Consider the following 57,671-nt stretch of genomic DNA (forward strand, 5'->3'; position numbering starts at 1 on the left):
ATTCGATTGACATCTTAAAACCATAAACATTTAAAGGTCTGCACTTTACATCATTTCATCAAGAAATATTTCAGATATTCAAAAATCAAAATAAGTCCTATCTTAGCTACAGAATTACATTTTGATTTAAAACCATTTACAGCACAAAAGCAAACAAACCAAAAAAACCAAAAACCGCATGACCAAAAAGAACCTGATTTTATTCGGATTTATAATTCTAAAATTCATCTTGCAATATGTTTTAATTAGTCCGGAATACGATTTACAGCGCGACGAATATCTGCATCTCGATCAAGCCAATCATTTGGCTTGGGGCTATTTATCCGTTCCGCCGGTTACGTCTTGGTTTTCGTATATCATTCTTTTGCTTGGAAATTCGTTTTTCTGGATCAAGTTCTTCCCTGCCCTATTTGGCGCTTTGACACTTTTGATTGTCTGGAAAGCAACAGAACTTCTTAAAGGCAATCTTTATGCTTTAATTCTGGGCTCAATATGCGTTTTGCTTTCCTGCTTGCTGCGTTTAAACATGCTTTATCAGCCCAACTCTTTTGATATTTTGTGCTGGACTGCGCTCTATTATGCTTTAATACAATATCTGACTTCAGAAAATACTAAATGGTTGTATTATGGAGCGATAATTTTTGCTTTCGGTTTCTTAAATAAGTACAACATCTTGTTTTTATTACTTGGATTAATTCCAGCTCTTTTGCTTTCTCAACAGCGAAAAATACTAGGTAAAAAAGAGTTTTATCTGGCCTTGCTCCTCGGACTCCTTATTATTTTACCTAATCTTTATTGGCAATACAGCAACCATTTCCCAATTGTCCATCACATGAAGGAATTGGCCAAAACACAATTGGTGAATGTCAATTTAGGCGATTTTCTAAAAGAGCAGATTCTATTTTTCGTCGGCGGATTATTTGTGATTTTAGCCGGACTTTATGCAGTTTTGTTTTACCAGCCTTTCAAAAAATACCAGCTCTTTTTTGCTTCGTTTGTTTTCACACTTTTGATTTTCATTTATTTTAAAGCAAAAGCCTATTATGCTATTGGATTATACCCTATTTACCTTGCTTTTGGATCTGTTTATATTTCAGATATTCTAAATAATGGCTGGAAACGTTATCTAAAACCCGTTTTCATTCTCATTCCGTTATTGCTTTTTATTCCGATTTATGATGTTGCTTTTCCAAATAAAAGTCCCGAATATATGGTAGCACATTCTGAACCATACAAAAAACTGGGAATGCTTCGTTGGGAAGACGGAAAAGAGCATCATATGCCACAGGATTTTGCCGACATGTTGGGCTGGAAAGAATTGGCTAGAAAAACAGATTCGCTTTATGCTTTATTGCCCAATCAGAAAGAAACTATTGTGCTTTGCGACAACTACGGACAAGCCGGAGCAATTAATTTTTATTCTAAAAAAGGAATTAAAGCGGTTTCTTTCAATGCCGACTACATCAATTGGTTTGATCTCAGTATTCCCTATAAAGATCTTATTCGCGTTAAGGATTTTGATGAAAACAACGAAGAGTTGAAAGCAAGCGGTCCATATTTTGAAACGGCAGCCATTGGCGGTCAAGTCACGAATAAATATGCTAGAGAATATGGCGCTACAATTTTTGTTTTTACGAATGCTAAAGTCGATATCAACAAAAAATTAGAACTGGAAATCAACGAAGAAAAAGGTTATATCGAAAATGATTAATTTTAAGGATATATCTTATTTACAATCTGGAAATCCCAGACAGCAATCCGCATTTACTGTTTTAGCCCAACATAAGGTTTTGGAAAATCTTGCTGCATTTGATCCGATTTTGGTTGGCACGATTCCGATCAATATTGCGATCGAAAGCAGCGATTTGGACATTGTCTGCTATTGGAAAAACAAAGCTGATTTTATCGAAAAGATAAAGCAACTGTTTGGAAAAGAAAACCGTTTTTCTATTAGAGAAGATCTCATGAATAACCAAGAATCTGTTATTGCGAATTTCTTTATTGATGCTTTCGAAATCGAAATCTTCGGACAAAATACGCCTACCGAACTTCAAAACGGCTATAGACACATGCTTATTGAACACGAAATTCTAAACTCAAAAGGCGAAAACTTCCGATTGGAAATCATAAAACTAAAAGAAAGCGGCATAAAAACCGAACCCGCTTTTGGTCTGCTATTAGGCTTAAAAGGAAACGTTTACGAAGCATTATTAAACTACAAAACATAAGAAAAAGCTATTTTATTGAAAATTTTAAAAAATAAAACTCTAAAATAACTTGCAAAACCGTATTTAGTGTGTATCTTTGCACCCGAAACATCGCGGGATAGAGCAGTAGGCAGCTCGTCGGGCTCATAACCCGAAGGTCACAGGTTCGAGTCCTGTTCCCGCTACTAGGAAAAAACACCACTTACAACGAGTGGTGTTTTTTTTTGTTTATAGCATTTTGCAAGATGGATGAATTTGTTGTTTACATTCTTTATTCTGAAAAATTCAGGAAAACTTATACTGGCTTTACTTCTAACTTAATTGAGAGATTTAAATCTCATAATTTTCTTGAGACAAAAGGCTATACTCCAAAATTCAGACCATGGATAGTTATGCACGTTGAATTTTACAATTCAAAATCTGAAGCTATGAAAAGAGAAAAATATTTGAAAACTGGAATAGGAAGAGAATTCATTAAAAATCTTATTTCCAAAATTTAACTCGGCAGGCTCATATCCGCCGCGGCGGACACAGGTTCGAGTCCTGTTCCCGCTACTAAGACAAAGCTTCAGAGAAATCTGGAGCTTTTTTTGTTTAGACTATTCTTTAATAACTTTGTGTTGACGAACTTAGACTCTCGCACTAGCGGGTAAAATTTAAAATCAAGCTTAATGAAGCAATTTGATCTAATATACGATTTTGGAATTTTGGAAGTGATACGAAAATCATGGTTTATAATTATACCTCTGTTTTTTTATTGGCTATCAGTTAATAAACTCCGAAATAAAAAAGATAAAGAAGAAAATTTGATTCAGAATCCTTTATCGCAAAGCAAAAGCTTCGATACAACAAAAGCGCAAATAATCAAATATGCTTCAATCATTATTTTTGTGTTTCTGGTCATTCTACAAACAAAAAAGATATACCGAACTTATAGCATTTTGAACAATGGATTAAAATCAATAGAAGGTTATGTGAGTGACTTTCATGGAATGCCATCATCTGGACACGATACTGAACGATTCAAAGTTAGAAATGTAAAATTCGAATTTTCAGATTTTGACTTAACTGACTTTGGATACAATAACGCTAAATCAAAAGGAGGCGTGATAGATGAAAACGTTTATATTAGATTGAAATATTATCAATCAAAAGATCGAAATGTCATACTTAAATTAGAAAAGAGAAAATAAAAACTTTAGCTAATAGCAATTATAACGGATTTGGACAATTGACACAATGGAAAGTTTTTTTGTAATTAAGATGCTAATGCAAAAATCGCATAATAATCTAAAATAATCCGGTTAGATATTTGAATGCTTCCCGCTACTAAAGAAAACATCATTTGAAAAAATGGTGTTTTTTTTTATTCTAAATTTAACAGCTCTTCAGACTCATATCCGCCGTGGTGGATACGCATTTGAGTCTTCACAGGGCGAACTACTAAGACAAAAAGCTTCAGAGAAATCTGGAACTTTTTTTTACTTACCTTTGAACATCTCGTCTTGTTCACGAGCGTGACGCTCGCGCCAGCGCAGGAGATTGAAGTAAAAAATATGCATTTAATTATTGAGGCAGGAATCCATTTTGATACAGACAAGAGTAGGAAGTGTTCATCTGAAGATTATCGTTAAATTACATTTTCAAAATTCTACATATAAATCTAAAATATCACAATAACAAAATGAGGTCACTCTGCACTATAACTCTATTTTTTTTCTTTTTCATGAGTTGTAAATCAACAAAAGAAATAAACATTACAAATACAAACATTCTATTAAACAAAGAATTAACGCCTTTAGAATTACAAACTTGGTATCAAAAAGATTATCTCGAAGATTCGATTCCTGGAATTTCATTAAATAAGTGGTATCGTACAAATAAAAAGAAACCTAAAAACAAAAGTATCATTGTCGCCGTAATTGATACTCAAATTGATATAAATCATGAAGATTTACAAGGACAACTTTGGACAAACAACAAAGAAATCCCAAATAATGGTATCGATGACGATAATAACGGCTATATAGATGACATTAACGGCTGGAGTTTCATAGGAACTAAGAGCGGTGGTTATGTGGTATGGAACAAGTACGAATATACGCGTATTGTACAAGCATGGGAACCATTATTTAAAGACAAAACCGAATCACAAATTGACCCTAAAAATATATTTAACTACAACGAATACAACAGAGCATTAAAAGAACTGGAAGAAGAAAATAAGTTTTATAAAAATTGGTTAAAATCGCTAGATCATCATGTTGCAACTTATTCTTTAGTTCAGGATACTTTAAAATATTTTTTCCCTAAAGAAGATTACACTTATCAACAATTGGATAGTTTATATAAAAAGTATAAAATAAACGACAAAAGATACAGACTGAGACGTGATGACAATGACAAGGATTTAGGAGCGTTAATTAGTTATAAAATGGTCAGCCTTGAAGTTGGTCAAAACACATTGCAAGACATCATAAACCAACAAAATGAGCTAGATTCTATTATCAATAAAAATCTAAATGTAAATTATAATGAACGCCTGTTAATTGGTGATAATCCTAACGTTTTAGAAAAGGGTTATGGTAATAATAATGTAAGCAATAATAAAGAAGGACATAGATCTATTCAGGATCATTGCACCAAAATGGCAGGGGTTATTGGAGCCAACAGAGAAAATAATATAGGCATAAAAGGAATTACACAAAATGTAAAAATCATGCCGTTGAATATTGCTTCAATGGCAGACGAAAATAATAAAGATATTGCCATGGCTATTTATTATGCTGTAGATAATGGTGCAAAGATAATAAATATGTCTTTTAGCAATAGTTTCTCTTTACATAAGGATTGGCTCGCAGATGCACTTACATATGCCGAAAAACACGATGTATTATTAGTTCGTAGTGCTGGTAATGCCGAAAATGATACTGATAAAACAATATACTACCCAACAGATATAAATCTGGGTGATACCAAAGAATTTTGTTCTAATCTAATCATTGTAGGATCTGTTACGCATAAACCGGACAGTACATTTGTATCTGATTTTTCAAACTATGGAAAACAAAATGTAGACTTATTTGCTCCGGGAGATGAAATATATTCTACTTCAGCTAGCAATAAATATGAATTTGACTCTGGTACCTCATTGTCTGTTCCGATGGTTTGCGGAACAGCAGCATTGATTCGCTTATATTACCCAAATCTTACAGCAACACAGGTTAAACAAATTATTTTGGACTCAGGAACCTCGTATAACTTGGAAGTTATAGTGCCGGGAACAAAAGACAAAAAAGTTCAGTTTTCTGAATTATCTAAATCGGGAAAAGTTTTAAATGTTTACAATGCAATGCAACTTGCTAAAAAGGTTAACAAGAAAAAGAAATAAAACCAGTTTAAAATTTATCTTTTTTACAATATGTACTGAGCCCCTTAATTTCGTTTCATTTTATTTGGGCAGATAGTTGCTATTTTAGAAAAACGCATTAATTCCCTGATTTTTTCGAAATCACTAAAGAAAGAGAAAAGCTCCAGATTCCCTCTGAAGCTTTTTGATTTCACAACATTTTATTTATCGCGAGGAGATATTCAAACAACTATTATTTCTCCAATTCCGTTTCGGTATGCATCACACAAGCCCATTTATTGTTTTCTTTAATCCAGGTAGAAGTACAGACACATTTTATAGGCGCTTTTTGACTGTCTTCTAATAATGTAAAATCCAGATAATATCCTATTACGGCAGTATTTTCGCTAATTAGTTTTTCTGTTACATCGTAGATCTTGAGTACTTTTATTTTATTGGTTTGCCCAGAGTCGAACATCTTTTTGAACTCGGCTTCGCTGATACTCTGAACACCGTTTTTCCCCGCAACTATGCATGGAAACGACGTCAGATTTTTTACTGTTTCATAATCATGATTTTCAACTCCGTGCCAGTATTTTTTTTCTAGCTCTATAATCTGTACTTCCATAATATCTCGTTGTTAGTTAGACATTTCACAAATTTCAAATTAATATTGATTTAAAACTTCTCTTTTAACATAGATTTAATTCTCAAAAAGAAAGCTTCAGAATTACGAATCTGGTTTTGCACCTTTTGAGATTATAGATCGCATCACTGCAGGAAACCATCTTTGCAGCCACACAGCTAGTTTGCCATGAGCAGTAAAAACGTAATTTCTCTTTCTCTTTAAAATAGCTTCTATCATGACTTTCGCGGCTTTATCTGTAGGCCACATCAAATTTGACGGTCGCGAATCTGACTGTTCTGGATGCCAAACTCCGTCATTGTCAACTCTCGCAATTTCCGAAACTACAAATCCGGGATGCACCGTTGTACAGCTTACTCCTGTACCCATTAATTCAACTTGCAAAGTCTGACCAATAGAGTTTACAGCCGCTTTTGAAGCGCCATACGCGCCTACATTAGGATTGGGAAGATACGCCCCTACACTTCCCACTAAACCAATTCTTCCTTTGGTTTTCTTTAAATGCGGCAATGCATATTTTACCGTTAGCGCTAAGCCCGTAACATTGACTTGCAATTGTCTATTCCAATCTTTGGCTGTTAGGTTTTCGATACTGCCAAAAACTCCAAAACCTGCATTAGCTATAACTATATCCAAACACCTCCATTCTTTTATGATTTGTTGAACGGCATTTTCGATAGCGGTTTCTTCCATTATATCACACGGAATTACCAACGCTTCTCCGCTTGATTCTCTTATTGTGTCAGCAACTTTGTCCAATAGCTCTTTGCGTCTGGAAGAAAGCACTACTTTATATCCTAATCTTGCACATTCAATGGCTATTGATTTTCCAATGCCAGATGAAGCGCCCGTTATCCATATTACTTCTTCCTTTGCTTTTGCCATTTTTACAATGTTTATCTCAAATATATAACTTATTCATTATAAATCATATAACAAAATATAAAGCTTTTATATTCGTCCGTTTATAAGCAGAACGCTAGCAAGGAGAAAATCTAGTGTATTTATTTTCTGTAAATTTCGATATATTTACAAAAGAAAAATCCAATCGATGCGCACTCTTTATCAAAGCCCCAAAATAATTATTCGCGAATTTTTGCCTCAAGAAAAACAATTGTTCTTAGATCTTTTTAAGGACGAACAGGTTACACAATACCTTCCTGAAACTTCACCTGAGCGATATGTCGAAATGTTTAACGAATTGCTTGAGAATTACAAAAAGAAAAATCTTAGCAGATGGGCCATATTTAACACTGTAGATAATGATTTTATAGGAATGTGCGTTGCCCGTATTTTTTTTCACAACTCCAACCAAATAGAAATCGGATATGTACTTGGCAGAAACTATTGGGGAAAAGGCATTGCTACAGAAGTGTGTAAGGCTCTTACGGAGTATAGTTTTGCAAATACAGATACCAAAGAAGTGGTAGCTATAACCGATCTTGACAACGCAGGATCGCAAAATGTACTGCAAAAAGTTGGATTTGAACGATTAGGCAATTTAACGAGAAACCAAGAAGAATTAGCTTATTTTAAGATAGAAAGATAATTTATGACAAAGCTTCAGATTGCTCTGAAGCTTTATTTTTTTATAATTTCACTCCTCATTTGAAGTTTTTCTTATTTCAGAAATAGTACCAAAGATTTGATCTAGCAATTCCATTTCGTCAATAGGAAGCAACTGCAAAGCCATTTCAAGTAAGAGCATTATCTCCATTTCATTTTTTTCAAAATCATCTTTCATGATATTGATACTTGCTTTTAATAAAGTTGAAATAGTCAGATTCAGCTCGGTGTACGAATGCACTTTTAACATCATATTTATAGAATTATCATTACCCTTACGGTCTGAACTTAATTTTGTAAAATACTTCATTTTATCAATCGATTTTAAAAAATCTACCATAGATTCTTCCTCTTCTACTCTCATAATCCTTCCTTTAATTATTTGTATTTACCATCCTTGACTCTTACTACTATTTTAGAATCAAACAAATTTATAAAGATGCAAAGAGAAAATGAGGAACGTATTTGTCCAGTCAAATATGACTGCAGCTTTTTCATCTTCATTTCTTCTTCAAAAAACCATAAGAATATTCCTTTAAAATAAAAATTTCACAATATTTTTAAAAATTATTTTTACATCAAAAACAAACAATAACTCACCTCCTATTACCAAAACAACAAATTCCTAATCAAACCAATACACAAACATTAACTTCATTTATTCACTACTAAGAATCGACAAAATAGGATCATTTATTAAAATCATTCAAAAAGTTTTTTCAAAAAAGCTTTGTACAATCCAAAAATAGTTGCACTTTTGCACCCGCAATAGCAAAGCAGGTCCGTTCGTCTATCGGTTAGGACGCCAGGTTTTCATCCTGGTAAGGGGGGTTCGATTCCCCCACGGACTACTTACTAAGACAAAAAGCTCTAGAGAAATCTGGAGCTTTTTTTGTTTATATTTACTCCGTTAAATCTTTGAGAAAAAACAATCAAAAAATCAACCCAAATCTTAAAATGAAACACAAATTAATTGCCCTTTTATTTGTATTCGCCTCTGCAAATATGTTTGGACAAGCGCCCGACAGCAAAACCAATTATAGCAACAGCAAATTGCCTGCAGAAGAAGCTGTTACCAACAAGTCTTTAAAACCGCTTAAAAAAATCTCTCTAGACGACACTTCGCTTTTAATTTACGATTACGATGGTTCTCTTTTTTCTTGGGATCTAGAGGTAGAAAGTATTGTTTGGACTGTAAAAGCTTCGGATGCTAATACTGAGATGTGCGCCAACAAAATAACGCTTCAGGACGGTGTTGTATACATTCCGTTTGTTAATGGCGAAATTTATGCTGTAGATAACGGAACTGGAACTATTTTCTGGAAATCCAGATTAGGCAATATAACAGATCAAATTGTTTTGAAAGATCAGACTCCGATTATAGCTAACGGAAAACTATTTATAACGGCTCAAAACCAAAATCAGAGCAGTAATTTGTATGCTTTGGATTTAAAAGACGGAAGCTTGGCTTGGAACTACAAATTAGACACGCCAAACAACGATATTGAGCCATTATTTTTCGATAATAAGATTTTTATCCCAAGCGGAAACAATGTATATTGTTTTGAAGCTACCACCGGAAAACTGCTAAACAAAAAAAGCTTTGACGAAACCATGACCGGAAAACCAGTTACAGATGGCGAAAGTGTTTTTATAGCTGGCGATAAAAATTGGCTATACGCATTAAAGCCAAATAGCCTTGATGTTTTATGGCAGTTTAAAATAGAAGAGAATCAAAACAACGTTAAGGAACGCATCGTTTGCCACGACAAAAAACTGTATTTTGCAGCACAAGGCCCAGAAGTTTCGTCTATTTACGCTGTTGATTCTAAAACGGGAACTCAGCTTTGGAAAACCGATTTTAAAGGTGATAATGTCGAATACATCGTTAAAGAGGTTGATAATCTTTGGGGCTATACTCGCAACAAGAAACTTTTTGAATTGGACTTATCAAACGGCGAAATCGCTTTTGAAGAAAAACTAACCACACTTCCTATTTCAAACATCGAATTTCCTGCCGACGATAACTTGCTTTACTATTATTGCGACGCAGGCTTGATTCAGTTCGACCTAAAAGAAAAAGACGAAAACGTATACTATATGCGAACCTCGCTTAAAGACAATCCGTATAGCGCTTATTTAAAGATAATCCGATAACAAACAAAAAAGACCATTTTAAATAATGGTCTTTTTTATTATCTGTTTTGAGAAAAAATTATGCTCTAAACAAAGCGTATTTATTGTAGTTGTACAAAACTTTATCATAAGGAACATAAAGCGAAACGATTTTTTCTGTCGATTCATCAAATTTGATTCCGTTATGCTTTCTAAACAAATAGATTTCTCTTAAGCAATTAGAAAGACTTTGGTGAATTTCACTTGTAAAAGTTGGCAATTTTTTATCTCCAACCAAAAGATCAATCTGATAGTTAGAACTGCTTTTAGACAAATTGTTACCAATAATTCTAATAGTAAAAGTGGTTGGTTTTCCGTATTGTTCTCCTTGATATTGTAGCGTCATGATTTCTTTTTATTAAGCGATTACTATTACCGCCAATTGCTTGGCCTTTGGTTCTCTAGATACTTTTGTTAAAATTATAAAATTTTAGACAAACATAAAAAATCCTTTCTAAATTATATGTTATTTTTTTCAAGAAAGCTTCATGTCTAAAAATACGAAAACCGTAAAAAATTACGGTTTTATTAATTAACTAAATGTAAAATTCATTCATAAGCATCGATTGGTTTTGGGTAAACTATTGTAATTTATTTTCTTGGTTTATTTCTAATAAAAATGGGTTTCCGTCTTCGTCCATCATGGTCATATTTAAAGCGTCTAACAGCGCTATCTTTTTTGAAACTTCTCCTGCAAATTTATTGTACGACAGATTTAATTCTTCGAGATTGCTAAGTTTTTCTATTTCCTTAGGAATATCGCCTGTAAAATCATTGTCAAACAAACTAAAATTCTGCAGTGCATTCCAATTAATGATTTCGTTGGTCAAACTTCCTGATAACTTGTTGTTGTTTAAAAGCAATACTTTTAATCCTGAAATTTTATAAATCGAAGCAGGAAGTTTTCCGTTAATTTGGTTATTACAAACAGCTAAAATTTCCAACTGATTGAGTTTTCCAATTTCTGACGGAAGTTCTCCTGAAATCGCATTCATAAAAAGCTCTAAATCTTTCAATTTTGCTAATTGGCAAATAGAAGACGGAATTGCACCAGACAATTTATTATCTGCCATATTGAGCAATTCTAATTCTTTCAGATTAAAAATCGACGAAGACAAACTTCCTTCAATTTTATTCTTTTCCAGATTGAGCGATTCTAAATTTACAAGATCATAAAGTTCTTCGGGCAATTTTCCTTGCAGATTATTGTCTGCTAAATTAAGCGCCACGACTTTTCCATTTTCAGCTTTAACTCCGTACCAGGTCGAAACAGATAGACTTAAGTCCCACTTCTTTTTCCATTGCAAACCATTTGTTGCATGATACAATTTTATAAGCGCTTCTTTTTCTTTATCCGAAACGGTATCTGCCAAAACACTTAGCGAAAAAGCAAATACTAATGAAATGGTAACTAAAACTTTCATAACAGATTTGGGGATTTGTTACTTCCGTAAAAATATACAATTCACAGCTATAATACACTAAATATCGGTAAAGTTTGATAAAAAAATATTTGTAGGATTTATATTTCTTTTTGTAATTCTGAAAAACCTGCCTCTTTTTTGATTACATTTGAACCAACTAATTCTAAAAACCTCATATCATGCAAATTAACTTCGCAGCTTTGTTTATTGCGGCAATCGTCACGTTGGTAACCGGTTTTATCTGGTACAGCCCAAAAGTATTCGGAACTATCTGGATGAAAGAAAATAATTTTACTCGAGAAGAATTAAAATCGGGAAATATGCTTAAAATCTTCGGATTAACGTACGTTTTTTCTTTGATGATCACGATGACTTTGATGTCGCTGACTATTCATCAGTCTGGTGCAATCGGAATGGTTGGCGGACCTCCTTTAATGGATAGCGCTAAACCGTCTTTTGCTGCTTTTATGGCCGATTATGGAACAGCATACCGAACTTTTAAACATGGCGCATTGCACGGATTTATGTCTGGATTATTCTTTGCATTTCCGCTAATTGGAATTAATGGCTTATTCGAAAGAAAATCGTGGAAATATATTTTCATTCACGCTGGATATTGGATGCTTACGCTCACTCTTATGGGCGGAATTATCTGCGGATTTGCTTAAATAACAACATACAAAACCCGTTTGAAAACTTCTGCAAACGGGTTTTTCTTAATAATAACTTAATTCAGAACAGTTATTGTAAATATTATCTAATTTTGAAGAAATTAGCTCACTCTTTTGAATACAACATATTCTTTCCAGATTTACAAAAGTGCATCGTTATTGCCTTTAGAATGGAACTCGCTTGCAGCAAATAACATTTTTTTGACACGAGAATATCTCGAAGTACTGGAAAATTCATGTCCATTAAATATGACTTGCCATTTTATCGGACTTTTTGAAGAAAAAAAACTAATCGGAATTGTTTTAACGCAGTTCTTATTTGCAGAAAAACTAGAGTCTTTTGGGGAGCGTGACAAATGCTTAAAAACTTCTGTTCGCAATTTTGCTTTAAAGAATTTCGCTTCGCACGTTTTATTCGTTGGAAACAATATGCTTACAGGTCAAAATGCTTTTATTTTTGATAAAACAATTAAAGAGTCAAAAGCAATTAAAACACTTCATAAAGCGATTAATCAATTAAAAAAGGATTTAAAAGAAAGCGGAAAGAAAGTTCACATTACTAGCATAAAAGATTTTACAGCAAAAGAAATAGCACCGCTTCAGGCTGAATTCAAAAACAACTACACGTTTTCTACGCAACCCAATATGATTTTTAAAATCAACGAAAACTGGAAAACAGAACAAGATTATATTGATGCTTTATCCAAAAAATACCGCGATCAATACAAACGCGCGCGTAAAAAATCGGACGGAATTGTAAAGCAACAAATGTCTCTTTCTGACATCAGACAATACGAAGATGTGATTTACGACCTGTATTTTCATGTTGCCAAAAATGCGCCTTTCAACACTTTCTTTCTGGCTCGCAATCATTTTAGCTTTTTTAAAGAAATCATGGGAGAAAATTTTCTTCTGTACGGTTATTTCTTAGACGAAAAACTGATTGGTTTTAACACTTTAATCAAAAACGGCGACGTAATGGATACGTATTTTCTTGGTTATGATGAAAGCGTACAGCGCGAAAAAATGCTATACCTAAACATGCTCTACGATATGATTGCGTATTCTATCAAGAAAGGTTTTCGCGAAATTGTTTTTGCCAGAACCGCACTTGAAATCAAAAGTTCTGTTGGGGCAAAACCTGTTAAAATGTATGGCTTAATTACACATAGCAATGCTTTAATTAATCATAACATTTCTAGGTTTTTCAATTATTTGGAACCCAAAACAGAATGGCAGGAACGTAATCCGTTTAAATAAAATGTGTCGCTCCGCTGGAGCTTTTTAATTTTACGACTAATTTTTCTATAAATATTTCGCTCTTCCAGAGCTAAAAAAAAGCTCCGTTAGGAGCTAAATATCGGTAGAAATTGTTTTATTTACAAGGTTCAAAAGCTCCAGCGGAGCGACATATTTGCGAACCAAAATATTCTTTTAACACAAAATCACGGAACCGCAATTTTCATTTGTTTGTGCAGAATATCAATTTGCAAAGAAGTTTGTGCTCCGCAGTATTCTCCATCAATTTGAAAATTAACGGGATAATCTGTTTTTATCTCTGCTTTGTCGGTTGAAATTATTACAATATCATCAGAATCGATTGGCATATTTCCTGTAATTATTTTTCCGATTAAAAGCAGGTCGAGGCTTTTTAGAATGACAAGCTCAAACTTGCCATCATTCATTGCCCCATTTGGATTAATAATTACGCCTGTTCCGTATTTCTGAGAATTGGCAATCACAATCATTCGCGCTACATGTTCGACTGTTTTATTATTAGCTGAAATAGTCGCTACGAAAGGCTCTTCGGATTCTTTGAGTGTTGTAAATGCTTGTAAAGCGTATCCCCAAAAACCGCGAACATCGCTTTGTTCGTAGTTCTTAACCAAATTGGCGTTTAAACCAAGATCGCTTAAATGAATGCTTTTTTTACCGTTGATGCAAATCATATCCATTTCGATATAATGATGCAAAAACGCTATTTTAAGGTTCTCTTCTATTTCTGCAGGCAGATTTAAATCTACCGAAAGTCCGTTGGCCGATCCTGCGGGTAAAATCCCGATTATAACATCTTGATCTTCCATGGCTTCGGCAACCATTTTTATGGTTCCGTCACCGCCAGCTACAATAATTCGTTCCGGCTCAAATTCATCATATATAGATTGTATCTCTTTTAAATCATTTTTTCCAGTTGTCTCATAGACTTTCAAATCAAAACCATTGGTCGTTGCAAATTCCTCAACAGCATTAATCAAATCCGATTTATCCAAGTCTCCCGAAATCGGATTTACAACAAACAGTATATTCTTTTTCAAAATTTTATTTTTAAAACCAATTAAATTAAGTAAATTACAGTTACATAAATATACGTAATTAATGAAACCAATTCTACAATTATATCGAGGTTATGCAAATGAACAGGAGTTAATTGTAATGGGACACGTTTTAAAAAGAGAGCAGAATTATAATTTCGAAAAAAAGAAATTTAAAAATGCCACTTCAATTCTCAGATTGTTCAGAATAAAGACCATTAAAAATTTTGATGTTTATCTTCATCATAACAATGAAATCATTCATACTAAGACCTTAGATGATGGTTATTTCAAATTCTGCATTCCTCTAGAAAAAGAAACCCATTTTGGATGGACACCTTATGAGGTAAGTTTAAAATATAAAAACGAAACCAAAACCTGCAAAGGGACTTTTATTCGGCCACACAAAGGAAAACTCGGAATTATATCTGATATCGATGATACTTTCCTGATTTCGCACACGAATAATTTCTTTCGCAAACTCTATATTTTACTGTTTAAAAATGTAAATGACCGAAAAGTATTTAAAGATGCTGTACCTCACTATCAAGCTTTGAGTTCTGCTGGAAGAGATAACGCGGAAGAAGTAAATGCTTTTTTCTACATCTCTAGCAGCGAATGGAATTTATATTACTTTATTGCCCAATTCACTCGAATTAACAAATTGCCGAAAGCGGTTTTTCTATTAAAAGACATTAAAAGAGGAATTACAGATTTCTTCATGAGCGGAAGAGGCAATCACGATCATAAATTCGAAAAAATAAAACATGTGGTGGAGTTTTATCCTACCTTAAAATATGTTTTAATGGGCGATGATTCTCAGCACGATCCGATGCTGTATGAAAGAATCTGCAAAATATTTCCTGTTACCGTTATTGCTGTTTATATTAGACAGACAGGCAAAACTCAAAAAAAAGAAGTAAAAAAAATACTTAGCAATTTAGAAAGCCTGAATGTTTCGGTTTGCTATTTTAAAGATAGTAGTACAGCGATTGAACACTCGAGATCTATTGGGATTATTAAATAGGTTGTTTCAAGTTTCAAGTTTCAAGTTTCAAGTTTCAAGTTTCAAGTTTCAAGTTTCAAGTTATTCCTCGTACCTCGGAATAACCGATTGTGTTATGAAGATTGTGGATGTTTTTTAACTAAAAAAAAAAACTTTGTCAAAGTTTAAAACTTTGACAAAGGTTATACGGTTTTAGAAAACTTGAAACCTGAAACTTGAAACAAAAAAACTAAGCATTCATCCCTTCAATCTCTTCCGAAACAACTTCCCAATCAATTAATAATTGCTCTAAATCTTGCTTCTTTTTATTGTAAGCCGTAAAAAATGAAGCATCTTCGATATGTTTGTCATAATTAGTCTCAAGCATTTTATCGTCGTGCTGGATTTGTTTTTCTAATTGCTGAATCTGACTTTCGATTTTGCTTAATCTGTTTTGAAGCGCTTTTGTTTTCTTCTGATCTTCATAAGATATCTTCGCAACTTCTTTTTCTTTTGGAGCTTCTTTTTTAACAACGTCTTTTTTCTCCACTTCGCGCATATTTTCCAAATTACGCTGCTCTAAGAAGAAGTTGATGTCTCCCAGATATTCTTTAATTTTTTGATCTTTAAATTCGTAAACGATATTCGACATTCCTTGAAGAAAATCCCTGTCGTGAGAAACTAATAATAAAGTTCCTCCGAATTTCTGAAGTGCCGCTTTTAAAACGTTTTTAGATTTGATATCTAAGTGGTTCGTTGGCTCATCCATCAGCAGCACGTTAATTGGCTGTAACAGCAATTTACAAAGTGCCAAACGGTTACGCTCTCCTCCAGATAACACCTTTACTTTTTTCTCTACATCATCTCCACGGAAAAGGAAAGAACCTAACATATCACGAACTTTCATTCGGTTTGTATCTGTCGCTGCATCTTCCATGGTTTGAAGCAAAGTAATTTCTCCGTCTAAATATTCAGCTTGATTTTGAGCAAAATATCCTAATTGTACATTATGCCCCAATTTAATATTTCCTTCGTACTCAAACTCGTTTACCAGCGCTTTAATAAAAGTAGACTTTCCTTGTCCGTTTTGTCCAACAAAAGCAATTTTACTTCCTCTTTCAACTAATAAACTAATATCTTTAAGAATCGTTTTGTCTCCGTACGCTTTTGTTACATGCTCCGCTTCAATAACTACTTTTCCTGGCTCTTTAGAAACGGGAAAAGAGATATTCATTACCGAATTGTCATCTTCGTCAACTTCGATTCTTTCTACTTTATCTAATTTTTTAATCAACGATTGCGCCATTGAAGCTTTTGAAGCTTTTGCACGGAATTTCTCGATTAATTTTTCTGTTTCTTCAATCTTTTTCTGCTGATTCTTTTGAGTTGCTAATTGCTTCTCACGAATTTCATGACGCAGTTCCAGATATTGCGTATAAGGTTTATTGAAATCGTACGCTTTTCCTAAAGAGATTTCGATTGTTCTGTTGGTAACATTATCCAAAAACATTTTATCGTGCGATACAATTACCACAACTCCAGGATAATTGCGAAGGAAATTCTCTAACCAAATGATACTTTCGATATCTAAGTGGTTGGTTGGCTCATCCAGAAGCAATACATCATTTGACTGCAATAAAAGTTTTGCAAGCTCGATACGCATTCTCCATCCTCCAGAAAAAGTTTCGGTTTGGTTATTGAAAACCTCTCTTTTGAAACCAAGACCTAAAAGAATTTTCTCGGTATCTCCAACATAATTATAACCTCCAAGAAGATCAAAACGATGTGTGTAATCAGACAGATCTTCAATGATTTGTCCGTATTCTTCACTTTCATAATCGGTTCTAGTCACCAATTGATGATTGATTTCTTCTAGTTTTTTCTCGACAACTTTAATTTCAGTAAAAGCTTCATAAGCTTCTTCCAAAACGGTTCTTCCTTGTTCAAAATCAATATCCTGACGAAGGAATCCCATTTTAATATCTTTCTCTTGCGAAATAACGCCTGAATCTGGTTTAAAGTCACCAGCCAGCATTTTAAGCATTGTAGATTTACCCGCTCCGTTTTTACCAACAAGACCAACACGGTCGCCAGCACCTAAACGAAAAGTAACTTCTTCAAATAAATAGGTTCCTCCAAAAGAAACGGAAAGATTGTGTATATTAAGCATAATATGTTTCTGAAATTCTAGAAATTAAAAAAACTGTAAAACAGTGATTTGCTGTTTACAATTTTGAAAGTGCAAAAGTATAACTTTTAATTGAAGTTTTTATACTGAAAAACAATAGCTTTTGGAATATTAGAAAACTAAAAACCTTATGCCAATTTGAACTTTTAGAAAAAAAGAAAATAGTCTGTAATGGATATTATACTCCAAAACAAATCAAAGCGAGCTGTAAGTTTTTATCCTGATTTAAGTAGCTTAAAGCTTGAAAATACCTTATATTTGCTTTAAATAAACTCTCCGATTCACACTGTATCCAAATACCATCGCGGTGAATTAAAGACGATAAAATTTATTTAAAATGTTCAAAAGAGGCTCCAAACTAAATAGTATTCTAACAGGAAGTTGTCCAAAATGCCAAAAAGAAAGCATGTACGAAGACAAGAATCCACTTCACTTAAGCAAAGTTCTCAAAATGAACGATCATTGCAGCCATTGCGGATTCAAATACCAGATTGAACCTTCGTTTTTTTATGGTGCTATGTATGTTAGTTATGCTCTAAACGTAGCTGTAGGTGTTGCTGCCTTTATCGTTTCTTTTGTGTTTTTTAACACCACAATAGAACAGTCATTTTTGGCAATTATTGTTACACTGGTCCTTTTATTTCCTTTTGTATTACGCCTTTCGAGAAACCTTTACATCAATATGTTTGTTTCTTACGATCCTAACGCTGGTCAGAAGTAAGAGTCTTCAAATATCTTTTATGGAATCGCTTAATATCGGCTTCACGGTCTAACGGAATATTATTTTCGATATGATCGTATAAAGCTTGTGCCATTGCAGGACCAAGCATTACACCTCGTGTGCCCAATCCGTTAAGAATGTGCAACGATTTGTGCTTTTCATGCGTTCCAAGCAAAGGTCTTCTATCGGCAACTGTTGGACGGACTCCCGCAAAGTGTTTTACTATTTCGAAATCGCAAGTAATGATTTCTTTTATACGTTCTACAAGTTCTTGCTTCCCTTCTTCCGTCGGTTCAGCCGTTTTATCATACCAATTGTAAGTTGCTCCAACTTTAAACAAATCATCGCCCAGAGGCAAAATAAAAACGCTTGTATTTACAATTACATCAAGATTCAAATCTGGTGCTTTTATAATAAACAACTCTCCTTTTGTTCCATCTAAAGGAAGATAGTTAAAAAAAGGATTTTTATGCATTCCGAAACCTTCTGCGAAAATAACATTTCGCGCTTGAATATCTTTGTACTGAATTCCTGAATCTAGAAACTCTATATGATTGGTATCAAAGGATTCTTCTCTCAATAAACTATTTTGCAGCAAATATTTTTTATAGGCATCCAACAATAAAGCAGTGTCTACATATCCCGTATGCAAAACTTCGCCATAATCGTATGGAGAATCGATACTATTGTATTTTTTAGAAATTAGCTTAGTCGAAAGAAAAGGCGACAAATTTATTTTATCTGAAGCTGCAAACCAATTGTTCTGCTCTTCAATAGAAAAAAACTTTCTTAAAACTGGCATTTTAAAATTGAACTTTTCATTTAGTTTTCCTTCCACCTGATTATAAAAATCATTCATTAGCCCCAATTGCTCTTTTGCATTCCAAACTTCGCTAAAACGCTTTAAAATTACCGGATTGTACAAACCGCCCGCAACTCTAGAAGAATTTTGAGATTTGTCATCTAAAAGCAAAATAGATTTGTTGTTCTTAAGGGCAACTTCGGCAAAAGAAATTCCAGCTAAACCAGATCCGACAATTAAATAATCAAGCATTGTGAAGTGTATAGATAAAATAAAAAAACTCTTACTACAAAGGTAGCAAGAGTTTTTCTTATTATTTGATATAAGACCTTAGTAATTCCACATATCCTCTTCAAAATTACGAATCTTCTCTTTTACTCGTTCTGATTCTAACAATTGGGCTTGTGCATTGTCTTTAATATAATCTTTAATGTCACGATCTCCATACACATTTTCTTCACGATAAATAACAGAATTAAATCTCCTTGAATTTAATATCTGATCGAAGGAAATTGGCAGAGCTGAATTTTTATCGTTAAAAGCTTTTCCCTCATGCAATACCTCTCTCGCATTTGGGAAGAAAACCCAAAACAGCTCGATATAATCTTTCTCGTCGCTGTTCATAGTATAAACATCGGGCGTTACAGGGCAAATCCCCAGCAGGCGGTATTTTAAATCGCTTTGCCTTTTATCAAAATACCAAAACCCTTTAATCTTATACATACTTACATCGGCAGCAGTTAAGTCTTGTTTCAAAATGTATTCGGCAGGAACTGTTCTCGTCGGCCCTACTGTTTGATCTACATAAGTAACCTTTTTGTTTTTTCCTGTACCAGTAACCACCTTCTTCTTAACAACACGCGTTCTATAATCATCAGGATATTGGTTGATCAGTTCTCGCCCTGCATCTGTAGTATCGACACGAGATAAGGCGCCTTGAATATCTTTTAGAGATTTCTTCGTATTAAAATAGCTATCCGCATAAACTTCTGTTATCCTTCCACTTCTAATTCCTTTCGTCAAAATATCATAAAGTGAACGCCTGTCTGGACCGATATTGGCAGTATCTACAGGAAAGTATAAAGGGAAATTGATTTTTTCGTTTAAATCGATAATTTCCCAAACCATTTTTCCCATTAAAACATCACGATCATCGACATAACCATACGCCAAAGGTTTATCATTATCCGATATCATTTGAGCGGCCGTCTTAATCCCTATTTGATCGGCAGTTTTGGCATTAAGTAAATTAGACTGAGCATTAGAAGATACGCTTCCTAGAACAGTAACAATAGCAATTAATAAATTTCTAACTTTCATCATGATAATTTTTACAAGACATTAAACGAAATTTTATTACAAATATTGTTATTTTTCTTACATAAATAAAATATAATGCGTTAAAACTTATAAGACAGCGTTATTAATTTATTGACATAAAAAAAACTCTTACTACAAAGGTAGTAAGAGTTTTTTAATTATAGTACTATGTATCAACTTAGTAGTTCCACATATCTTGTTCGAAGTTGCGAATTTTTTCTTTCACTCTTTCAGATTCCAACAACTGATTTTGTGCGTTGTCTTTCATGTAATCGCTAATTGCTCTGTCTCCGTAAAGGTTTTCTTCTTTGTAAACAACAGCATTAAAACGTCTTGAATTTAAAATCTGATCAAATGAAATTGGAAGAGCTGAGTTGTTGTCATTGAAAGCTTTTGCTTCATGCAATGCTTCTCTGGCATTTGGGAAGAATACCCAAAACAATTCAATATAATCCTTTTCATCACTATTCATTGTATAAACGTCTGGAGTTACAGGACAAATTCCTAGTAAACGATATTTCAATTCACTTTGACGTTTATCAAAATACCAGTATCCTTTAATTTTATACTGAGTAACATCTGCAGCAGTAAGATCTTGTTTTAAGATATATTCAGCAGGAACCGTTCTTGTTGGCCCAACTGTCTCTTCAACATAAGAAACTGACTTGTTTTTACCTTTACCAGAAACCACTTTTTTCTTCACAACGCGTGATTTGTAGTCATCTGGGTATTGGTTAATAAGCTCTCTACCAGCATCTGTTGTATCAATACGAGATAATGATCCTTCGATGTCTTTCATAGATTTTTTAGTGTTGAAATAACTGTCAGTATATACTTCAGTAACTTTTCCACTTTTAATAGCTTTAGTTAAAACGTCATAAAGAGAACGTCTGTTAGGACCAATATTAGCTGTATCTACCGGAAAGTACATTGGGAAGTTTATCTTTTCATTCAAATCAATGATTTCCCATGTTGTTTTTCCCATCAAGATATCTCTATCATCTACATAACCATAAGCCAATGGCTTATCATTATCAGATATTAATTGAGCAGGAGTTTTAAGTCCAATCTGAGCAGGAGTTTTAGCGTTTAGCAAATTAGATTGCGCATTAGAAGCAAAACCTCCAGCGATAGAAACAATAGCTATTAAAAAATTTCTTACTTTCATCGTGGTATCGTTATAAGATATTGAATGTAGCTTACACTACTTTATTATTGTATTTCGTAAATTACAGGAGCAGTTCTTGGTAATAAATAACTACCAGCTCCAACAAGTTTAGTTTTAATTTCAGAAATAGTAACTTGGTCTCCTTTACCTGCTCTTGAAAGTACTTGTTTACATTGTGCATTCATTTTGTTTCCTGTAACAACCACTGTAGGCTGTCCAGCAATTTTCATATTGAATCCAACAACATCTAAACCAACTTCAAAATCAAAATCAAGAAGTTTAGCTCCAATAGTAGCAATCTCTAAGTTAGATTTAGGACCTTTAACAACTCCCATCTCACCTCTAATTGTTCCTGTTGGACCAGGAATACCTTTAATTCTGAATGTTTTCTTATCAGTTACTTTATCACCGTTTGGTAAAGTACCTGTTACAGAGATTGTAGTTTCAGTACCTTGACCTGGGCTCATGTTATATTTTCCTGGTTTTCCAGCAGAAGCTAAACCTGGAGCACTAGCAACAATTTTGTTTGCATCAACACCTGCAAAAGATACAGAGATTGGGTTAACAACTCCTCTGTACACTACATTCATTTTGTCTGCCGAAATTGTAGCTGCGTTTGGTCTTGGAACTACTACATATTTTCCAGAGAATTTTAATGGAATATTTTTTCCGTCCTCTAAGAAAGTAAATTGTCCGTTGATGTCTTGCTCTCCAACTCCACCAGCAGTTAAAGAGATAACAGCTTGTCCGTTAACGATTTGTCCAGGACCTTGGAATGAAGTAGGTTTTGTGTTTTCGTCATAACGACCTAAAACTACTTTTCCTGTTACTTTTTCACCTTGGAAATAAGCATTTTTATCTAAAACAACGATTGCTTGGTAGTTGCTGTAAGAAGCAGCAGCAACTGCAGCTTTACCTAATGCACTGTTGTAAACGTCAGCTTCAGTTTTCTTAACGTCATTTTGCCAAGCTGAAAGTTTTGCAGCTGTAGCAATAGCTGGGAATCCTTTAAAGTGGTAAGCTAAGTATTTTTCTTTAAGACCTTCTTTGTTTTTCACATCAGAAACGTCAAATTTTTTCTCAACCTCAGAAATGATTCCAGCGTATTTTTTGTCTGTTCCTAAAGCTGCTTTAATATCAGCTTTATATTTTTCGATTTTAGAGATAATTTCGTTACCTTTTTTAGTGTAACCGTCTCCTGTAAACCAGTCGTCGATATTATCTCCTCTATCCATAGACTCATAAGGCATTTTTCCAGTTGCTTTATCAACTTCAAAACCTTTAACAGCCTGAGCTTTTAGAGTAGCTATATAATCATAAAATTCTTTTGTAATTGTTTCAACTTTGTGAGCTGTAGTTGCAGCAACAGCAAATTCTCCTTTTGCCTCAGCTGCTTTTTGATCTAAAGACATTAATAAACTAGCGTTTGTCTCTGTTGAACTAGTATTTGCACCTTCAAATTTTTCATTCATCAAACCAAAAGCAGAAATTACTTCTTTTGATACGTTCATTGCTAACATTGCGATGAAAACCAGATACATCAGGTTGATCATCTTCTGTCTAGGGGTTAATTTTCCTCCTGCCATTTTTTTCTAATTAGTTCTTATTAATAAATTTAATATTTAGTTAAAAACTAATTATCCTTTGTTACTCATTGCAGAAAGCATACCACCATAAACGCTGTTTAAAGAAGCAATGTTTGCAGTCATAGATGCCATTTGCTCTTTCAATTTAGAAGCATTTTCAGCGATTTCTTTGTTAGCCTCAGCATTTCTAGAAGCACTTTCTAATTGTACTTTATATAAACTGTTTAATGATTCCATTTGAGCAGCAGCTAAAGATAATTCTTCAGAATATTTCTTTTGTCCTGCGATTGAATCTACAGTTGGAGCAATTCCTTTAGCAGCAGATTCGAAGTTTTTGATGCTGTTTCCTAAACTTGACATTAATTCACCGTCAATTTTAGCTTCTTTTAATAATGAATCTAATTTTTGAGATAATAATCCTTGAGCGTCACCTGGAGTTTCAGTTTTAGCTTTTTTCTCTCTTGCTTGTCCATTAGCTAATTCTGGGTAAACTAGAGTCCAATCTAGTTCTTCTTCAACTGGTTCGAAAGCAGAAAGCGCGAAAATTAACGCCTCAGTTACTAATCCTACAGAAAGCATAACTGTACCAGTCAACGGTCCAATCTCAAAGTGAGTAATTTTGAATAACGCTCCAACGATTACCACTGCCGCTCCCATACCATAAGCGAAATTCATTGCTTTTTTACTTAATAATGCCATAATACTTTTTTTTTAGGTTTAAAATAGATTTGTTGGATATTGATAAAATTATAAATTACTTTTTTCTGTTTCCGGTAACTTGCGTTCCCATATAATCTTGTACAGTTCTGAATCCGATATAACTTCTAGCAGAATCTGCATATTCGTGGTCACGAGTGCTTACCTGTAGGAAATAAGCAACGTCTTTCCAAGAACCTCCACGAACAACTTTTCTTTGGTTTTTACCATCGATTACGTTTGGATTCATTGTAGAAACATATTCGTAAGCGTTTGGATTGTAAGCTGAATCTGTCCACTCTGAAACGTTTCCTGCCATGTTGTATAATCCGTAACCGTTTACATCGTAAGATTTAGCTTCTACTGTATAAAGTGCCTCATCAGCAGCATAATCTCCTCTACTTGGTTTAAAGTTTGCTAAGAAACAACCTCTATCACTTTTAGTATAAGGACCTCCCCAAGGGTAAGTAGCAGACTCCAGACCTCCTCTAGCAGCGTACTCCCATTCTGCCTCAGTTGGCAATCTGAAAGCATTTACTAAATCACGTCCTTTTTTCTTAGATTTAATGTAGCTGTTTTTGTTTAATGTTCTCCAAGCACAGAATGCTTTAGCTTGTTTCCAAGTAACACCTACTACAGGATAATCTCCATAAGCTTTGTGCCAAAAATAATCGTTATGCATTGGCTCATTGTATGAGTAAGCGAAGTCTTTAATCCAAACAGCAGTATCAGGATAAACATTTACTTGTTCCGTTTTTACGAAGTCGCTTCTTTTTCCAACTTTTGCTTTTGCAGCAGCTTGAATATCCATCCAAGAATAACGGAATTTCAATTTATTTACATCAATTGTTCTTAAACCATTGTATGATTCTTCAATTGGCAAATACATAGAATCCATTACTTCAGCGTAATACTCATCTGGATATGCTTTTGTATCTTTAATTAGCTTAACTTTTCTGTTTAACTTCCTTCCAGCATACGGATCATCTTTAGTACCAACACTATAGTAGTTGTCGTACATATATTTATCGTAAGCTGTCATTTTTTCTGGATCAGAATCATTAAAAGCGTAGTCAGCAATACTTCCGCCTTTTTTACCTTTTCCATCAGTAGCTTTTTGTCCGGTTTCGTCTGCTAAGATTGCTAAACGAACTCTCATTGTAGAATCTTTTACCCACTCTACAAATTGACGATACTCACTATTTGTAATTTCGGTTTCATCCATATAGAATGAACGAACTGTTACAGTTTTAGTTGGAGCATCTTCTACGTTAGCTAAATCAGCATCTGATTTACCCATAATAAAAGATCCGCCTGGAACCAAAGTCATTCCATAAGGTTTTTCAGGATGCCATTTCCCTCCTGTAACACCAACTAATTCACCTTTGTCACCTGACTTACCACAGCCGATTACTAGTGTTAACATTGCTGCAAATGCAATAAACTTCTTCATATAAATTTGGGATTATCTATTCATTATTAAAAGTCCGTAAACGTATTTATTATTTATCTAAAAAACAATACTACTTGCGAATTTATTTTACCGTTCAAAAATAATGTTAAATAAAATAAAAAAAAAATATTTTATCGATAAACTGCCACAAAAAATCGATGTAAAACGTTAATTTTTATGTTATATATGTATTTTCTTACTAATTAATTTTAACGTTTTTTTACACGTTTTAAAAACCTAAGAATTCACTTAAATTTTTGATCTACAAAGCATTTTTTCGTTGCGCTTTCCACCATCTTTCTGGCAATTCTTGATTGCAAGCCGACAAATATTCGTCGTAAGAACATGGTAATAACGTATTTCTTTTCAATTTATTGCTGCCGTTTGATTCATATGGAATTTCTATCCACCAACGGTCTGTTTTATCACTTTTATAGAAGATTAATTCTTCATCATCAAGCGGAACTATATACTTTAAATAGTTTGCTCGGCTACCAAATGGATATTCTTTTGAGCGATAGTGGTACCCTTCAATAAAATACCATACAATTTGAGCAATAATAGCCGATTCGGCTAATGTGCTGTTGTGATTGAACACCCCAAAAGAAGAAACTTTATCGCTAATACCGGCATATCTAGCCAAAGCACAAATTTCTTTTCCATTAAATCCGTTTGGCTCAAAAGTCACCATATTTCCTGACGCAGAAGACTTTACCGAATTTAAATCTATACTAACCAAGTCTGCATCTCTAAATACAGGCTCTGCCAAAGTAATTTTATTCGAAATTTCACCCAATCGATACGCATCAAAAAACAGTTTTTCGATCAAATCGATTTCTTCTTGTGAATTATAATACGTCTGATATCCTATATTACAATAGTTGAAGAGATTATTTGGCTCATCAATAATAATTTTTGTTAAATAGGAGTTAGCCGAAACAGACTCATTTTCCTTGCCAAAATCAAACTTATTATCAACTGCAACCAAATTTACCATCTGCTCCAAATCGTCGTAAGCGCGATACAAAGCATAGGTCAGATCCTGAGAACCTCCCAGGACTATAGGAATGACTTTATTCTTAATTAATGTAGCCGTAACCTTCTTTAAAGCATAATATGTATCTTCTACAGAATCGCCAGCAAGTATATCTCCCAGGTCTGCGATTGAAGCATCCCAGTTGCCTGGAAACATGCTGTAAAGCTTTTTACGTACAGCAGAAAGATTAACTTCGTTAATCATTTTGATGTTGGTACGGTCTTCTAAAACACCAATTATAGCGATATTAATCTGTTCAATATCAGGAAACTGATCTTGGGTATGAAAGACAACTTTGCTTCCAAGCTCTTGCGAAGACAGTGCGCTGACGAATTTTACAATTCCGTCATTAACTGGTTCTAGAAAATCAAATTCCATTTATATACTTTATTTCTTTTTAGCAGCTGTTTTTTTCGCTGGTGCCTTTTTAGCTGTTGTTGATTTAGCTGCAGTTTTCTTTGCAGGTGTTTTTTTCGCTGGTGCTTTAGCAGCAATCATTTCTTGAACCTGAGCCAATGTTAATTTTGTTGCATCAACATCTTTGCTTAATTCAATTTTTGTTTTTCCTTTCAGAATCACAGAACGTCCCCAACGGGCTTTTTCTACTACAATTCCTTCTTCTTCCCAGTTATGAATAACTTTATCGATATTCTTCTGAAGCTTTTCTTCAATCAACTCTTCAACATCAGCTTGAGAAAGATTATCAAAATTGTATTTTTTGTTTACGTTTACAAAAAGTCCGTTCCATTTAATGAATGGCCCAAAACGCCCCACTCCTTTTTGAACTGCTTCTCCTTTATAAACTGCAATTGGCGCATCGGCAACTGCTTTTTCATCAATTAGCTCTTGAGCTCTTTCTTTAGAAACATTAAGCGGATCTTCTCCTCTTGGCAATGAAATAAAAACGCTTCCGTGACGAACATAAGGACCGTAACGGCCATTATTCACTTCTACTTCTTCTCCTTTATATTCACCTAAACTTTTTGGAAGCAAGAACAAGTTCAAAGCTTCTTCTAGTGTGATGTTTCCTATATTTTGATCTGCCATCAAACTGGCAAACTTTTTATCTTCATCATCTGCTTCTCCAATCTGTGCCATTGGCCCAAATTTTCCTAAACGAACAGAAACTTGTCTTCCGTCAGCATCTTTTCCTAGAATTCTTTCACCACTTTCGCGTTCCGCATTTGCTTCAACTTCTTTTACATTTGGATGAAACTGATTGTAGAAATCCTGCATCATTTTTGCCCAGTCGATGTTTCCTTCGGCAATTTCGTCAAAATCCTGTTCTACTTTTGCAGTGAAATTATAATCTAGAATGTTTCCGAAATTCTTTACCAAGAAATCCGTAACGATAGTACCGATATCGGTTGGAACTAATTTTCCTTTATCAGAACCTGTATTTTCTTTTAGAACTTTTTCTCCTACTTTACTATTTTGTAAAGTAAGCTGCGTATAATTACGTTCTACACCTTCCAATGTTCCTTTTTCAACATAATTTCTATTGATAATTGTTGAAATAGTTGGAGCATAAGTTGATGGACGCCCAATACCTAGTTCCTCTAATTTTTTAACCAAAGATGCCTCTGTATAACGTGCCGGCGGTCTTGAATATCGTTCTGTGGCTGTAATATAGTTATTAGCCAGTTTTTCGTTTACTTTTAAAGCCGGAAGCATTCCTTCTTGCTCTTCTTCGTCATCATCATGACCTTCTAAGTACACTTTTAAGAAACCTTCAAAAAGCAATACTTCTCCAGAAGCTGTAAAAATTTCGCTATGATTATCTGCTTCAATTTTTACATTTGTTCTTTCCAACTGCGCATCGCTCATTTGCGAAGCTAAAGTTCTTTTCCAGATCAAATCGTATAAACGAGCTTGGTCACGATCGATATTTACAGAATGGCGAGACATATCTGTCGGACGAATTGCTTCGTGCGCTTCTTGCGCTCCTTTATTTTTATTAGCAAAAACACGAGGTTTCGAATACTCTTTTCCGTAAGATTTGATGATTTCTGCTTCAGCCGCGTTCATCGCTTCTGTAGAAAGATTCACAGAGTCGGTTCTCATATAGGTAATAAGTCCCGCCTCGTATAAACGCTGTGCTAACTGCATGGTAATTCCAACTGGCAAGTATAATTTTCTTGCTGCTTCTTGTTGCAACGTAGAAGTTGTAAAAGGTGCTGTTGGAGATTTTTTGGTAGGTTTAGTTTCTAAATCGGCTACCTTATATTTAGAACCGATGTTTTGATTTAAGAAATCTTCGGCTTCTTTTTTAGTATTGAAGTTTTTTGGCAATTTTGCCTTGAAAGCTTTTCCTGCTTCATTTACAAATTCTGCAACAATTGAATATGTTGCTACCGCATTAAAATTTTGAATCTCGCGTTCTCTTTCTACAATCAGACGTACAGAAACCGACTGTACACGACCTGCTGAAAGTCCGCCTTTGATTTTTCTCCATAAAACCGGAGATAACTCATAACCTACTAAACGGTCTAGAACACGACGTGCCTGCTGTGCGTTTACTAAATTATAGTCAATTTCTCTTGGATTATCAATTGCTTTAAGAATCGCAGATTTTGTAATCTCGTGAAAAACAATTCGTTTGGTTTTTTTTGTATCCAGCTTTAATTCTTCCGCCAAGTGCCATGAAATAGCCTCTCCCTCGCGGTCCTCATCGGATGCTAACCAAACCGTTTCGGCATTCTTAGAAAGTGATTTTAGTTTCGTTACCAAGGCTTTTTTATCGGGAGATACTTCATATTTAGGTTTAAAACCATTTTCTACATCTACTCCTATTTCCTTTGATGGTAAGTCTGCTATGTGACCATAACTTGACTCAACCTGAAAGTCGCTTCCGAGAAATTTCTCGATCGTTTTCGCCTTTGCAGGTGACTCCACTATTACTAAATTCTTTGCCATTGCTCTTATTTTCTGCAACAAAAGTATTTATTTTTTTTAAATATTAACCTTACGAATGCATTTTTGAAGTATTTTGATATTATGAAACTTAAAATTGCAGATTTATCTGTAATAATATCGATAATATATATAGGTATAACTTTTAATGATTTATGACCGAGAAATGTGCTTTTTGAAACCTATTTTCATAGCCCAGATTGAAATGGATTGCCCGGAGTAAAAAAAGCAAAAGTTTCTTGGTTTAAAAAAGCGACCAACGGAAGCTCTTTTTAAAACATTAGAAACTTTGCTTTTTTTATGAGGACAAGGAATGGAAAGCTGGAAATAGCTCCTAATAACTGTGAAAGATAAAATAAAACACTAGCTATCAACATTTCTGAAAACATTGTTAATTCTTTATCTGACATCTTGTCATATTCATTTCAATTACGCTATCTTTGCACTTTGAATTTTTGCAATGGAAAAGATTATTGAAGAAAGCAAACAAGGCGAAAGTCTTGTTCTGGAAAATAAACCTGAGAATACTAAAAAACTATTTATAGAAAGTTACGGCTGTGCGATGAATTTTTCGGACAGTGAAGTCGTAGCTTCCATTTTGTCTGACGGCGGTTACAATACAACTTCGGTTTTAGAAGAAGCCGATTTGGTTTTGGTAAATACTTGTTCGATTCGTGACAAAGCAGAACAGACTATTCGTAAACGTCTTGAAAAATACAACGCTGTAAAACGTACCAACCCAAAAATGAAAGTGGGTGTTTTAGGCTGTATGGCAGAACGCTTAAAAAGCCAGTTTTTGGAAGAAGAAAAAATCGTTGACCTTGTTGTTGGTCCCGATGCCTATAAAGATCTTCCGAATTTATTGGCTGAAGTTGAAGAAGGACGCGATGCCATCAATGTAATTTTATCAAAAGAGGAAACTTACGGAGATATTTCGCCTGTTCGTTTGATGAGTAACGGAATCACCGCTTTGGTTTCTATCACTCGCGGATGTGATAATATGTGTACATTCTGCGTTGTGCCTTTTACACGCGGACGCGAAAGAAGCCGTGAACCGCAAAGTATTATGAATGAAATTCAGGATTTGTGGAATAATGGCTATAAAGAAGTTACGCTTCTTGGACAAAACGTTGACAGCTACCTTTGGTACGGAGGCGGTTTGAAAAAGGATTTTGTAAACGCTTCTGAAATGCAAAAAGCAACTGCTGTTGATTTTGATCAATTGCTTGAAATGGTTGCCGCTGGTTTTCCTAAAATGCGTATTCGTTTTTCGACTTCAAATCCACAGGATATGCACGAAAGTATTTTGCATGTTATTGCGAAATATCCAAATATTTGCAAACATATACATTTACCAGTTCAATCGGGAAGCAATAGAATTCTGAAAGAAATGAATCGTCTGCATTCTCGCGAAGAATACATGGCTCTGATTGACAAAATTAGAGCGATTGTTCCAGATGCTTCGATTTCGCAAGATATGATTGCTGGTTTCCCAACAGAAACGGAAGAAGATCATCAAGATACGTTGAGTTTGATGGAATATGTTAAATACAATTTCGGTTATATGTATTCGTATTCTGAACGCCCTGGAACTTTGGCTGGAAGAAAAATGAAAGATGATGTCGATGAAGAAACCAAAGCCAGAAGATTACAAGAAATAGTTGATTTACAACAAAAACATGCTTGGTTTAGAAGCGAGGAATTTGTTGGAAAAACCGTTGAAGTTTTGGTGGAGAAAGTTTCTAAGAAATCAAAAGATGAATTTTCAGGAAGAAATTCTCAAAGTATTACAGTTGTTTTCCCGAAAGAGAATTACAAAATTGGAGATTTCGTAAACGTAAAAATAACAAGCTGTACAAGCGGAACTCTTAAGGGTGAAGCTGTGGGGTTGAGTGAAATGAATTAATTTTTTTTTGCCACAGATTAAAAGGATTAGAAGTATTTTTTTTAATATTTTTCTTACTTTTAAATTGTGATGAAAAATTAATATTATGCAACATTATAGAGAAGAAGAAACCTATAAGATTATCGGAATTTGCATGGAAGTGCATCGAAATCTTGGCCCAGGTTTATTAGAAGTAGTATACAAAGATGCTCTTGAAGTAGAATTTAAAGAAAATAAAATTCCTTTCGAAAGAGAAAAGGAATATTCAATTGAATATAAAGGAAAAGTGTTACCTCATAAATTTTACGCTGATTTTGTAATTAATGAAGATATTATTTTAGAGGTAAAAGCTATTAAAGAATTTTCAAGCGAGCATGTTGCACAGATTTTAAATTACATAAAATTATCAAACTCAGAAGTTGGTTTGTTGGTTAATTTTCAGACAAAATCTCTTCAACATAAAAGATATATTATTTAAATTTAAAAAAAATCTGTGCTAATCTTTTTAATCTGTGGCAAAACAAAAAAATATAAGCCAAAGTTTTAAGTTTTGGACAAAGTGCAAAACTTGGAATCTAAAACAAATAAAAACTTGAAACAAAATCTACTATGGAAACAGTTCAAGCAATAAAACAACGATTTGAGATTATTGGTAATGATCCAAAATTAAATCGTGCTATCGAGAAAGCCATTCAAGTTGCTCCAACTGATATTTCGGTTATGGTAACTGGGGAAAGTGGTGTTGGTAAAGAAAACATTCCAAGAATTATACATTCGCTTTCACATAGAAAGCATGGGAAATATATTGCCGTAAACTGCGGTGCAATTCCTGAGGGAACAATTGACAGTGAACTTTTCGGACACGAAAAAGGAGCTTTTACAGGCGCAACAAGCACACGTGAAGGTTATTTTGAAGTGGCAGACGGCGGAACGATATTCCTTGACGAAGTTGGTGAATTGCCATTAACGACTCAGGTTAGATTACTTCGTGTTTTAGAAAACGGTGAATTTATAAAAGTAGGTTCATCTCAAGTTCAAAAAACAAATGTTCGTATCGTAGCTGCAACCAACGTGAATTTGTTTAATGCGATCGAAAAAGGTAAGTTCCGTGAAGATTTGTATTATCGTTTAAGCACGGTTGAAATTACACTGCCGCCTTTACGCGAAAGAAACGAAGACATTCATTTGTTATTCAGAAAATTTGTTGCCGATTTTGCTCATAAATATAAAATGCCACCTTTAAGACTGGATGACGATGCTGTTCAGCTTTTACAAAAATTCAGATGGAGCGGTAATATTCGTCAGCTTCGAAATGTGGCTGAACAAATTTCTGTTTTAGAAACTAATCGAGATATTAGCTTAGCTACTTTACAATCGTATTTGCCAGCCGAAGGAAGCAATCTGCCATCTGTTATTAGCGACAGCAAAAAAGAAAGTGACTTTAGCACTGAAAGAGACATTTTGTACAAAGTGCTTTTTGATATGAGAAGCGATCTAAACGATTTGAAAAAACTGACTTTAGAATTGATGAAAAACGGGACTTCTAAAGTACAAGATATCAATCCGAATTTGATTCAAAAAATATACGGAAATCAGCAAAACGACAGCGAAATTGACTTTGAAGAAGAGCCAAGAACTGCCGTTGTAACAACTCCTGCTGTTCGTGAAGATAGTTATCAAATGCAAGATGACAATTATTTATTTGCAGAAACCATTGAAGAAGAAGAGATTTTACGTTTGGAGCAGAAAGAAATTGAAATGATCAAAAAATCATTAGAAAAAAACAAAGGAAAACGTAAGGCTGCCGCAGATGAATTGGGTATTTCAGAAAGAACTTTATACCGTAAAATCAAACAATTCGATTTATAAAAATAATTAAATTACAATTTCGAAATTCCAAATTCCAATTACCTATATTTGGCACAATTGGAATTTGGAGTTTAAAAAATCAGGATTTCCTCTTAAATATTATGAAAAAAATATATTCTCTTTTCGCCTTATTAAGCCTTTTTATGCTGAGTGGCTGTTCTGTTTATAATTTTACGGGAACAGGAAAAATCGATGCCAAAACATTTCAAGTTAACTTCTTTCATAATAATGCAGATTTGATTGAGCCTGGAATCGATAGAACTTTTACATTGGCTTTGCAGGATCTGATTATGAATCAAACTAATCTAAACTTAGTAAGTAATGGAGGAGATCTGGTTTACGAAGGAGAAATTACAGATTACCGAATAACGCCCATGACGGCAACTGCTGTGGATGCAAATGGTCAAGCAGGAGCAGCTCAAAACCGTTTATCGATTCGTGTTAATGTACGCTTTACAAACAAAAAGAAAGAAACAGATAATTTTGAAAAGTCTTTTGAATTCTATTATGATTTCCCTGGAAGAGACTTACCAACAGGATCTGTTTTAAACACCGCTATTACAACTATTTTTGAAAGGATTACCCAAGATATCTTTAATCAATCATTGGCAAAATGGTAATGCAACTTGTTGAATCGTTTAATCGCAAAACCGTTTAATCGATTAAACAACCAAACAAATAAACTATTAAACAATTAACCGATTAAACAAAAAAACAAATAATGAACGTTAGCGATTATACCTACTTAATGAACAAACCCGATGCTATTACAGAAAAGCAGGCAGACGCATTAGGAAGTGTTTTGAATGAATTTCCATATTTTCAAAGTGCACGCGCATTGCGATTAAAAGGACTTTACAATCAAAACAGTTTTAAGTATAATTATGCCTTGAAAGTTACAGCAGCATACACATCTGATCGTTCTGTTTTATTTGATTTTATAACTTCTGAGGCTTTCACCTCTATTCAAAATGATTTTTACGAACAGAAACTGAGAGATCTTCTAGAAATTACTGTTTTTGATAGCGAAATTATTTCGCCAGAACAAATTCAAAAAGCAATTGAAATAAAAACAGACGTTGAAGAACAGCCTGTTTTAGACACCAATAAAGAGGTTCAAACTTCTTCTGTCGAAAGTCCTTCAGTTGTCCAACCCATAAAAGTTGAAGATTCTATACAAATTGAAGATTTTGTAAAAGTAGAAGAACTAAAAACTCAAGAGCCTGCAATTATTGAAGAGCCTAAAAAATTTCCAGAAATAGATCCTTCTATTTTCTTGGCAATAAAAGAAGCTCAAACGGTAACTTTTGAAAAGTCAATAGCAAAGGAAGAATCAAAACCGCTTCCTGAGATAGACCCGTCTATTTTTCTGGCCATAAAAGAGGCACAAACTATAACTTTTGAAAAACCAATAATAGAAGAAACAGAACAGGAAATTGAATCTGTTGAATCTAATAATTCGGAAGAGGCAAAAGAAACTGAAATGATTTCGTCTTCAGAATCTGTACAGACAGAAGAACCAAAAATTGATCGTATAGAAAATTCAATTCTAAGTTCTATAAAAGTTTCTGAAACACTTTCGGCACCAGAACCAATAAAAGTAGATGAACCTAAAAATGAGCGTATAGAAAACTCTATTTTAAGTTCGATTAAAGAAGCGGAAGCTGCAAATGCAGAACAGCCTATAGAAACGGAAGAAATCAAGGCCGATTCTATTATAGAAGAAGCTGTTGCAGAAGAACCTGTTTTAAGTTCGGTTGAAGAAGAGGAAGATGATAGTGTTATTGAAGAAATGATCATTCCAGAATTTAAAATGAATACTGTTGAACGATCTATTCTTTCTTCAATAAGAGAAGCTGAAACGAAAACATCTGAAGAACCGAAAGAAGAGATTCAAGAAGTTCTACAATCTGAAGACAAAGAAGAAGAGGAAATCATAGAGGAAAATGAAGAGTCGATTGAAGAGATAATCGAAGAAGAAGAGCCTAATGAACCTGCCAAAACAGCAGCAGAACATTTAGAAATCGGAAAACCTTTGGATTTTTCTCTTAGCGAAAAACACTCTTTTCAAGAATGGTTGCAATTATCTAGAACAGAACCTATTGACCGTTCAAATGAAATGTCTCCAGAAGAAAAAGCTGAAAAAGAGGCTGCCGAAAAAGCAAAACTAGAAGAAGAGAGACTAAAAAAAGCTGAAATTATCGATAAGTTTATCGAAAATAATCCGAAAATCTCTCCAATAAAACCTGGAAGCAATGCTCCAGCAGTACAAATCGAAAGCGGTTCAGAGGACAATTCATACCTAATGACAGAGACTTTGGCTAGAGTTTATCTGGAACAAAAGAAATATACAAAGGCAATTCAGGCATATGAAATATTAATTTTGAAATATCCAGAAAAAATTACTTTCTTTGCAGACCGCATATCGGATATAAAGATTTTACAACAAAATAACAATAACAATAATTAAGTAATGAGCACATTTTCAATTTTTTTAGTTTTAATTACAATAGTTTGTTTTCTATTGATCATAGTTATCATGGTACAAAACCCTAAAGGAGGCGGATTGTCTTCTACTATCAGCGGAACGCAAATGTTAGGTGGAGTACAAAAAACAACTGACTTTTTAGATAAAAGTACTTGGACTTTGGCTACTGTTTTAATTGTGCTAATTTTACTTTCAAGCTTAAGCTTCTCTGGATCTTTAAGTGATACAGAATCTAAAATCATTGACAAAACTGAAGCTCCTGTAAATGCACCAGCAGCTCCAGCTCAAGGAACTACTCCTGCTCCAGCAGCACCAGCTACTAAATAATTTTAGCTCTATATAAAAATGTAATGCCAGCCTGTCAAAGCTGGCATTTTTTTTAGGAAAAAATGTCAGTTTTTCTATGATGGCACAATTTCTGAAAGTTAATAGAACAGAAAAAAAACGTATAACTTATTAAATATAAAATCATGGCTTTAAACATTAAACCGCTTTCAGACCGCGTACTTATTGAACCTGTTGCAGCTGAAACTAAAACTGCCTCAGGTATTTTTATTCCGGATACTGCCAAAGAAAAACCACAAAAAGGAACTGTCGTTGCAGTAGGAAATGGAACTAAAGATCACACTATGACTGTAAAAGTTGGAGACACTGTTCTTTATGGTAAATATGCAGGAACAGAGCTAAAACTTGAAGGAACTGATTATTTAATTATGCGCGAAGATGATATTTTAGCGATTATCTAAAACAATGTTATTAAGTACTGAATTAAGAATTTCATTTAACTTGAAACAAATCAAACTTTAAACAAAAAATTAAAATGGCAAAAGATATAAAATTTGATATTGAAGCACGTGACGGTTTAAAACGTGGTGTTGATGCATTAGCAAATGCTGTAAAAGTAACTCTTGGACCAAAAGGTCGTAACGTAATTATCGGAAAATCATTTGGTGGACCAACTGTTACTAAAGATGGTGTTTCTGTTGCAAAAGAAATCGAATTAAAAGACGCATTAGAAAATATGGGTGCGCAAATGGTGAAAGAAGTTGCTTCTAAAACCAATGATTTAGCTGGAGACGGAACTACAACGGCTACAGTATTAGCTCAAGCTATCGTAAAAGAAGGTTTGAAAAACGTAGCAGCTGGAGCAAATCCAATGGACTTGAAACGTGGTATCGACAAAGCTGTTGAAACTATCGTAGCTGACCTTGCAAAACAAGCTAAAGTGGTTGGAAGCGATTCTGACAAAATCCAGCAAATTGCTTCTATCTCTGCTAACAATGACGAAGTTATTGGTGAATTAATCGCTACCGCTTTTGCTAAAGTTGGAAAAGAAGGTGTTATCACTGTAGAAGAAGCTAAAGGAACTGACACTTTTGTTGACGTTGTTGAAGGAATGCAGTTTGACAGAGGATATCTTTCTCCTTACTTTGTAACAAATCCAGAGAAAATGGAAGTTGAATTAGACTCTCCATACATCTTATTATACGACAAAAAAGTATCTTCTTTAAAAGAATTACTTCCAGTTTTAGAGCCCGTGGCACAATCAGGAAAACCATTATTGATTATTGCTGAGGATGTTGACGGTGAAGCACTTTCTACTTTAGTAGTAAACAAATTAAGAGGTGCTCTTAAAATTGCTGCTGTAAAAGCTCCAGGTTTTGGAGACAGAAGAAAAGCAATGTTAGAAGATATCGCAATCTTAACTGGCGGAACTGTAATTTCTGAAGAAAGAGGTTATACTCTAGAAAATACAACTATCGAAATGTTAGGAAACGCAAAAAGAGTTTCTATCGATAAAGACAATACAACTATCGTAAGCGGTGCTGGTGAAGCAGATATCATCAAAAACCGTGTGAACCAAATTAAAGGTCAGATGGAAACTACTACATCTGATTACGATAAAGAAAAATTACAAGAGCGTTTGGCTAAATTAGCTGGAGGTGTTGCAGTTCTTTATGTTGGTGCAGCTTCTGAAGTTGAAATGAAAGAGAAAAAAGACAGAGTAGATGACGCTTTACACGCAACTCGTGCTGCTGTAGAAGAAGGAATCGTTGCTGGTGGTGGTGTAGCGCTATTAAGAGCTAAAATTGCTTTAGCTGACTTAAAAGCTGACAACGCTGATGAGGCAACTGGAATCCAAATCGTTTCTCGCGCTGTTGAAGCTCCATTAAGAACTATCGTTGAAAACGCTGGCCTTGAAGGTTCTGTTGTTGTGGCTAAAGTTTCTGAAGGAAAAGGTGATTTTGGATACAACGCAAAAACTGACGAATATGTAGACATGCTAACTGCTGGAATTATCGATCCTAAAAAAGTAACTCGTGTAGCTCTTGAAAATGCTGCATCTGTTTCTGGAATGATCTTAACTACAGAATGTGCATTAATTGATATTAAAGAAGAAAACGCTGGAGGCGGAATGCCAATGGGTGGCGGAATGCCAGGAATGATGTAATTCATTCTCTTCTTAAAACTTAAAAGCGCTGGATTTTTATCTGGCGCTTTTTTTTGTTTGCCACAGATTAAAAGAATTAGAAAAGATTCTTTTGCCACGAATTACACCAATTTTCACTAATTTTTTTCACCCTCAATAGAAAAAGCAATTCGCGGAAATTGGTGTAATTCGTGGCAACCTTTTTTATTTAACATTCTCTTTTTCTTTAAAAAACATGTTATCTCTACCTTTGTATTTCTATTTAAAATTGCAAAATGAGAAAATTCACCACTCACCTTTTATCTTTTACATTCTTACTTCTTACAACTTTTTTACAAGCTCAAAGTAAAGACAATTATGTTGTTCTAATTTCTATGGATGGATTTCGTTGGGATTACGGAAAGCAATTCAATCTTCCGAATCTGAAACAAATTGAAAAAGAAGGCGTTCATGCCAAATCAATGAAACCATCTTATCCAAGTAAAACTTTTCCAAATCATTACTCGATTGTAACGGGACTTTACCCAGATCATCACGGAATCATTAATAATACTTTTTACGACACTTCTTTAAACCAATCTTTTTCATTATCAAGCGATACTAAAAATGATTCTCGTTTTTATGGCGGAAATCCGATTTGGAATTTAGCCGAACAACAAGGTGTAAAAACCGCTTCTTTCTTTTGGCCAGGTTCTGATATCGATAAAAGAAATCCAAGCTACTTCAAAAATTATGATAGCAAAGTTCCATACGGAGCTAGAATCGATACGGTTCTGAAATGGTTACAGCTTCCTGAAAAACAGAGACCACATTTGGTTACGCTGTATTTTGACGAACCCGATCATACAGGACATAATTTTGGTCCGCTTTCCCCTGAAACCAGAAAAACGGTAATTAAAATGGACTCAATTATGGGTGAAATCTCTAGACGATTAGATCAATTGCCTATCGGAAAACAAATCAATTTAATTATTGTCTCAGATCACGGCATGGCCAATATCAGCAATGATAAAAAAGTAGCGATTCTAGATTATTTAAAACCAGAATGGTTAGGCTATAAAGATGTTATCAATCCTATTATGAGTATACAGGCAAACCCTGGTTATCAGGATTCTATTGCCAATGCCCTCAAAAAAGTTCCGCACATTAAATTCTGGAAAGCAACTGAAGTTCCGAAAAGACTTCATTATGGAACGAATCCTAGAGTACATGATTTTGTTATTGAAGCCCAAAAAGGATGGAGTCTGGTAAGTAAGGCGAGCACACATATAAACGGCGGAACTCACGGATATGATAATAACGAAAAAGATATGCACGCCATCTTCTATGCAAAAGGCCCAGCTTTTAAAGTAAACAAAAAGGTAAAAACATTTCAGAATGTTTCTGTTTATCCTTTAATTGCTCATATTTTAGGCCTTCAAATTGGAGAAATTGATGGAAAATTGAGTGATGTGCAATCAACACTTAGATAATGTGGCAATTAGATAATATGGCAATTAGGAAATTTGTCAATCAGATAATTCTCCTTGTGACTAACATTATTAAAATGACTTGCCTCCAGCTTTAGCTGGAGGTTCTCTAAAGCAACAAAAAAGGCTTTAGCCAAACATTTTAGTTCGGCTAAAGCCTTTTACTTTACATATAAATATTCCTCCAGCTAAAGCTGGAGGCAATTCAAAAAGAAAAGAAAAACAGAATGCTCCCAAAAAACCAAACCCGACAGGTTTTTAAAAACCTGTCGGGTTTAATTATTACATATACTGGATGTTAGACGCACTGCAGTGCGTCTCTACAGATATGCGCCATCTTAAATCATTTTCTGATTATCTAATTGACAAATTTCCTAATTGGCACATTTTCTAATTTTCTAATTAAAAATTAGTCCCAACAGAAACCTCTTTCCATTGTCCCAATTCCCCCTGAACACTAGCTATTTTTTGATTCGCCATATTAAAGGCATCTTCTCCTAAAAACAAATGCAACGGCGGATTTTGGTCTTGGCTCACTTTAATTAAAGCTTCTGCTAATTTTACTGGATCTCCAGGCTGATTCCCATTAATATCATCTTTATGAGCACTTTCAGATTCTCTTACGTTTTTATATTCCGCAATTGGATTTTCTGGTAATAAAAGCGAACTGTCTTTTAGAAAATCGGTTCTGAAATATCCCGGATAAACGATTGTTGCATGAACTCCAAAAGGTTTTATTTCTGCTGCTAAAGATTCTGTTAAACCTGCAACTGCGAATTTTGTTGAGCAATAAATTCCCCAGCCCGGAAATTCTCCATAATAACCTCCAATAGAAGAAATATTAAAAATATGTCCTGATTTTGCCGCACGCATATGAGGCATTGTATTTCTAATTACATTCAACAATCCGAAAACATTTACTTCATAGTTTTTTCTTGCTTCGGCATCTGTTAGTTCTTCCAGTGTTCCTAATAATCCGTAACCAGCATTATTTACCAAAACATCAATAGTTTTAAAATGATTTATGGCTTTGCTAATCGCTGCCTGTACGCTTTTTTCATTGACTAGATCCATTTCTAGCGGAAGAAAATTTTCTGATGAATCTCCTAATGCCGCAATTAAAGAAGACTCATTTCTTGATGTGGCAGCAACTTTAAAACCTTCTGCCAATAATTTTTTAGCTAATTCTAATCCAAGTCCTTTTGAAGCACCTGTGATAAACCAAACTTTGTTATTTCCCATGATTCTAAATTTTAATGTTTATAATTACAGGACAAAGGTATTGGCGAAGTGCTTCTCAAAAGCTGAAGCAATCAAATGAGAAGTTGCAAAAATCAAACAATTTCAGCTAAGCGATAGTTTTTAGGCGAAATCTGAACATTTTTCTTAAAGAAATTAATAAAATGAGATAATTCTTCGAAGCCTAAACACCACGTAATCTCATTAATATTCCAATTGGTTTGTTTTAAAAGGATCATGGCTTCCTGAACAATTCTCTCTGAAATAATCTGAGAAGTTGTTTTTCCGGTTGTCTCTTTTAAGGCTTTATTTAGATGGTTGACATGCACATTTAACTGATTGGCATATTCTGAAGGTGAACGGAAATTAATTTGCTGTGTAATCGATTCAATCGGAAACTGACGTTCGAGCAATTCTAAAAACAAAGAAGAAATTCGAATCGTTGCGTTAGACTTACTATATAATGAGGTAGTTACGGTTTGCGTTTTGAGTGCGAGATGGATGATTTCGAAAACGAGATTTCGAAGTACATCATATTTAAAAGCGTAATCCGAATTGATTTCGTCGAACATTCTCAAATAAACCAATTTTAAAGATTCGACCAGTTCGGCTGAAATAGGAACAATTGGATTTCCTCCAGGCTGAAACAAAGGATATTCTTTTAAATTTCCATATTGGCTAAAAAAGGCATCTGTAAAAATGCAGAAAAAACCGGTTTGATTCTCATCAAGCTGTTCCCAATTATAAGGAATCTGCGGATTAGCAAAAAACAAAGCCTGCTCTTCAATCTCTACGACCTTATCTGCATAATGCACTTTGTTTTTCCCTACAATCAAACTGATTTTATAAAAGTCTTTTCTGGTGTACGGGAATGGTTTACAAATACTTCCAACAAAGTCATCCAACTTAAAAACATTAAAATGTCCGATTTCTTTTTTAAGATTCTCGGGCATTCCGTTTACTTTAATCGTGTAAAAATCTTCTAAGGTTTCTGTTAGCTTCATTTTGTAAAGTTACAAAAATCAAATTATTCACTTAGAAAAAATGTGCCAATGAGATAATGTGGCAATGAGAAAATGTAAAAATGATATAATACAATTATCTAATTGGCAAATTGCCACATTTTCTAATTAACTCAAGAAACCACTTTATACGTCGGGTCTTCAATCACATTTACATTAATAACTGCATCGGCATTTTTGAGTAATTGTCGGCAGTCGGGACTTAAGTATTGAAGCTCTACTGTTTTATTTTTCTGACTGTACTTTTTAGTGATATTATTCAAAGCCTCAATTGCTGACATATCAGAAACGCGGCTTTCTTTAAAATCGATTACAATATGGTCAGGATCATTCTCAATATCAAACTTCTCTAGAAAAGCCGCTATTGAACCAAAGAATAACGGTCCGTAGATCTCATAATGTTTTACTCCATTTTCGTCAATATAATTTCTTGCACGAATTCTTTTGGCGCTTTCCCAAGCAAAAACCAAAGCTGAAATAATTACGCCAATTAAAACTGCTAAAGCCAGATTATGCAATACAATTGTAATTAAGGCGACTAGAATTCCAACAAAAATATCGTGTTTCGGCATTTTATTTATAATCCTAAAACTTGCCCATTCAAAAGTGGTAATGGCCACCATCATCATAACGCCAACCAAAGCCGCCATTGGCAGTTTTCCAATTACAGGAGCGCCAAAAAGTATAATCAATAAAATCGTCAAAGCACCAATAATTCCAGACAGTCTAGCTCTAGAACCCGCTCCAAGATTTACCAAAGTCTGTGCAATCATCGGACAGCCTCCCATTCCGTAGAAAAAACCATTTAAGATATTAGAGCTTCCTTGCGCAATACATTCCCTGTTGCTATTTCCTCTTGTTCCAGTTATTTCGTCGACTAAATTTAGCGTAAGCAAACCTTCTGTTAAACCTACAGCCGCAACAATTACCGAATACGGAAATATGACTTTGAAGGTTTCAAAAGAAAAAGGAATATTCGGAATATGAAATGGAGGAAATCCGCCTTGAACCGAAGCGATGTCTTCTACCGTTTTGGTTTCGATATTAAAAATAATTACGATGGCAAAAACCACCATAATAGCAACCAAAGATGCAGGAACCGCTTTTGTGATTTTCGGAAAAACTAAAACAATTGCAATGGTTAAAGCGACCAATCCCAGCATAATATACAACGGAGTTCCTTGAAGCCAAGAAACCTGCCCATTTACAACTGTTTTAAACTGTTCTAACTGTGACATAAAAATCACAACAGCCAAACCGTTTACAAAACCAAACATAACAGGCTGAGGAACCAATCTAATGAATTTTCCGAGTTTAAAAAGTCCGATGCAGATTTGCACGACACCGCCAAGAGCAACGGCGGCAAAAACATATTCTATTCCGTGCGATTTCATTAAAGCGATTAAAACTATCACGGTTGCTCCTGCTCCGCCCGAAATCATCCCTGGCCTACCTCCAAAAATTGCCGTAACCAATCCCGCAATAAAAGCCGCATACAAGCCAACTAATGGTGGAAATCCAGCTAAAATAGCAAACGACAACGATTCTGGAATCATAGTCATTGCAACGGTAAAACCGGCTAAAATTTCGTTTTTGTAATTGACTTTCTGGCTAAAATCGAAGAGCTGGAACTTTTTTTTCATGACGTAAAATTAGAAAAATAATACGCAAAAGAAGGCCTCTTTTAGAGGATAAAAAGTTATTGGAAAACACCCGAAGAAAAAACAGTTAAATCAGACTAACTGCTCAAGAAGAAAAAGGAAAATAGAAAGTATAAAACTTATCATTTTGAGATTTATTTATAAAATTAGAATACATGCAAAATACTTAGAAAAAACACAAATGCAGTAACGTAATTACACCTGATTTGAAACAGAAAATGTAAAATTATTCTAATCGCACACAAGTATAGCCTAGACCGTTTACTTGATTGATAACATTTTCATATTTCAAATCAAGACCTTCAACTCTTAAAATTTTATCGCAGTCTTCTAAATCGAAATTAACTTTATAAGCCGGGAACTGATTTTGCATTTCTGCCATAATGTAATCTCGATCAGATTCTTTCTGGACATTTGTTTTAAAAACTTCCACAATTATCTCTGCTTCCTGTAATTCTTTAAACTGGTACATTTTTATTTTTATTAAAAAGATTATAGAAACTCAAGATCAAAAATAATGGAGAAAAGCCTATTTTAACAGCAATTTTATACCAACGGCGTATGATTTATACGAATGGCGTTGGTATAAATTATTCTTGATAAATGCTTACAGACTATACGATTATATTATTTTTGCCGCTATGACAATTGCAAAAATCTACCAGAATTTTTTTCTACGAAATCTAATCGTAAATACGCTTGTTTATTTGGTCATTTTGGCCTGTATTTACGACGAAATAAAACTCGACGGACATAGCTGGTCTTATATTCTGGGCGAAATTGCCATAGGTTATTTTCCTTGCATTGTTTGGATTACGGTGTTCAATATCTGCATTATCAATCCTTTTTTATTCCATAAAAGGTTTAAAATCTTTTTTACTCTTCTTGCGATTTATTGGACAGGCTTTTACTTTTTTATGAATTGGTTTTTTCCGCTTGTCGGATTAGGAAATTTAAAAACCCTTCAGATTGTATCGCTTATCATAAACGGCTGTTTCTTTTATTTTTTGCATATTGTGATTTCGAAAAAAATGAGCCAGGCCGATAAAGACATTATAAATTTCAAATCGGAACTTTCGTTTTTAAAACAGCAGCTCAATCCGCATTTTTTGCTGAATGCAATGAATAACCTTTACGGAGAAGCCTTGGCAGAACCCGAAAAAGTTCCAGACCGAATCTTAAATCTTTCCGATTTATTGCGTTACCAAATTGAAGCTTCCAAAAAAGATTTTGTTTTAATGGAAGAAGAAATAGCTTTTATAAAAAAATATATCGAATATTACACTTTTAGAAACGAACGACTGACCGTAACGCAAAACATTGAAGGTGTTCATGACCAAATCGAGATTCCGCCTTTGTTCTTCTTGCCTTTGGTAGAAAATGCGGTAAAATTTTCTGCCGAAACCGCCGAACCTTTTATCAATCTCGATTTGAAAGTAAATTGCCGAAATTTGTGCTTTACGCTTAAAAATAATTGCCTGGATACCGAATCACGACTTTCGAGCACAGGAATCGGGATTGAAAACCTAAAAAGGCGTTTGGAAGTTTACGGTTTAAAACATTATTTAAGCTGTAAAAAAGAAAAAAACTTGTTTATCGTAAAATTGAGTATATGGCACTTACCTACCGCTGTCTGATAATTGATGATGAATCGCCGGCACACAAAGCCTTGATTTCGCACATCTCCAAATTTGACGAACTGGAGCATTCTGGGAGTGCTTTTAATGGTATGGAAGCCATAAAACTGCTCAACGAAAACCAATACGATATTATTTTCCTTGACATTAATATGCCTGTAATTTCGGGTGTTGAGTTAATGGAACTCCAACCTAACCGCCCGCTTACGATTGTCACAACAGCTTATTCCGATTATGCGCTTTCAGCTTACCAAAACGATGCGATCGATTATCTTTTAAAACCTATTTCGCCAGATAAATTTACCAAAGCCATAGAAAAAGCCAAGACTTATTTTTCTGGAAACAGCCTTAAAAAAGAAACGCAAACCAACACAAAAGTATTTTCGTACCGCCTTAGCGGACAAAATATAGAAATGCCGCTTTGCGATATTCTCTATATCGAAAGTTTAGGAAACTATATGAAACTATACAGCACCAAACTCAATTTACCGCATATTATTTACGGTTCACTCTCAAGCATTGTCTCAGAAATTGATTGTGCTAATTTCGTTCAAGTACATCGCTCGTATATTGTAAATACCGAAAAAATTGCAAGTGTCACATCTAAAACCTTAACGATGTGTAATGGCGAAATGATTCCTGTGGGAAGAAAATATCAGATTTTACTAAACAATTTACCTGTTCGGTAATTGGGATAATTTGTCAATTAGAAAATTAAAAAATTTTTGAAAAGCTCCACTTTTTTAAAGTTGGGCTTTTTTGTTTTTTGATGATTTATAAATTCCCGTAGAAACACCTGATTTCAGGTAGTTTTTTATTAATATAATTGTTTGGAAATAAATTTATTGAGTTACGGATTTCCGTAAAACTAAAAACAAATTAATAAGCATCTTTGATAAAAAATGCAACTAATAAAAAATAATTCATGTCAACAGTTGATTATCTAGAAAAACAATACAATCATGCATTTGAAATGGTTAAGTTCAGCGAGAGTAAAAACACATCTTTAATAGCTTTTAACGGTGCTATAATAATTGGTTTGGCTCAATTAATAAATAATAATTTAAATATTTTTATTTATTGGTATTTAATATTTATTACATGCATGTGTACACTTTCAATATTCATTTGCTTATCTTCAATGGTTGCAAAAATTAAACATACTACACATAGTACACCTCTTCACAGAAGCAACAATCTTTTATTTTATGCTACAATAGCTCAAATGAGTCAAGACGAGTTAATATTACAAATTCAAACACAATATGGCTGTCAGAGCTTAAATTCTAATCATGAAAAAGATTTAGCTATGCAAGCCATAATTACAAGTCAAATAGCATGTAGAAAATTTTCACTTTTCAACATCGCTATTGGTTTCACATTTGCAGGAATTTTAACACCATTAAGCTTACTTATATATAAAGTATACTTTAATCATGACAATTAATTATGAGTTTAAAAAAAGATATTACCGATAAGGTTACTGAAATAATCAATACAGATTTCAAAATAGAGGAAGTTAGTTTTGTTCCAGATATAACAAATACTAAACTAACATTTAATAATTCAGGACTACTATTTGAAGCCACAGTATTATACATTGATTTAAGGGACTCAACTGGAATTCTAAACAAACATAATAAATCTACAATTGCAAAAATCCACAAAGCGTATTTACATACAACTGTAAAAATTGCAACTTCATTAGGTGGAGAGGTTAGAAGTTTCAACGGAGATAGTGTTTTAGCTTTTTTTCAAGGCACTACAAAAACAACATTAAGTAATGCGGTTAAAGCTGCTATGAAAATTCGATTTATGATTGCAAACTCTAAAAGTGGAATTAATAATCTCCTATCGCAATATTCTGCTGTCGATTTTGGCATTGGCTTAGATGATGGAAAAATATTATGTACAAAAGTTGGAATTGGAGGAGACAACAATACTAAAGATTTAATTTGGATTGGAAATCCTATTAACAAATCAGTTGTTATTAGTGATGAATGTAAAGCAGATGAATATATTGGAATATCTTCATACGTTTACAGCAATCTTACAGATGAAGTAAAATTTGGAACAAAAAAAAATATTAACAATAGTGAAATTAAAGTTGATATGTGGACTCCCTATCAAATTAAATATAATGGAAAATGGGAAACATTTTATAAAACAACTTGGTTTTGGAATGTTTATTAAATTATAAAAATATGAAAGTTACAAATCACATCCAATTTAATATTGAAGAAAGTTACGAAAGGATTGAGGAAATAATAGACTCTTCATCAACATTCGATGAACTTGAAAAAATTCCAAATTCTGATATATTAACTTATAACAATGGATATTATTTCAATTGTTACTCAATATTCATAGATGTTAGAGATTCATCAAATCTACCAAACAAATATCAGAAAAGAATATTAGCCAAAATCTACAGAGCTTACATATCAGAAATAGTTGCTATTTTTCAAAGTTCTCAAAATTGCAAAGAAATCAATATCGTTGGTGATAGTGTTTGGGCTATTTTCGAAGCACAAGAAAAAAAAGACGTTTTAGAAGTTTTTCATGCAGCATATGCTTCTGAATCATTAATTAACAATTTAAATTACAAACTTTGCAAAAAAGGAATTAGCGAAATTAAAACGGGAATTGGAATTTGTAAAGGAAATGCATTGATGATAAAAGCAGGATTCAAAGGAAGTGGAATTAACGATGTAGTGTATATGGGACATGTAGTTAATCAGGCTAGTAAAATGTGTTCTAAAGCTCGTAAAGAAGTTAATTCTGGACTAGTAATAGACAACAAAACATATGAAGATCTCGAAGGCTATCATAATAATATAGATACTTATCAAAGTTTCTTTGCACAAAATTACCTAGGTGGATATTATCATGGAACTGTTATACGTATTGACATGCAAAATTGGCTAAATCAAAAAAAACAGCATTCTCCTTGCTAAAAAAATGATTGACATAAGTAAGATCTATCGAAGGAAAGTCATCAACAATAAAGAAGAAAATCTAAATTTAATCTGCAATAAGAATAGTTGTAAAAAAGAGACTTTCTTCACAAAAGTCTCTTTTTCCAGTTTTATAATATTTTCTAAAGATCTATTTCCCATTAAGCAACTTCTCCAAATAAGAAATCTTCTCTTTTTCAGATTCTAATAAACGCTCATAAAGCTTTTTATTTTCATCATAAGATTCAATCAACTTATCGAGTGGATTGAATGAACAATTATTGTTTTGACCAAAAGCACCATTACTGTTTGCAAAATTGGGTTCATTAAAAGTATTGAAATAATTAAATACCCCTTCGTCGCTAAAATTCTTAATAGTTTCTGCAGATACTCCCAAAGCCTCTGCGATTGCATTTAGCTTTTGGTCGTCGATGGTTTCGCTTCCTTCAATATTAGAAACATGTTGCTGACTAACACCAAGCGTAATAGCTAACGCCTCTTGTTTCATGCCTCTAAATTCTCTAATTCGGCTAATATTTCTGCCGATATGTTTTGGTTTTGCTGTTGTGCTCATAATTCAAAGATATTTAAAATTCTTTAAAGTTTTTTATTCCTTTAAAACCTTTCTAACGCAACAAAAGTATAATTTTTCGTACAGTTAGAGTCGTTTTATTTTCAACTAACTGCAATCTCATTTTTAGAAATATTTTTTTTTCTAGAACTAAGAAAACCGCGAAATATACAAATCTGCAATTTTGTTCCTTATTTTCTTAAAAAAAAGAACAAATTACGCAACTTTTCTTACTTAATTATTTAAATTCGCTGCGAACCAATCCCCTAAGCTATTTATAAACCGATGAACATTTTTAATCTCTTTAAAAGATCTACTATAAAGTGTCCTAGATGTCTAGGAAAAAGATTTGTTGACTGGGATGATATCCGCCGTTTAAACCGACAATTAAAATGGGTTCCTGCGCCATGTGCTTATTGTGATGCAACAGGAAGAGTCCCCAAAGAACTGCTTTCTCAAGTTGCTGTTGACTGTATGTATCTCACCATCGATTTGCCAGAATCTGTAATCGAAAAAATAAGAGAAGGCGATCCTGAAACGATCGAAAAAGGAAAACAGCGAGAAATTTTTGTAGACCAACTTATACAATATGCAGAGCATCATTTCCTCACTCAAAATCTAGATGCCGAAAGTATCGCCAATTTGTATTTAGAATCTGAAGCTGAAAAAGCTCCTTTTGCTGTAACTAGAGAAGAATTAATAAAATATATTCAGGGTGTAATCGACTTAAAGAAGTCGGCATTACAATAGTCTTTGAGACTCAACCACTCCAAATCTTTGAACATCTACAAAAACAGGTATAAACACCTATAGCCACCTTTTTAATTAGTGGTAATATTGTATTGAATAATTTTTAGTTTCTAGAAAGTTTTCTTGAAGAGAGCTTCTTAATTTTTTGTCACTTTTTTTTTGGAACACAAAGTGGAATTTCAAATCGCTGGTACCGATTGGAAATTTCACTTTTTTTGTTTCTTGTTTAACCGCAAAGACGCAAAGAATAGCGCAAAGTTCGCTAAGTTTTCTCTCGCAGATTCGGCAGATCTAACTGATTTTATTTTTTATCTGCTTAATCCGCAAATTCTGCGGGAAACAATTTTACCGCAAAGCTTTGCGAACTTTACGATTGCATATAATCCAATTGAAAAGAAACCTTGCGTGCTTTGCGGTTAAAAAAAAATCGTCCATAAACTTTAAATTCAAATTTCAGGCAGTATTTTTGCGTTCTGTAAATGCCACGAAATTAAAGTCCAAATGACTAGAGAACATTATATTCCGTTTAACAAAGAGTTTTTACTGGAACAGCAAATCGCAGCTTTTTCTGAAGATCAAGAAAAGGTAAATCATTATAAGAAGTTATTGGAAATAATCGAACATTATTATCATTACGAATCTTTTAATCTTAACCGAAATCTAAAACAGCATTATGCGCTCTACGATCCAGATTTGAGCGAAAAAGAACGCGAACAGTTTATCAACAAAAGCGATTTTCCTCTTTTTAAAGCAACGCTACTACAAGTTCTCGAACGTGGCAATTACTACAGAATTAACCAGAAAGCCTTAAATGATGCTTTTCACGAATCTGATCTCATCGGATTGCATCTTTCTATTGATTTTAATGCTTTTAAAGATTTCGAGCTTTATGCGCGTGGGCATCATAAAGCAAAAGAAAAAATTAAAAAATACTTTTTCTGGACCAAAGAAGTCGAGATTGAATATTACGATCGTGTTCTAATTTACTTGAATTATAGCGATGCAGATTATCTTAAAGAGAAGAAAGTCAAATTGGGTAAAATGCCAATCGATCCGGGTTCTATTGCGTTGAAGATATTTAAACGTGTTCCTAAAAACGATCTTGAAACGATTTTTCCCAATGCCATTCCGAAAATGTCTCTGAAGGACAAATTATTGCTTTGGGTTCCTGGTGTTTTTGGTGGACTTTCGCTATTAAGCGCCAAAGTAATTCCAGCGTTGATTAATATGTACGGCGCGTATCAAACAGGAGAAACAATCGATTTATTAAACAGTAAAACTTCCTTAAATCAAGGTTTAATTGCGCTTGGAATTTTGGGAGCATACTGTTTTCGACAATACAACAATTTCATCAACAAGAAAATTAGATATTCTAAAACGCTTTCAGACAGTTTGTATTTTAAAAATGTCGGAAACAATAGCGGAGCGTTTTATTCGCTCTTAAATTCTTCTGAAGAAGAAGCTTTAAAAGAAACTATTCTGGCTTATACTTTTTTACACGAAAGTGAAGAATCTTTAACCGCCGAAGAATTAGACAATCAGATTGAATCTTGGTTTAAAACCAAACTCAATACCGATTTGGATTTTGATGTCAACGATGCTTTATTAAAATTAAAAAGCATTGGTTTGGGAATAGAAACGAATGGAAAATGGAATGTGATTCCGCTCCATGAAGCGCTTGCTGTTATTGACGAACTTTGGGATAATGTTTTTCAGTACAATCAAAAAACTGTTCTAAAAAATTAAAAAATGTATACTTATAAATGTTCTTGCTGCGGAGAAGTTTTTGATGAAATGCCTTTGTGTTTTGGAAACGAATTTCCCGCTTATTATTTTGCTGTTCCGCCCGAAGAAAGAGAACAAAGAATTGAATACGGAGGAAGCTGGTGCTATGTCGATGAAGAACATTTTTTTCATCGCGGCAGATTAACCATTCCGATTATTGATTATCACGAAGATTTGGTTTTTAATGTATGGACTACGATAAGCGAAGATAATTTCTGCTTGAGAATGGATTTATGGGAAGATCCAAATCGGGTAAATCAAGAACCTTATTTTGGTTGGATGCAGACGGATGTGCCAACTTATGGAAAAACAATTTCGCTTAAAACCATTGCAATCGAACAAGAATTAGGCTTAATTCCTGAAATAAAAATGATTGAAGAAAATCATCCGCTAACAATCGACCAAGAAAACGGAATTACATTAGAAAAAGCCATTTCGATTGTTGATCAAATAATGAAAATACAGCACGGTAAATCGTAAAAGAAATTTCATTAGATTTACGCATCTAACCTTAAAACCACAAAAAATGAGAACATTAGACCAATGGTTTGCAGAATATGCCGTAAGTCATCAGAACCCAAAAAATAAGGCCATACATTATGTTTGCGTGCCTGCTATTTTCTTATCTATTGTAGGTTTACTTATGAGTATTCCGAGTACGATAATTGCTAATACATTGCAGTTAAACTTGCCCATTATCGAAAATTGGGCATTTGTAGTTTTGCTTTTTGTTCTTGTTTTCTATATCAGATTATCTATTGCGATGGCGCTAAAAATTGCTGTATTCTCTGGAATATGCTTAGTAATCAATTATTATATCGGACAAGTTGTTCCTTTGTGGGCATTCTCAATAGGGATTTTTGTTATTGCTTGGATCGGACAGTTTTACGGACATAATATTGAAGGTAAAAAACCTTCATTTCTAAAAGATCTTCAGTTTTTATTGATTGGTCCAGCTTGGGTTGTCGAGAATTTGTTTTCGAAGAAATAAACTATTAGTTTTCAAAATAATATCGTATTATTGACGAACAATTAAACATAAGTATTCTCTTATTTTTAAAATAAAAATGTACTTTTGATATGCTAAAAATAAAATCATGATACAATTAATTTGGGGAATATTAAATGTTGGACTGTTTATAGGGCTTTTTGTTTTTTCTGCAAAAAAAGCCGCAGAGATTCGTAAAAAAGTAGGGTTATCTGTTGCTATTCTCTTTTCATTTTTTGCTTTATCTTTTGTTACAAGACCAACCAATGAGCAAGAAGATAAAAAATTTGAATTTGAAAATAGAGAAACAAATACACAGTCTTTAAATCGTAACACCTATTTTTCAAAGATTATCCTTGAAGATGATCTCAGTACAAAAATTGAATTGGATGCAATTTGTGATGGAGAGAATGTACGTTCGGCATTAATTCAAAGAAGCGGATTTATAAGTGGCACAACATGGCATACAGAGTACATAAACATAAATAAAACAGAAAAGAAAAACACCTTTGAATATCAAGCTGGAGGAACGAGAAAATGGATACTTCTTGGTATTGAAATATATTCAGAGTATAAAGATTTTAGTGGAATGGGCGAGTTTAAACGCACTTTCTAATTTTCTTTAAATCCTAAATCAATTCTAAAAAAAATACAAGGACAAAAAAGGATTTTATCTTTTTTGTCCTTTTTCATTTTTAAAAAACATAGTTTACAAATTCAACCCATAAAATGAGAAAATCCGTTATCGCAGTGACTTCTGTAATTTTACTTTCTTCTTGCAAGCAAACAGATAATAAGAGCGTTTCAGTCCCAAAAGAAATAAAAAAAGACAGCTCCAAAGTTGAAGATTCTGCACAAACAGCACAATCAAATTCTAGCCTGCTCGAATTGTTTTCTAAAAACAAAAATGAAGTTATTCTTAAGTTAAAATCATTGCCTAATAAAGAAACCGCAAACGTGCTGTATGAAAAATATATTGAGGAAAATAATACCCTATTGGGACAGATAGCCGAAAAAGAATCTGGAATATTAGACAAATTTTATAATGAAGACGAAGCCGACAAAAAAGCAGTTAAGCTTTTAGGCGAAAGACTTGCTAAACATGAATTGGAGTTTTCTGAAATTGGAGAAGGATATGTTGAAATAGATCCGCTTCCTGATTTTTATTATAAGATTTTTAAAAACTATGTAACAGATGATTACAAAGATTATTTGTCTTTAAAAAGCGAAGAAAATAAGACTTTATATTCTGCCGATGCAGGACTCGTAATCTCTTTTAAAGATTTGGGAGACAGAATTATTTCATGGGAAAATTTTATGTCCAAATATCCAAATTCAAAACTGATTGCATCTGTAAAAGAAGAATACAAAAATTACCAAATGGATTATCTGGTTGGTCAAGACAATACGCCAACTGCAGAAAGAGCAGCAGATGAACAATATATTTATCCAGAAAACATTCAAGAATTTAATCGTTTTTTAAAAAAATATCCAAAAAGCCCAACAGTTCCTTTAATCAATCTATTTATGGAGAACTTTAAAAGCGAGAGTATTTTTGATTTATTAAGAGCTGAACAGGGTAAATTGTAAATCTGAATTGAAAAAATAAAACTTAACCAAAATCAATTTAAAATATGGAGAATAAAAACCAACCAATTACATTTGTCTTCTGGATAGTTGCCATCATTTTAGGTGTAACTATATACAAGCAGTTTGATTTCAAAAATTTAAAATTTGAGAATCCTGCGCTGGCAATTATTTATATTCTGGTCTTTGTATTTTCTGTCTATTATCTGATAAAAAACTCTGGAAAAAAGTAATGAAGTAATTATAAAAAAGCCTGAGAACTTCGATTCTCAGGCTTTTTTATAATGGCAGTAAATAATTCAAACCATTTATTTAGAATTTCATACTTAAATAAGACTATTACAAAATTTTCTTTACACCTGGGATCAATAAAACAAGTGAGCCAAATATAAAACTGCCAATTATTATTAAAGGAGTCATGATCAAAAGTTTTATTACAGGTTCAACATCCCAATTTCTAACGCACAATGTAAAAACAATTATGATTAACGGATGAAAAATGTAAACGGCAAAACTACTGCGTGATACTTTAGTGAGCAGTTCTGAAGTAGTATTCCAATTTCTTTTTCCTTTAATTAAAAGCGTCGTTAAAATAGAAATCCCAATCCATTGTTCCCATATTGCATATAATAATGTCTGCCAGTGAAAACCTCCCGAAAACCAAGAAGAAGGTGTGTCGAGTTTAAACTTTATGATAAAAAATACAGGAAAAAACAATAGACACAATCCCGCCGATTTTTTGAGTTGTTTGCCTGTTTTTTCTGAAAGCTGATCAAACCAATTGTTTTTTGAGGCCAATAAACCAATAATGAATAGAGCAATATATTGCGGAAAATGCCCAAGCTGAAAACCAACTGGTTTAAGAACCCAACCGACAGGAAATATAATTCTAACCAAAAAACTAATAATTCCTAGTATTATTGAAAACAATAGTATGGCGCGCGAATCTGGTGCCTTTATAGATTTGTTGAAGTTTATTTTGAATATCTTTTTTACGGCTACATAGACTAACGTAAAAAACAATAGAGCAGCTACGAACCATGTAACACCTAAGTCGATCCAGCTATTGTAGCCACTTAAATATTCGAAGAATGTAATGTGATGCTCCTTTGCAAAATAGTACACTAAATAACACATAAATGGAGTAAGTATGAAAGAATAAAATAGCAAAGGAATTCCCAATCGAATAAGTCGGTCTTTTATAAATTTAAAAGCTCCCTTTCTAGAATAGGAAGGTCCGGTAAAATAAGCCGCCAACAGAAAAAAATACCCCATAAAGAAAGATTGATTGATACTGATGATTGCTGTAGCAAAAATACGTGCACCTAAAATATTGGTTTGTTCATTATAATACCAACCCTCAGAAGCACTATAAGCAATAAAAGTGTGATGAAGCACCACTAATATGATCAGAAGAACTTTGATATTGTCGATGTAAAGAAGTTTTTTAGAAGACTCAGAATCTTGATTTTGGGAAGCAGTCGCAATTGTCATAATAATTTGGTTTTGTGTTATTGCTGGCAAACGTACAATAAGAAAACACAGTAAAATGGCGCTTGTTACTGACAACTAGCTTTTGTGACGAACAACAAACTTAAGTAATGGATTTGCTGCGAAGCTCCTGATAATAATTATTAAAACTGTCAACCTGCTTTCTTGAAACTGGAATTTTGACATTGGTTTCGTTGAATGAAAGCAGATATCCTTGTGAGTTTCCAGACACTTTTTCAACCTTAAACATATTTACTAAATAAGTTCTGTGACATCTAAAAAAATGCGGATAATCTGTTATTTGATTTTCAAATTGAGTTAAAGAAATCCTTTTTACTTCTGTGACAATTTGATCGCCATTTGATTTTGTCAACTCAATGTAATTTCCATCCGCTTTTACAAAAAGCAACTGATCTATATCTAAGCTAAAATCATCTTGTTTTACCTGCGTGCTAATAAAAAGATTAGTTGTAACTGTTTTTTCGGGTTCCGTCTGTAACGGAATAAATTGAAGGATAAATGGCGATCCTTTTTTAGACTCAAAATAAAAACTGGATAATCTTAGAAAAAAATAAAAGAAAATGCCAGCTACAAAGCAATTTCTAATTTCTTCAAAAAGATAATTCCACGACCAATTGTTGGAATTGGTATAAAGTAAATCACGCATTAAAAAGCTGGTTACGCCAATAAAAACAAATAGAACTCCAATACAAGTATATTCTTTCAGTAAAGTCCATTCCGTTTTATTTTTCAATAGTCTAAAATAATTCAGTGTTCTAAAATAAATAAACAAAAGGAGTGCTGGAGCCAAGGCATGTAAAAAACAAATAAAGAAATAATGCATCCTGAGTTCTGGATCATAAACCCCAAATGGTTTGAATGCTAAAAGAAATAGTAAAATGCTAAGAAAAACAACTACTGAACTTTTTATGAGATTTTGAGATTGATATCGTCGAGGATATTCAATTTCATTTCTCAAATGTTCTGTATTGATGTAAAGTGGCATGGTACGTATTTATTGGGGAATAAAAATACAAAAAATAACAATCTCACGGCTTTTGAAGGATTTGATTTGACAATGCATAGAAAAAAGGAAATACGCCAATTTCGTTTTCTTACAATTTTACCGAAAATTGCTGCTCTACTTTTGTTCTAACAAATTCAAAAAACAGAACAATGAAACACTTAATTATCTATGCCCATCCAAATCCAGAGAGCCTAAACGGCCATCTAAAACAAACTCTTGCAGAACATTTATGGAACAGCGGGCAGGAAGTAATAATTCGCGATATTCAAGGGCAGCGAATGGGGAAAGTTACCAACGATGTAGAGCAAGAACAGGAGTTTATTTCTTGGGCAGACCATATTACTTTTATTTATCCGATTTGGTGGACAGGAATGCCAGCTATTATGAAAGGATATATAGACCGAGTTTTTAGTTATGGTTTTGCCTATCGTTACGATAAAGGTGTTCAAAAGGGACTATTTACAGGCAAACAAACAACCGTAATCAATACTCACGGAAAATCACAAGCCGAATATGAAGAAATTGGAATGCATAAAGCTTTATCGCTAACATCAGACAAAGGTATTTTTACTTATTGCGGACTCGAAATTAATCAGCATTTCTTCTTTGACAAAGCAGATAGACCAGCTCCAGAAAGCATAGAAAATTGGGCAAGGGAAATTACATCAAACTATTAATTCTATTATTATGAAAATCAAGACACTCAAAAAAATACTAATTATTTTTATTTCTTTCCTTTTACTAATTGCTGTAACTATTTTTTCACTTGAGTATTTCAGTAGTTATAAAACCTCAAAAACCATTCATCTTGATGCACCTGTAATCACAAGAAAAAGCATAGTAATTAATGCGCCTATTGAAAAGGTTTGGAAAATCTTTAGTGACGTCAATAATTGGGACACTTGGCAAAAGGAAATTGTAACTCCAAAAATTGATGGCGCGTTTAAACCAGGAACATCTTTCTATTGGAAAAGCAACGGATTAGACATTACTTCTACGTTACAAACGGTCAAAACCAACAAAATGGTTGGCTGGTCTGGACCCGCATTTGGAGCCTTTGCAATACACACTTGGTATTTTAAAGAACATAACGGGCAAACCACAATAAATGTAGAAGAAAGTATGGAGGGCTGGTTGGTATCTTTATTAAAAAGCAACTTTCAATCCAGTCTCGACACTTCGATAGATTATTGGCTTAATGCCTTGAAAGCTGAATCTGAAAAATAATTTATTTACAACTATAAAAAACTAGAAAAAATGGAACAGACAACAAAAGTAACTTTCGACAAATCGAGTTATAATCCGCTATTATTTAAAAGTTATAAAACAGCGAAAAAAATTCTGAAATACAGCCTGTATGCCATTGTGCTATACTTTGCTTACGAAGGATTTATGAAATGGCAATAATGGCGAATATGAAGAGCCACTGCCAACAGTTGCAACAGGTTTGATAACAAATTTTCGAACCATAAAAAAAGCCCGCAAAATATAAACTTTGCAGGTTTTTTAAATTTTATAGTGACCTTGACGGTACAGCATTCGAACCTTTTAATTGAAGATTTGAAAATTTTAAATGATGTTTAATTTTTTGATTCG

57 protein-coding genes and 2 tRNA genes are annotated in these 57,671 nt (G+C 33.7%); 37 read left to right on the forward strand and 22 right to left on the reverse strand.

All coding sequences use genetic code 11. From position 1 onward, the window contains the following. Positions 1-178 precede the first annotated feature (178 nt). The 6 genes from J7574_RS21380 to J7574_RS21405 all read left to right on the forward strand — a co-directional run bounded on the left by J7574_RS21380 (position 179) and on the right by J7574_RS21405 (position 5,598). A complete protein-coding gene (locus tag J7574_RS21380; protein ID WP_290973674.1) occupies positions 179-1,711 on the forward strand; it encodes a glycosyltransferase family 39 protein in 1,533 nt (510 codons plus the stop codon). Further along, positions 1,704-2,228 carry a DUF4269 domain-containing protein gene (locus tag J7574_RS21385; RefSeq protein WP_290973676.1) on the forward strand — a complete coding sequence of 175 codons (525 nt, stop codon included), beginning with the start codon at positions 1,704-1,706 and terminating at the stop codon, positions 2,226-2,228. Before J7574_RS21380 ends, J7574_RS21385 begins: the two co-directional genes overlap by 8 nt. A 91-nt stretch (positions 2,229-2,319) precedes the next feature. Next, positions 2,320-2,392: transfer RNA gene (locus tag J7574_RS21390), tRNA-Met, on the forward strand. Between the two features lie 60 nt (positions 2,393-2,452). Continuing rightward, on the forward strand, positions 2,453-2,707 hold the full coding sequence (locus J7574_RS21395; RefSeq protein ID WP_290973679.1) for a GIY-YIG nuclease family protein: 255 nt from the start codon (positions 2,453-2,455) through the stop codon (positions 2,705-2,707). A gap of 171 nt (positions 2,708-2,878) precedes the next feature. Then, a complete protein-coding gene (locus J7574_RS21400) occupies positions 2,879-3,400 on the forward strand; it encodes a hypothetical protein (protein ID WP_290973682.1) in 522 nt (173 codons plus the stop codon). A gap of 533 nt (positions 3,401-3,933) precedes the next feature. Further along, positions 3,934-5,598 carry a S8 family serine peptidase gene (locus J7574_RS21405; protein WP_290973685.1) on the forward strand — a complete coding sequence of 555 codons (1,665 nt, stop codon included), beginning with the start codon at positions 3,934-3,936 and terminating at the stop codon, positions 5,596-5,598. 211 nt (positions 5,599-5,809) lie between these two features. On the opposite strand, the gene J7574_RS21410 is transcribed toward J7574_RS21405, so the two are convergent. Then, entirely contained in the window at positions 5,810-6,184 is a 375-nt protein-coding gene (locus tag J7574_RS21410) for a nuclear transport factor 2 family protein (RefSeq protein ID WP_290973688.1), read from the reverse strand. A gap of 102 nt (positions 6,185-6,286) precedes the next feature. Continuing rightward, positions 6,287-7,087, reverse strand: a complete 801-nt coding sequence (locus J7574_RS21415; RefSeq protein WP_290973691.1) for an SDR family oxidoreductase — start codon at positions 7,085-7,087, stop codon at positions 6,287-6,289. Positions 7,088-7,253: 166 nt separating this feature from the next. Between J7574_RS21415 and J7574_RS21420 the strand changes: the two genes are divergently transcribed. Beyond that, positions 7,254-7,751, forward strand: a complete 498-nt coding sequence (locus J7574_RS21420) for a GNAT family N-acetyltransferase (RefSeq protein WP_290973694.1) — start codon at positions 7,254-7,256, stop codon at positions 7,749-7,751. A 48-nt stretch (positions 7,752-7,799) separates the two neighbouring features. Here J7574_RS21420 and J7574_RS21425 read toward each other — a convergent pair whose 3' ends face one another. Next, on the reverse strand, positions 7,800-8,132 hold the full coding sequence (locus tag J7574_RS21425; protein ID WP_290973697.1) for a hypothetical protein: 333 nt from the start codon (positions 8,130-8,132) through the stop codon (positions 7,800-7,802). A 415-nt stretch (positions 8,133-8,547) separates the two neighbouring features. Between J7574_RS21425 and J7574_RS21430 the strand changes: the two genes are divergently transcribed. Together J7574_RS21430 and J7574_RS21435 are read left to right on the forward strand one after the other, a co-directional pair. Then, a tRNA-Glu gene (locus J7574_RS21430) sits at positions 8,548-8,619 on the forward strand. 106 nt (positions 8,620-8,725) lie between these two features. Next, positions 8,726-9,925 (forward strand): PQQ-binding-like beta-propeller repeat protein, encoded by a 1,200-nt coding sequence (locus J7574_RS21435; protein ID WP_290973700.1) that lies wholly within the window; start codon positions 8,726-8,728, stop codon positions 9,923-9,925. A gap of 58 nt (positions 9,926-9,983) precedes the next feature. Here the strand turns inward: J7574_RS21435 and J7574_RS21440 are convergent, their stop codons facing one another. Next, positions 9,984-10,289 carry a hypothetical protein gene (locus J7574_RS21440; protein ID WP_290973702.1) on the reverse strand — a complete coding sequence of 102 codons (306 nt, stop codon included), beginning with the start codon at positions 10,287-10,289 and terminating at the stop codon, positions 9,984-9,986. 235 nt (positions 10,290-10,524) lie between these two features. After that, positions 10,525-11,367, reverse strand: coding sequence for a Two component regulator three Y domain protein (locus J7574_RS21445; protein ID WP_290973704.1), 843 nt, complete (start codon positions 11,365-11,367; stop codon positions 10,525-10,527). A 179-nt stretch (positions 11,368-11,546) separates the two neighbouring features. Between J7574_RS21445 and J7574_RS21450 the strand changes: the two genes are divergently transcribed. Beyond that, positions 11,547-12,035, forward strand: coding sequence for a DUF1761 domain-containing protein (locus J7574_RS21450; RefSeq protein WP_290973707.1), 489 nt, complete (start codon positions 11,547-11,549; stop codon positions 12,033-12,035). Between the two features lie 117 nt (positions 12,036-12,152). Further along, positions 12,153-13,298 carry a GNAT family N-acetyltransferase gene (locus J7574_RS21455; RefSeq protein WP_290973709.1) on the forward strand — a complete coding sequence of 382 codons (1,146 nt, stop codon included), beginning with the start codon at positions 12,153-12,155 and terminating at the stop codon, positions 13,296-13,298. 185 nt (positions 13,299-13,483) lie between these two features. Here J7574_RS21455 and J7574_RS21460 read toward each other — a convergent pair whose 3' ends face one another. Beyond that, positions 13,484-14,353, reverse strand: coding sequence for a diacylglycerol kinase family protein (locus J7574_RS21460; RefSeq protein ID WP_290973712.1), 870 nt, complete (start codon positions 14,351-14,353; stop codon positions 13,484-13,486). A 61-nt stretch (positions 14,354-14,414) separates the two neighbouring features. Here J7574_RS21460 and J7574_RS21465 point away from each other — a divergent pair, with 61 nt between their 5' ends. Beyond that, complete coding sequence (locus J7574_RS21465; protein ID WP_290973715.1) at positions 14,415-15,377, forward strand: App1 family protein; 963 nt, start codon at positions 14,415-14,417, stop codon at positions 15,375-15,377. A gap of 208 nt (positions 15,378-15,585) precedes the next feature. On the opposite strand, the gene J7574_RS21470 is transcribed toward J7574_RS21465, so the two are convergent. Then, positions 15,586-17,505, reverse strand: a complete 1,920-nt coding sequence (locus J7574_RS21470; RefSeq protein WP_290973718.1) for an ABC-F family ATP-binding cassette domain-containing protein — start codon at positions 17,503-17,505, stop codon at positions 15,586-15,588. A 355-nt stretch (positions 17,506-17,860) separates the two neighbouring features. Between J7574_RS21470 and J7574_RS21475 the strand changes: the two genes are divergently transcribed. Further along, positions 17,861-18,244 carry a DUF983 domain-containing protein gene (locus tag J7574_RS21475; RefSeq protein ID WP_290973720.1) on the forward strand — a complete coding sequence of 128 codons (384 nt, stop codon included), beginning with the start codon at positions 17,861-17,863 and terminating at the stop codon, positions 18,242-18,244. Here J7574_RS21475 and J7574_RS21480 read toward each other — a convergent pair. From J7574_RS21480 to topA, 8 genes are all read right to left on the reverse strand, one after another. Then, entirely contained in the window at positions 18,225-19,298 is a 1,074-nt protein-coding gene (locus J7574_RS21480) for an FAD-binding oxidoreductase (protein WP_290973722.1), read from the reverse strand. The genes J7574_RS21475 and J7574_RS21480 overlap by 20 nt on opposite strands. 78 nt (positions 19,299-19,376) lie before the next feature. Continuing rightward, on the reverse strand, positions 19,377-20,366 hold the full coding sequence (gldN, locus tag J7574_RS21485; RefSeq protein WP_290973725.1) for a gliding motility protein GldN: 990 nt from the start codon (positions 20,364-20,366) through the stop codon (positions 19,377-19,379). Positions 20,367-20,544: 178 nt separating this feature from the next. After that, positions 20,545-21,534 (reverse strand): gliding motility protein GldN, encoded by a 990-nt coding sequence (gldN, locus tag J7574_RS21490; protein ID WP_290973727.1) that lies wholly within the window; start codon positions 21,532-21,534, stop codon positions 20,545-20,547. Positions 21,535-21,578: 44 nt separating this feature from the next. Next, positions 21,579-23,120: a gliding motility protein GldM gene (gene gldM / locus J7574_RS21495; RefSeq protein WP_290973730.1), complete on the reverse strand. Its 1,542-nt coding sequence runs from the start codon at positions 23,118-23,120 to the stop codon at positions 21,579-21,581. Positions 23,121-23,171: 51 nt separating this feature from the next. Beyond that, on the reverse strand, positions 23,172-23,819 hold the full coding sequence (gene gldL, locus J7574_RS21500) for a gliding motility protein GldL (RefSeq protein WP_290973733.1): 648 nt from the start codon (positions 23,817-23,819) through the stop codon (positions 23,172-23,174). A gap of 55 nt (positions 23,820-23,874) precedes the next feature. Continuing rightward, entirely contained in the window at positions 23,875-25,269 is a 1,395-nt protein-coding gene (gldK, locus tag J7574_RS21505; RefSeq protein WP_008467094.1) for a gliding motility lipoprotein GldK, read from the reverse strand. 262 nt (positions 25,270-25,531) lie between these two features. After that, positions 25,532-26,683, reverse strand: a complete 1,152-nt coding sequence (locus J7574_RS21510) for a formimidoylglutamase (RefSeq protein ID WP_290973741.1) — start codon at positions 26,681-26,683, stop codon at positions 25,532-25,534. 9 nt (positions 26,684-26,692) lie between these two features. Beyond that, positions 26,693-29,221: a type I DNA topoisomerase gene (gene topA, locus J7574_RS21515; protein ID WP_290973744.1), complete on the reverse strand. Its 2,529-nt coding sequence runs from the start codon at positions 29,219-29,221 to the stop codon at positions 26,693-26,695. Between the two features lie 457 nt (positions 29,222-29,678). On the opposite strand from topA, the gene miaB reads away from it, so the two are divergent. The 9 genes from miaB to J7574_RS21560 all read left to right on the forward strand — a co-directional run bounded on the left by miaB (position 29,679) and on the right by J7574_RS21560 (position 39,363). Further along, positions 29,679-31,124 carry a tRNA (N6-isopentenyl adenosine(37)-C2)-methylthiotransferase MiaB gene (gene miaB, locus J7574_RS21520; protein ID WP_290973747.1) on the forward strand — a complete coding sequence of 482 codons (1,446 nt, stop codon included), beginning with the start codon at positions 29,679-29,681 and terminating at the stop codon, positions 31,122-31,124. A gap of 85 nt (positions 31,125-31,209) precedes the next feature. Beyond that, complete coding sequence (locus J7574_RS21525) at positions 31,210-31,581, forward strand: GxxExxY protein (protein WP_290973750.1); 372 nt, start codon at positions 31,210-31,212, stop codon at positions 31,579-31,581. A gap of 131 nt (positions 31,582-31,712) precedes the next feature. Further along, positions 31,713-32,972, forward strand: coding sequence for a sigma-54-dependent Fis family transcriptional regulator (locus J7574_RS21530; RefSeq protein WP_290973752.1), 1,260 nt, complete (start codon positions 31,713-31,715; stop codon positions 32,970-32,972). A gap of 101 nt (positions 32,973-33,073) precedes the next feature. Further along, entirely contained in the window at positions 33,074-33,592 is a 519-nt protein-coding gene (locus J7574_RS21535) for an LptE family protein (protein WP_290973755.1), read from the forward strand. A 101-nt stretch (positions 33,593-33,693) separates the two neighbouring features. Continuing rightward, positions 33,694-35,442, forward strand: a complete 1,749-nt coding sequence (locus tag J7574_RS21540; RefSeq protein ID WP_290973758.1) for a tetratricopeptide repeat protein — start codon at positions 33,694-33,696, stop codon at positions 35,440-35,442. 3 nt (positions 35,443-35,445) lie between these two features. Next, complete coding sequence (gene secG / locus J7574_RS21545) at positions 35,446-35,787, forward strand: preprotein translocase subunit SecG (RefSeq protein ID WP_290973760.1); 342 nt, start codon at positions 35,446-35,448, stop codon at positions 35,785-35,787. 143 nt (positions 35,788-35,930) lie between these two features. Beyond that, complete coding sequence (gene groES, locus J7574_RS21550) at positions 35,931-36,206, forward strand: co-chaperone GroES (protein ID WP_008467105.1); 276 nt, start codon at positions 35,931-35,933, stop codon at positions 36,204-36,206. A 74-nt stretch (positions 36,207-36,280) separates the two neighbouring features. After that, positions 36,281-37,912, forward strand: coding sequence for a chaperonin GroEL (gene groL / locus J7574_RS21555; RefSeq protein ID WP_008467106.1), 1,632 nt, complete (start codon positions 36,281-36,283; stop codon positions 37,910-37,912). A 254-nt stretch (positions 37,913-38,166) separates the two neighbouring features. Then, a complete protein-coding gene (locus tag J7574_RS21560) occupies positions 38,167-39,363 on the forward strand; it encodes an ectonucleotide pyrophosphatase/phosphodiesterase (protein ID WP_290973769.1) in 1,197 nt (398 codons plus the stop codon). Positions 39,364-39,762: 399 nt separating this feature from the next. Here J7574_RS21560 and J7574_RS21565 read toward each other — a convergent pair whose 3' ends face one another. The 4 genes from J7574_RS21565 to J7574_RS21580 form a co-directional block, all read right to left on the reverse strand. After that, a complete protein-coding gene (locus J7574_RS21565) occupies positions 39,763-40,602 on the reverse strand; it encodes an oxidoreductase (protein ID WP_290973772.1) in 840 nt (279 codons plus the stop codon). 92 nt (positions 40,603-40,694) lie between these two features. Next, the gene (locus J7574_RS21570) at positions 40,695-41,603 is read right to left on the reverse strand and encodes an AraC family transcriptional regulator (RefSeq protein WP_290973775.1); all 909 of its coding nucleotides are present in this window, start codon (positions 41,601-41,603) and stop codon (positions 40,695-40,697) included. 131 nt (positions 41,604-41,734) lie between these two features. Then, complete coding sequence (locus tag J7574_RS21575; RefSeq protein WP_290973778.1) at positions 41,735-43,264, reverse strand: SulP family inorganic anion transporter; 1,530 nt, start codon at positions 43,262-43,264, stop codon at positions 41,735-41,737. Between the two features lie 244 nt (positions 43,265-43,508). Then, positions 43,509-43,754 (reverse strand): hypothetical protein, encoded by a 246-nt coding sequence (locus J7574_RS21580; RefSeq protein ID WP_290973781.1) that lies wholly within the window; start codon positions 43,752-43,754, stop codon positions 43,509-43,511. Between the two features lie 169 nt (positions 43,755-43,923). Here J7574_RS21580 and J7574_RS21585 point away from each other — a divergent pair, with 169 nt between their 5' ends. The 5 genes from J7574_RS21585 (at position 43,924) to J7574_RS21605 (ending at position 47,876) form a co-directional block, all read left to right on the forward strand. Then, positions 43,924-44,919, forward strand: a complete 996-nt coding sequence (locus J7574_RS21585; RefSeq protein WP_290973784.1) for a sensor histidine kinase — start codon at positions 43,924-43,926, stop codon at positions 44,917-44,919. Then, positions 44,895-45,608: a LytTR family DNA-binding domain-containing protein gene (locus J7574_RS21590; protein WP_290973787.1), complete on the forward strand. Its 714-nt coding sequence runs from the start codon at positions 44,895-44,897 to the stop codon at positions 45,606-45,608. The genes J7574_RS21585 and J7574_RS21590 overlap by 25 nt, the downstream gene beginning before the upstream one ends. A gap of 236 nt (positions 45,609-45,844) precedes the next feature. Next, on the forward strand, positions 45,845-46,366 hold the full coding sequence (locus J7574_RS21595; RefSeq protein WP_290973790.1) for a Pycsar system effector family protein: 522 nt from the start codon (positions 45,845-45,847) through the stop codon (positions 46,364-46,366). A gap of 2 nt (positions 46,367-46,368) precedes the next feature. Continuing rightward, positions 46,369-47,112 carry a hypothetical protein gene (locus tag J7574_RS21600; protein WP_290973791.1) on the forward strand — a complete coding sequence of 248 codons (744 nt, stop codon included), beginning with the start codon at positions 46,369-46,371 and terminating at the stop codon, positions 47,110-47,112. Between the two features lie 11 nt (positions 47,113-47,123). Beyond that, the gene (locus J7574_RS21605) at positions 47,124-47,876 is read left to right on the forward strand and encodes an adenylate/guanylate cyclase domain-containing protein (RefSeq protein WP_290973793.1); all 753 of its coding nucleotides are present in this window, start codon (positions 47,124-47,126) and stop codon (positions 47,874-47,876) included. A gap of 151 nt (positions 47,877-48,027) precedes the next feature. Here J7574_RS21605 and J7574_RS21610 read toward each other — a convergent pair whose 3' ends face one another. After that, on the reverse strand, positions 48,028-48,450 hold the full coding sequence (locus J7574_RS21610; protein ID WP_290973796.1) for a helix-turn-helix transcriptional regulator: 423 nt from the start codon (positions 48,448-48,450) through the stop codon (positions 48,028-48,030). A gap of 282 nt (positions 48,451-48,732) precedes the next feature. Here J7574_RS21610 and J7574_RS21615 point away from each other — a divergent pair, with 282 nt between their 5' ends. From J7574_RS21615 to J7574_RS21645, 7 genes are all read left to right on the forward strand, one after another. Then, positions 48,733-49,197, forward strand: coding sequence for a hypothetical protein (locus J7574_RS21615; RefSeq protein WP_290973799.1), 465 nt, complete (start codon positions 48,733-48,735; stop codon positions 49,195-49,197). A 501-nt stretch (positions 49,198-49,698) separates the two neighbouring features. After that, positions 49,699-50,943 carry a TMEM143 family protein gene (locus tag J7574_RS21620; RefSeq protein ID WP_290973802.1) on the forward strand — a complete coding sequence of 415 codons (1,245 nt, stop codon included), beginning with the start codon at positions 49,699-49,701 and terminating at the stop codon, positions 50,941-50,943. A 3-nt stretch (positions 50,944-50,946) separates the two neighbouring features. Further along, positions 50,947-51,462 carry a DUF2199 domain-containing protein gene (locus tag J7574_RS21625; protein WP_290973805.1) on the forward strand — a complete coding sequence of 172 codons (516 nt, stop codon included), beginning with the start codon at positions 50,947-50,949 and terminating at the stop codon, positions 51,460-51,462. A 46-nt stretch (positions 51,463-51,508) separates the two neighbouring features. Continuing rightward, on the forward strand, positions 51,509-51,973 hold the full coding sequence (locus J7574_RS21630) for a DUF962 domain-containing protein (protein ID WP_290973808.1): 465 nt from the start codon (positions 51,509-51,511) through the stop codon (positions 51,971-51,973). Positions 51,974-52,079: 106 nt separating this feature from the next. Further along, a complete protein-coding gene (locus J7574_RS21635; RefSeq protein ID WP_290973810.1) occupies positions 52,080-52,586 on the forward strand; it encodes a hypothetical protein in 507 nt (168 codons plus the stop codon). A gap of 113 nt (positions 52,587-52,699) precedes the next feature. Further along, positions 52,700-53,560: a hypothetical protein gene (locus tag J7574_RS21640; RefSeq protein WP_290973813.1), complete on the forward strand. Its 861-nt coding sequence runs from the start codon at positions 52,700-52,702 to the stop codon at positions 53,558-53,560. Positions 53,561-53,604: 44 nt separating this feature from the next. Next, the gene (locus J7574_RS21645) at positions 53,605-53,790 is read left to right on the forward strand and encodes a hypothetical protein (RefSeq protein ID WP_290973816.1); all 186 of its coding nucleotides are present in this window, start codon (positions 53,605-53,607) and stop codon (positions 53,788-53,790) included. Positions 53,791-53,896: 106 nt separating this feature from the next. Here the strand turns inward: J7574_RS21645 and J7574_RS21650 are convergent, their stop codons facing one another. Together J7574_RS21650 and J7574_RS21655 are read right to left on the reverse strand one after the other, a co-directional pair. Continuing rightward, complete coding sequence (locus J7574_RS21650; protein ID WP_290973819.1) at positions 53,897-55,051, reverse strand: acyltransferase; 1,155 nt, start codon at positions 55,049-55,051, stop codon at positions 53,897-53,899. A 100-nt stretch (positions 55,052-55,151) separates the two neighbouring features. Further along, a complete protein-coding gene (locus tag J7574_RS21655) occupies positions 55,152-56,054 on the reverse strand; it encodes a LytTR family DNA-binding domain-containing protein (RefSeq protein ID WP_290973822.1) in 903 nt (300 codons plus the stop codon). Between the two features lie 170 nt (positions 56,055-56,224). On the opposite strand from J7574_RS21655, the gene J7574_RS21660 reads away from it, so the two are divergent. The 3 genes from J7574_RS21660 to J7574_RS21670 are packed head-to-tail and all read left to right on the forward strand — an operon-like array spanning position 56,225 to position 57,482. After that, positions 56,225-56,752 (forward strand): NAD(P)H-dependent oxidoreductase, encoded by a 528-nt coding sequence (locus tag J7574_RS21660; protein ID WP_290973824.1) that lies wholly within the window; start codon positions 56,225-56,227, stop codon positions 56,750-56,752. 10 nt (positions 56,753-56,762) lie between these two features. Next, a complete protein-coding gene (locus J7574_RS21665; RefSeq protein ID WP_290973827.1) occupies positions 56,763-57,302 on the forward strand; it encodes an SRPBCC family protein in 540 nt (179 codons plus the stop codon). A 30-nt stretch (positions 57,303-57,332) separates the two neighbouring features. Continuing rightward, positions 57,333-57,482, forward strand: coding sequence for a hypothetical protein (locus J7574_RS21670; protein ID WP_290973830.1), 150 nt, complete (start codon positions 57,333-57,335; stop codon positions 57,480-57,482). Positions 57,483-57,671: the final 189 nt, after the last annotated feature.

Source organism: Flavobacterium sp. (assembly GCF_017744675.1).
Lineage (GTDB): Bacteria > Bacteroidota > Bacteroidia > Flavobacteriales > Flavobacteriaceae > Flavobacterium.

Excerpts from the sequence above, each read along its gene's own strand:
- J7574_RS21650 (WP_290973819.1), bottom strand. The coding sequence starts at position 55,051 with ATGACAATTGCGACTGCTTCCCAAAATCAAGATTCTGAGTCTTCTAAA.
- J7574_RS21570 (WP_290973775.1), bottom strand. The coding sequence starts at position 41,603 with ATGAAGCTAACAGAAACCTTAGAAGATTTTTACACGATTAAAGTAAAC.
- J7574_RS21590 (WP_290973787.1), top strand. The coding sequence starts at position 44,895 with ATGGCACTTACCTACCGCTGTCTGATAATTGATGATGAATCGCCGGCA.
- J7574_RS21450 (WP_290973707.1), top strand. The coding sequence starts at position 11,547 with ATGCAAATTAACTTCGCAGCTTTGTTTATTGCGGCAATCGTCACGTTG.
- J7574_RS21660 (WP_290973824.1), top strand. The coding sequence starts at position 56,225 with ATGAAACACTTAATTATCTATGCCCATCCAAATCCAGAGAGCCTAAAC.
- J7574_RS21420 (WP_290973694.1), top strand. The coding sequence starts at position 7,254 with ATGCGCACTCTTTATCAAAGCCCCAAAATAATTATTCGCGAATTTTTG.
- J7574_RS21410 (WP_290973688.1), bottom strand. The coding sequence starts at position 6,184 with ATGGAAGTACAGATTATAGAGCTAGAAAAAAAATACTGGCACGGAGTT.
- J7574_RS21640 (WP_290973813.1), top strand. The coding sequence starts at position 52,700 with ATGAGAAAATCCGTTATCGCAGTGACTTCTGTAATTTTACTTTCTTCT.
- J7574_RS21580 (WP_290973781.1), bottom strand. The coding sequence starts at position 43,754 with ATGTACCAGTTTAAAGAATTACAGGAAGCAGAGATAATTGTGGAAGTT.
- J7574_RS21585 (WP_290973784.1), top strand. The coding sequence starts at position 43,924 with ATGACAATTGCAAAAATCTACCAGAATTTTTTTCTACGAAATCTAATC.
- J7574_RS21615 (WP_290973799.1), top strand. The coding sequence starts at position 48,733 with ATGAACATTTTTAATCTCTTTAAAAGATCTACTATAAAGTGTCCTAGA.
- J7574_RS21525 (WP_290973750.1), top strand. The coding sequence starts at position 31,210 with ATGCAACATTATAGAGAAGAAGAAACCTATAAGATTATCGGAATTTGC.
- J7574_RS21475 (WP_290973720.1), top strand. The coding sequence starts at position 17,861 with ATGTTCAAAAGAGGCTCCAAACTAAATAGTATTCTAACAGGAAGTTGT.
- J7574_RS21575 (WP_290973778.1), bottom strand. The coding sequence starts at position 43,264 with ATGAAAAAAAAGTTCCAGCTCTTCGATTTTAGCCAGAAAGTCAATTAC.
- J7574_RS21465 (WP_290973715.1), top strand. The coding sequence starts at position 14,415 with ATGAAACCAATTCTACAATTATATCGAGGTTATGCAAATGAACAGGAG.
- J7574_RS21665 (WP_290973827.1), top strand. The coding sequence starts at position 56,763 with ATGAAAATCAAGACACTCAAAAAAATACTAATTATTTTTATTTCTTTC.
- gldL (WP_290973733.1), bottom strand. The coding sequence starts at position 23,819 with ATGGCATTATTAAGTAAAAAAGCAATGAATTTCGCTTATGGTATGGGA.
- J7574_RS21415 (WP_290973691.1), bottom strand. The coding sequence starts at position 7,087 with ATGGCAAAAGCAAAGGAAGAAGTAATATGGATAACGGGCGCTTCATCT.
- groES (WP_008467105.1), top strand. The coding sequence starts at position 35,931 with ATGGCTTTAAACATTAAACCGCTTTCAGACCGCGTACTTATTGAACCT.
- J7574_RS21395 (WP_290973679.1), top strand. The coding sequence starts at position 2,453 with ATGGATGAATTTGTTGTTTACATTCTTTATTCTGAAAAATTCAGGAAA.
- J7574_RS21595 (WP_290973790.1), top strand. The coding sequence starts at position 45,845 with ATGTCAACAGTTGATTATCTAGAAAAACAATACAATCATGCATTTGAA.
- J7574_RS21620 (WP_290973802.1), top strand. The coding sequence starts at position 49,699 with ATGACTAGAGAACATTATATTCCGTTTAACAAAGAGTTTTTACTGGAA.
- J7574_RS21405 (WP_290973685.1), top strand. The coding sequence starts at position 3,934 with ATGAGTTGTAAATCAACAAAAGAAATAAACATTACAAATACAAACATT.
- gldN (WP_290973727.1), bottom strand. The coding sequence starts at position 21,534 with ATGAAAGTAAGAAATTTTTTAATAGCTATTGTTTCTATCGCTGGAGGT.
- J7574_RS21610 (WP_290973796.1), bottom strand. The coding sequence starts at position 48,450 with ATGAGCACAACAGCAAAACCAAAACATATCGGCAGAAATATTAGCCGA.
- J7574_RS21435 (WP_290973700.1), top strand. The coding sequence starts at position 8,726 with ATGAAACACAAATTAATTGCCCTTTTATTTGTATTCGCCTCTGCAAAT.
- J7574_RS21655 (WP_290973822.1), bottom strand. The coding sequence starts at position 56,054 with ATGCCACTTTACATCAATACAGAACATTTGAGAAATGAAATTGAATAT.
- J7574_RS21635 (WP_290973810.1), top strand. The coding sequence starts at position 52,080 with ATGATACAATTAATTTGGGGAATATTAAATGTTGGACTGTTTATAGGG.
- gldN (WP_290973725.1), bottom strand. The coding sequence starts at position 20,366 with ATGAAAGTTAGAAATTTATTAATTGCTATTGTTACTGTTCTAGGAAGC.
- J7574_RS21530 (WP_290973752.1), top strand. The coding sequence starts at position 31,713 with ATGGAAACAGTTCAAGCAATAAAACAACGATTTGAGATTATTGGTAAT.
- J7574_RS21625 (WP_290973805.1), top strand. The coding sequence starts at position 50,947 with ATGTATACTTATAAATGTTCTTGCTGCGGAGAAGTTTTTGATGAAATG.
- J7574_RS21535 (WP_290973755.1), top strand. The coding sequence starts at position 33,074 with ATGAAAAAAATATATTCTCTTTTCGCCTTATTAAGCCTTTTTATGCTG.
- J7574_RS21440 (WP_290973702.1), bottom strand. The coding sequence starts at position 10,289 with ATGACGCTACAATATCAAGGAGAACAATACGGAAAACCAACCACTTTT.
- J7574_RS21380 (WP_290973674.1), top strand. The coding sequence starts at position 179 with ATGACCAAAAAGAACCTGATTTTATTCGGATTTATAATTCTAAAATTC.
- J7574_RS21385 (WP_290973676.1), top strand. The coding sequence starts at position 1,704 with ATGATTAATTTTAAGGATATATCTTATTTACAATCTGGAAATCCCAGA.
- J7574_RS21510 (WP_290973741.1), bottom strand. The coding sequence starts at position 26,683 with ATGGAATTTGATTTTCTAGAACCAGTTAATGACGGAATTGTAAAATTC.
- J7574_RS21605 (WP_290973793.1), top strand. The coding sequence starts at position 47,124 with ATGAAAGTTACAAATCACATCCAATTTAATATTGAAGAAAGTTACGAA.
- topA (WP_290973744.1), bottom strand. The coding sequence starts at position 29,221 with ATGGCAAAGAATTTAGTAATAGTGGAGTCACCTGCAAAGGCGAAAACG.
- J7574_RS21480 (WP_290973722.1), bottom strand. The coding sequence starts at position 19,298 with ATGCTTGATTATTTAATTGTCGGATCTGGTTTAGCTGGAATTTCTTTT.
- J7574_RS21540 (WP_290973758.1), top strand. The coding sequence starts at position 33,694 with ATGAACGTTAGCGATTATACCTACTTAATGAACAAACCCGATGCTATT.
- J7574_RS21565 (WP_290973772.1), bottom strand. The coding sequence starts at position 40,602 with ATGGGAAATAACAAAGTTTGGTTTATCACAGGTGCTTCAAAAGGACTT.
- miaB (WP_290973747.1), top strand. The coding sequence starts at position 29,679 with ATGGAAAAGATTATTGAAGAAAGCAAACAAGGCGAAAGTCTTGTTCTG.
- J7574_RS21560 (WP_290973769.1), top strand. The coding sequence starts at position 38,167 with ATGAGAAAATTCACCACTCACCTTTTATCTTTTACATTCTTACTTCTT.
- J7574_RS21400 (WP_290973682.1), top strand. The coding sequence starts at position 2,879 with ATGAAGCAATTTGATCTAATATACGATTTTGGAATTTTGGAAGTGATA.
- gldK (WP_008467094.1), bottom strand. The coding sequence starts at position 25,269 with ATGAAGAAGTTTATTGCATTTGCAGCAATGTTAACACTAGTAATCGGC.
- J7574_RS21670 (WP_290973830.1), top strand. The coding sequence starts at position 57,333 with ATGGAACAGACAACAAAAGTAACTTTCGACAAATCGAGTTATAATCCG.
- groL (WP_008467106.1), top strand. The coding sequence starts at position 36,281 with ATGGCAAAAGATATAAAATTTGATATTGAAGCACGTGACGGTTTAAAA.
- secG (WP_290973760.1), top strand. The coding sequence starts at position 35,446 with ATGAGCACATTTTCAATTTTTTTAGTTTTAATTACAATAGTTTGTTTT.
- J7574_RS21645 (WP_290973816.1), top strand. The coding sequence starts at position 53,605 with ATGGAGAATAAAAACCAACCAATTACATTTGTCTTCTGGATAGTTGCC.
- gldM (WP_290973730.1), bottom strand. The coding sequence starts at position 23,120 with ATGGCAGGAGGAAAATTAACCCCTAGACAGAAGATGATCAACCTGATG.
- J7574_RS21600 (WP_290973791.1), top strand. The coding sequence starts at position 46,369 with ATGAGTTTAAAAAAAGATATTACCGATAAGGTTACTGAAATAATCAAT.
- J7574_RS21445 (WP_290973704.1), bottom strand. The coding sequence starts at position 11,367 with ATGAAAGTTTTAGTTACCATTTCATTAGTATTTGCTTTTTCGCTAAGT.
- J7574_RS21630 (WP_290973808.1), top strand. The coding sequence starts at position 51,509 with ATGAGAACATTAGACCAATGGTTTGCAGAATATGCCGTAAGTCATCAG.
- J7574_RS21425 (WP_290973697.1), bottom strand. The coding sequence starts at position 8,132 with ATGAGAGTAGAAGAGGAAGAATCTATGGTAGATTTTTTAAAATCGATT.
- J7574_RS21470 (WP_290973718.1), bottom strand. The coding sequence starts at position 17,505 with ATGCTTAATATACACAATCTTTCCGTTTCTTTTGGAGGAACCTATTTA.